The sequence below is a fragment of the Sulfurimonas sp. genome (assembly GCF_026988655.1).
Lineage (GTDB): Bacteria > Campylobacterota > Campylobacteria > Campylobacterales > Sulfurimonadaceae > Sulfurimonas.
In genome coordinates, this window is sequence record NZ_JALSKT010000014.1 from 1 (window position 1) to 57,671 (window position 57,671).

53 protein-coding genes and 1 tRNA gene (1 of these 54 running past the window's edge) are annotated in these 57,671 nt (G+C 36.7%); 24 read left to right on the plus strand and 30 right to left on the minus strand.

Translation table 11 applies throughout. The features are described 5' to 3' along the window. Nucleotides 1-79: 79 nt before the first annotated feature. The 9 genes from MV052_RS01335 (at nucleotide 80) to MV052_RS01375 (ending at nucleotide 11,595) form a co-directional block, all read left to right on the plus strand. Nucleotides 80-793 carry a carbonic anhydrase family protein gene (locus tag MV052_RS01335; RefSeq protein ID WP_297440218.1) on the plus strand — a complete coding sequence of 238 codons (714 nt, stop codon included), beginning with the start codon at nucleotides 80-82 and terminating at the stop codon, nucleotides 791-793. Nucleotides 794-856: 63 nt separating this feature from the next. Next, complete coding sequence (locus MV052_RS01340; RefSeq protein ID WP_297440220.1) at nucleotides 857-1,063, plus strand: hypothetical protein; 207 nt, start codon at nucleotides 857-859, stop codon at nucleotides 1,061-1,063. A gap of 78 nt (nucleotides 1,064-1,141) precedes the next feature. Next, nucleotides 1,142-2,497: a TolC family protein gene (locus MV052_RS01345; protein WP_297440223.1), complete on the plus strand. Its 1,356-nt coding sequence runs from the start codon at nucleotides 1,142-1,144 to the stop codon at nucleotides 2,495-2,497. After that, nucleotides 2,494-3,555: an efflux RND transporter periplasmic adaptor subunit gene (locus MV052_RS01350; RefSeq protein ID WP_297440225.1), complete on the plus strand. Its 1,062-nt coding sequence runs from the start codon at nucleotides 2,494-2,496 to the stop codon at nucleotides 3,553-3,555. The genes MV052_RS01345 and MV052_RS01350 overlap by 4 nt, the downstream gene beginning before the upstream one ends. Continuing rightward, the gene (locus MV052_RS01355) at nucleotides 3,556-6,660 is read left to right on the plus strand and encodes an efflux RND transporter permease subunit (protein WP_297440227.1); all 3,105 of its coding nucleotides are present in this window, start codon (nucleotides 3,556-3,558) and stop codon (nucleotides 6,658-6,660) included. A gap of 17 nt (nucleotides 6,661-6,677) precedes the next feature. Next, entirely contained in the window at nucleotides 6,678-8,066 is a 1,389-nt protein-coding gene (locus MV052_RS01360) for a cobyric acid synthase (RefSeq protein WP_297440229.1), read from the plus strand. A 3-nt stretch (nucleotides 8,067-8,069) separates the two neighbouring features. Next, nucleotides 8,070-8,879, plus strand: coding sequence for a peptide deformylase (locus MV052_RS01365; RefSeq protein WP_297440231.1), 810 nt, complete (start codon nucleotides 8,070-8,072; stop codon nucleotides 8,877-8,879). Between the two features lie 22 nt (nucleotides 8,880-8,901). Continuing rightward, nucleotides 8,902-9,957, plus strand: a complete 1,056-nt coding sequence (locus MV052_RS01370; RefSeq protein WP_297440234.1) for a TIGR00303 family protein — start codon at nucleotides 8,902-8,904, stop codon at nucleotides 9,955-9,957. 48 nt (nucleotides 9,958-10,005) lie between these two features. Beyond that, nucleotides 10,006-11,595: a methyl-accepting chemotaxis protein gene (locus tag MV052_RS01375; protein WP_297440236.1), complete on the plus strand. Its 1,590-nt coding sequence runs from the start codon at nucleotides 10,006-10,008 to the stop codon at nucleotides 11,593-11,595. A gap of 13 nt (nucleotides 11,596-11,608) precedes the next feature. Here the strand turns inward: MV052_RS01375 and MV052_RS01380 are convergent, their stop codons facing one another. Further along, nucleotides 11,609-14,395 carry a helicase-related protein gene (locus tag MV052_RS01380; protein ID WP_297440239.1) on the minus strand — a complete coding sequence of 929 codons (2,787 nt, stop codon included), beginning with the start codon at nucleotides 14,393-14,395 and terminating at the stop codon, nucleotides 11,609-11,611. 245 nt (nucleotides 14,396-14,640) lie between these two features. On the opposite strand from MV052_RS01380, the gene MV052_RS01385 reads away from it, so the two are divergent. The 4 genes from MV052_RS01385 to MV052_RS01400 are packed head-to-tail and all read left to right on the plus strand — an operon-like array spanning nucleotide 14,641 to nucleotide 16,880. Beyond that, nucleotides 14,641-14,961 carry a hypothetical protein gene (locus MV052_RS01385; RefSeq protein ID WP_297440241.1) on the plus strand — a complete coding sequence of 107 codons (321 nt, stop codon included), beginning with the start codon at nucleotides 14,641-14,643 and terminating at the stop codon, nucleotides 14,959-14,961. Then, nucleotides 14,951-15,277, plus strand: a complete 327-nt coding sequence (locus tag MV052_RS01390) for a DUF309 domain-containing protein (RefSeq protein ID WP_297440243.1) — start codon at nucleotides 14,951-14,953, stop codon at nucleotides 15,275-15,277. Before MV052_RS01385 ends, MV052_RS01390 begins: the two co-directional genes overlap by 11 nt. 30 nt (nucleotides 15,278-15,307) lie before the next feature. Beyond that, complete coding sequence (locus MV052_RS01395; RefSeq protein WP_297440245.1) at nucleotides 15,308-16,132, plus strand: mechanosensitive ion channel domain-containing protein; 825 nt, start codon at nucleotides 15,308-15,310, stop codon at nucleotides 16,130-16,132. 31 nt (nucleotides 16,133-16,163) lie between these two features. Beyond that, a complete protein-coding gene (locus tag MV052_RS01400; RefSeq protein WP_297440247.1) occupies nucleotides 16,164-16,880 on the plus strand; it encodes a DUF481 domain-containing protein in 717 nt (238 codons plus the stop codon). Between the two features lie 12 nt (nucleotides 16,881-16,892). Here the strand turns inward: MV052_RS01400 and MV052_RS01405 are convergent, their stop codons facing one another. The 3 genes from MV052_RS01405 to MV052_RS01415 all read right to left on the minus strand — a co-directional run bounded on the left by MV052_RS01405 (nucleotide 16,893) and on the right by MV052_RS01415 (nucleotide 18,647). Further along, a complete protein-coding gene (locus MV052_RS01405; protein WP_297440249.1) occupies nucleotides 16,893-17,243 on the minus strand; it encodes a DUF6036 family nucleotidyltransferase in 351 nt (116 codons plus the stop codon). 9 nt (nucleotides 17,244-17,252) lie between these two features. Next, entirely contained in the window at nucleotides 17,253-17,477 is a 225-nt protein-coding gene (locus tag MV052_RS01410) for a hypothetical protein (RefSeq protein WP_297440252.1), read from the minus strand. Nucleotides 17,478-17,543: 66 nt separating this feature from the next. Beyond that, the gene (locus tag MV052_RS01415; protein ID WP_297440254.1) at nucleotides 17,544-18,647 is read right to left on the minus strand and encodes an MFS transporter; all 1,104 of its coding nucleotides are present in this window, start codon (nucleotides 18,645-18,647) and stop codon (nucleotides 17,544-17,546) included. Nucleotides 18,648-18,779: 132 nt separating this feature from the next. Here MV052_RS01415 and MV052_RS01420 point away from each other — a divergent pair, with 132 nt between their 5' ends. The 3 genes from MV052_RS01420 to MV052_RS01430 all read left to right on the plus strand — a co-directional run bounded on the left by MV052_RS01420 (nucleotide 18,780) and on the right by MV052_RS01430 (nucleotide 22,202). Beyond that, nucleotides 18,780-19,265, plus strand: coding sequence for a PAS domain-containing protein (locus MV052_RS01420; protein WP_297440256.1), 486 nt, complete (start codon nucleotides 18,780-18,782; stop codon nucleotides 19,263-19,265). Next, the gene (locus tag MV052_RS01425; protein WP_297440258.1) at nucleotides 19,234-20,553 is read left to right on the plus strand and encodes a methyl-accepting chemotaxis protein; all 1,320 of its coding nucleotides are present in this window, start codon (nucleotides 19,234-19,236) and stop codon (nucleotides 20,551-20,553) included. The genes MV052_RS01420 and MV052_RS01425 overlap by 32 nt, the downstream gene beginning before the upstream one ends. Before the next feature lie 152 nt (nucleotides 20,554-20,705). Further along, a complete protein-coding gene (locus MV052_RS01430) occupies nucleotides 20,706-22,202 on the plus strand; it encodes a B12-binding domain-containing radical SAM protein (RefSeq protein WP_297440260.1) in 1,497 nt (498 codons plus the stop codon). Here MV052_RS01430 and MV052_RS01435 read toward each other — a convergent pair. Further along, a complete protein-coding gene (locus MV052_RS01435) occupies nucleotides 22,199-23,704 on the minus strand; it encodes an HD domain-containing phosphohydrolase (protein ID WP_297440262.1) in 1,506 nt (501 codons plus the stop codon). The two genes, MV052_RS01430 and MV052_RS01435, sit on opposite strands and share 4 nt — an antisense overlap. Before the next feature lie 35 nt (nucleotides 23,705-23,739). Here MV052_RS01435 and MV052_RS01440 point away from each other — a divergent pair, with 35 nt between their 5' ends. The 4 genes from MV052_RS01440 to MV052_RS01455 are packed head-to-tail and all read left to right on the plus strand — an operon-like array spanning nucleotide 23,740 to nucleotide 31,365. Beyond that, nucleotides 23,740-27,663, plus strand: a complete 3,924-nt coding sequence (locus MV052_RS01440) for a PAS domain S-box protein (protein WP_297440264.1) — start codon at nucleotides 23,740-23,742, stop codon at nucleotides 27,661-27,663. After that, nucleotides 27,660-28,271: a transglutaminase-like cysteine peptidase gene (locus MV052_RS01445; RefSeq protein WP_297440266.1), complete on the plus strand. Its 612-nt coding sequence runs from the start codon at nucleotides 27,660-27,662 to the stop codon at nucleotides 28,269-28,271. The genes MV052_RS01440 and MV052_RS01445 overlap by 4 nt, the downstream gene beginning before the upstream one ends. Further along, a complete protein-coding gene (locus MV052_RS01450) occupies nucleotides 28,268-30,241 on the plus strand; it encodes a diguanylate cyclase (protein WP_297440268.1) in 1,974 nt (657 codons plus the stop codon). Before MV052_RS01445 ends, MV052_RS01450 begins: the two co-directional genes overlap by 4 nt. A 50-nt stretch (nucleotides 30,242-30,291) precedes the next feature. Continuing rightward, a complete protein-coding gene (locus MV052_RS01455; protein ID WP_297440270.1) occupies nucleotides 30,292-31,365 on the plus strand; it encodes a methyl-accepting chemotaxis protein in 1,074 nt (357 codons plus the stop codon). Here the strand turns inward: MV052_RS01455 and MV052_RS01460 are convergent. The 10 genes from MV052_RS01460 to MV052_RS01505 all read right to left on the minus strand — a co-directional run bounded on the left by MV052_RS01460 (nucleotide 31,362) and on the right by MV052_RS01505 (nucleotide 37,710). Further along, nucleotides 31,362-31,808, minus strand: coding sequence for a hypothetical protein (locus MV052_RS01460; protein ID WP_297440272.1), 447 nt, complete (start codon nucleotides 31,806-31,808; stop codon nucleotides 31,362-31,364). The two genes, MV052_RS01455 and MV052_RS01460, sit on opposite strands and share 4 nt — an antisense overlap. A 31-nt stretch (nucleotides 31,809-31,839) precedes the next feature. Further along, a complete protein-coding gene (locus tag MV052_RS01465; RefSeq protein ID WP_297440274.1) occupies nucleotides 31,840-32,271 on the minus strand; it encodes an isoprenylcysteine carboxylmethyltransferase family protein in 432 nt (143 codons plus the stop codon). Next, nucleotides 32,261-33,034 carry a metal ABC transporter permease gene (locus tag MV052_RS01470; RefSeq protein WP_297440276.1) on the minus strand — a complete coding sequence of 258 codons (774 nt, stop codon included), beginning with the start codon at nucleotides 33,032-33,034 and terminating at the stop codon, nucleotides 32,261-32,263. Before MV052_RS01470 ends, MV052_RS01465 begins: the two co-directional genes overlap by 11 nt. Continuing rightward, nucleotides 33,025-33,906, minus strand: coding sequence for a metal ABC transporter substrate-binding protein (locus MV052_RS01475; RefSeq protein ID WP_297440278.1), 882 nt, complete (start codon nucleotides 33,904-33,906; stop codon nucleotides 33,025-33,027). The genes MV052_RS01470 and MV052_RS01475 overlap by 10 nt, the downstream gene beginning before the upstream one ends. 8 nt (nucleotides 33,907-33,914) lie before the next feature. Then, complete coding sequence (locus tag MV052_RS01480; RefSeq protein WP_297440280.1) at nucleotides 33,915-35,132, minus strand: hypothetical protein; 1,218 nt, start codon at nucleotides 35,130-35,132, stop codon at nucleotides 33,915-33,917. 46 nt (nucleotides 35,133-35,178) lie between these two features. Continuing rightward, nucleotides 35,179-35,454, minus strand: a complete 276-nt coding sequence (locus MV052_RS01485; RefSeq protein WP_297440282.1) for a hypothetical protein — start codon at nucleotides 35,452-35,454, stop codon at nucleotides 35,179-35,181. 68 nt (nucleotides 35,455-35,522) lie between these two features. Next, on the minus strand, nucleotides 35,523-35,948 hold the full coding sequence (locus MV052_RS01490; RefSeq protein ID WP_297440283.1) for an Hsp20/alpha crystallin family protein: 426 nt from the start codon (nucleotides 35,946-35,948) through the stop codon (nucleotides 35,523-35,525). Between the two features lie 10 nt (nucleotides 35,949-35,958). Next, nucleotides 35,959-36,408 carry an Hsp20/alpha crystallin family protein gene (locus tag MV052_RS01495; protein WP_297440285.1) on the minus strand — a complete coding sequence of 150 codons (450 nt, stop codon included), beginning with the start codon at nucleotides 36,406-36,408 and terminating at the stop codon, nucleotides 35,959-35,961. A gap of 107 nt (nucleotides 36,409-36,515) precedes the next feature. After that, nucleotides 36,516-36,603: transfer RNA gene (locus MV052_RS01500), tRNA-Ser, on the minus strand. Nucleotides 36,604-36,720: 117 nt separating this feature from the next. Then, nucleotides 36,721-37,710: a lipid A deacylase LpxR family protein gene (locus MV052_RS01505; protein ID WP_297440287.1), complete on the minus strand. Its 990-nt coding sequence runs from the start codon at nucleotides 37,708-37,710 to the stop codon at nucleotides 36,721-36,723. 111 nt (nucleotides 37,711-37,821) lie between these two features. On the opposite strand from MV052_RS01505, the gene MV052_RS01510 reads away from it, so the two are divergent. Further along, nucleotides 37,822-38,466: a DUF2238 domain-containing protein gene (locus MV052_RS01510; RefSeq protein ID WP_297440289.1), complete on the plus strand. Its 645-nt coding sequence runs from the start codon at nucleotides 37,822-37,824 to the stop codon at nucleotides 38,464-38,466. A 15-nt stretch (nucleotides 38,467-38,481) separates the two neighbouring features. After that, nucleotides 38,482-39,480 carry an AI-2E family transporter gene (locus tag MV052_RS01515; RefSeq protein WP_297440291.1) on the plus strand — a complete coding sequence of 333 codons (999 nt, stop codon included), beginning with the start codon at nucleotides 38,482-38,484 and terminating at the stop codon, nucleotides 39,478-39,480. 44 nt (nucleotides 39,481-39,524) lie between these two features. Here MV052_RS01515 and MV052_RS01520 read toward each other — a convergent pair whose 3' ends face one another. The 3 genes from MV052_RS01520 to MV052_RS01530 are packed head-to-tail and all read right to left on the minus strand — an operon-like array spanning nucleotide 39,525 to nucleotide 41,301. Beyond that, a complete protein-coding gene (locus MV052_RS01520; protein WP_297440293.1) occupies nucleotides 39,525-40,088 on the minus strand; it encodes a histidine phosphatase family protein in 564 nt (187 codons plus the stop codon). Beyond that, nucleotides 40,085-40,810, minus strand: coding sequence for an adenosylcobinamide-GDP ribazoletransferase (locus MV052_RS01525; protein ID WP_297440295.1), 726 nt, complete (start codon nucleotides 40,808-40,810; stop codon nucleotides 40,085-40,087). The genes MV052_RS01520 and MV052_RS01525 overlap by 4 nt, the downstream gene beginning before the upstream one ends. Then, entirely contained in the window at nucleotides 40,807-41,301 is a 495-nt protein-coding gene (locus MV052_RS01530; RefSeq protein ID WP_297440297.1) for a bifunctional adenosylcobinamide kinase/adenosylcobinamide-phosphate guanylyltransferase, read from the minus strand. The genes MV052_RS01525 and MV052_RS01530 overlap by 4 nt, the downstream gene beginning before the upstream one ends. 65 nt (nucleotides 41,302-41,366) lie before the next feature. Here MV052_RS01530 and MV052_RS01535 point away from each other — a divergent pair, with 65 nt between their 5' ends. Beyond that, complete coding sequence (locus tag MV052_RS01535) at nucleotides 41,367-43,292, plus strand: DUF1538 family protein (protein ID WP_297440299.1); 1,926 nt, start codon at nucleotides 41,367-41,369, stop codon at nucleotides 43,290-43,292. Nucleotides 43,293-43,303: 11 nt separating this feature from the next. Here the strand turns inward: MV052_RS01535 and MV052_RS01540 are convergent, their stop codons facing one another. Genes MV052_RS01540 through MV052_RS01550 form a run of 3 tightly spaced genes read right to left on the minus strand, consistent with a single transcriptional unit; the run spans nucleotide 43,304 to nucleotide 45,851 of the window. Then, on the minus strand, nucleotides 43,304-44,671 hold the full coding sequence (locus tag MV052_RS01540; protein WP_297440301.1) for a chloride channel protein: 1,368 nt from the start codon (nucleotides 44,669-44,671) through the stop codon (nucleotides 43,304-43,306). Nucleotides 44,672-44,692: 21 nt separating this feature from the next. Then, nucleotides 44,693-45,343, minus strand: coding sequence for a DNA-binding protein (locus tag MV052_RS01545; protein WP_297440303.1), 651 nt, complete (start codon nucleotides 45,341-45,343; stop codon nucleotides 44,693-44,695). Between the two features lie 10 nt (nucleotides 45,344-45,353). Continuing rightward, on the minus strand, nucleotides 45,354-45,851 hold the full coding sequence (locus tag MV052_RS01550) for a YajQ family cyclic di-GMP-binding protein (RefSeq protein WP_297440304.1): 498 nt from the start codon (nucleotides 45,849-45,851) through the stop codon (nucleotides 45,354-45,356). 281 nt (nucleotides 45,852-46,132) lie between these two features. Here MV052_RS01550 and MV052_RS01555 point away from each other — a divergent pair, with 281 nt between their 5' ends. Next, nucleotides 46,133-47,851 carry a nitrite/sulfite reductase gene (locus MV052_RS01555; RefSeq protein ID WP_297440306.1) on the plus strand — a complete coding sequence of 573 codons (1,719 nt, stop codon included), beginning with the start codon at nucleotides 46,133-46,135 and terminating at the stop codon, nucleotides 47,849-47,851. A gap of 51 nt (nucleotides 47,852-47,902) precedes the next feature. Here MV052_RS01555 and MV052_RS01560 read toward each other — a convergent pair whose 3' ends face one another. The 9 genes from MV052_RS01560 to MV052_RS01600 form a co-directional block, all read right to left on the minus strand. Next, the gene (locus tag MV052_RS01560) at nucleotides 47,903-48,610 is read right to left on the minus strand and encodes a 2Fe-2S iron-sulfur cluster-binding protein (RefSeq protein ID WP_297440309.1); all 708 of its coding nucleotides are present in this window, start codon (nucleotides 48,608-48,610) and stop codon (nucleotides 47,903-47,905) included. Nucleotides 48,611-48,613: 3 nt separating this feature from the next. Further along, nucleotides 48,614-50,137: an FAD-dependent oxidoreductase gene (locus MV052_RS01565; RefSeq protein WP_297440311.1), complete on the minus strand. Its 1,524-nt coding sequence runs from the start codon at nucleotides 50,135-50,137 to the stop codon at nucleotides 48,614-48,616. Nucleotides 50,138-50,157: 20 nt separating this feature from the next. After that, nucleotides 50,158-50,559: a DedA family protein gene (locus MV052_RS01570; RefSeq protein ID WP_297440313.1), complete on the minus strand. Its 402-nt coding sequence runs from the start codon at nucleotides 50,557-50,559 to the stop codon at nucleotides 50,158-50,160. A gap of 5 nt (nucleotides 50,560-50,564) precedes the next feature. Beyond that, on the minus strand, nucleotides 50,565-51,488 hold the full coding sequence (locus MV052_RS01575; RefSeq protein WP_297440315.1) for a D-2-hydroxyacid dehydrogenase: 924 nt from the start codon (nucleotides 51,486-51,488) through the stop codon (nucleotides 50,565-50,567). Nucleotides 51,489-51,491: 3 nt separating this feature from the next. Next, on the minus strand, nucleotides 51,492-52,655 hold the full coding sequence (purT, locus tag MV052_RS01580) for a formate-dependent phosphoribosylglycinamide formyltransferase (RefSeq protein ID WP_297440317.1): 1,164 nt from the start codon (nucleotides 52,653-52,655) through the stop codon (nucleotides 51,492-51,494). Between the two features lie 53 nt (nucleotides 52,656-52,708). Further along, a complete protein-coding gene (gene flgE, locus MV052_RS01585) occupies nucleotides 52,709-54,904 on the minus strand; it encodes a flagellar hook protein FlgE (protein WP_297440319.1) in 2,196 nt (731 codons plus the stop codon). Nucleotides 54,905-54,975: 71 nt separating this feature from the next. Next, nucleotides 54,976-56,241 (minus strand): flagellar hook-basal body complex protein, encoded by a 1,266-nt coding sequence (locus MV052_RS01590; protein ID WP_297440321.1) that lies wholly within the window; start codon nucleotides 56,239-56,241, stop codon nucleotides 54,976-54,978. Nucleotides 56,242-56,252: 11 nt separating this feature from the next. Then, nucleotides 56,253-56,921 (minus strand): FlgD immunoglobulin-like domain containing protein, encoded by a 669-nt coding sequence (locus tag MV052_RS01595; RefSeq protein WP_297440323.1) that lies wholly within the window; start codon nucleotides 56,919-56,921, stop codon nucleotides 56,253-56,255. 10 nt (nucleotides 56,922-56,931) lie between these two features. Continuing rightward, nucleotides 56,932-57,671, minus strand: partial view of a flagellar hook-length control protein FliK gene (locus tag MV052_RS01600; protein ID WP_297440326.1) — the 3' end only. 832 nt of this gene lie beyond the right edge of the window; the window shows 740 of its 1,572 coding nt (coding positions 833-1,572); its start codon lies off the right edge, out of view; it ends in the stop codon at nucleotides 56,932-56,934.

The following is a 57,671-nucleotide window of genomic DNA, read 5'->3' on the forward strand; positions in this document are numbered from 1 at the left end:
TCTTTATACTAAAAAAAGGCACGGTAAATCAAAACTAAGGTGACTTGAGTTCTGATTTACCGTAAAAAAAAGGTGGAAAATGACTACATTTACAAAACTTACATTAGGTTTATTAGCGACATCTAGCATTGCATTTGCTGGTGTTGAGGCACATTGGGACTATGGACAACATGGACCAGAGCACTGGGGGCATTTCAGTGAAACTTGCGAAAAAGGCAAAGAACAATCTCCCATAAATATTCAAACGGAAAAAACGCTCCAGCTCGACAAGAGTTATACAGTCAAACTCTCCGAAGCATACGATGGGGTTTCTACAGTTATAGACAATGGACATTCTTTAAAAGTCACTCCTCATGACGCGGGCTATATCACACTTCATGGCAAAGATTATAAGTTACAACAATTTCATTTTCATGGGATGAGTGAACATACAATTGATGGCAGAAGATACAATGCAGTTATGCACATGGTACACAGTGCAAAAGATGGCTCAATAGCTGTTGTTGCGGTACTTTTTGAAGTAGGTGAAGAGAACCCTGCACTCGCTAAAATCCTGAATGCAGATGGGAGTGTAAAAGTTAATCCAAATGATCTTTTACCAGAAGACACTGACCATTATTACCATTATAAAGGTTCTTTTACAACACCACCATGTACTGAAAATGTTCAATGGTATATCTTCAAAGACACCGTAAATATCTCTAAAGCACAACTCAAAAAACTAAGAAAATATTATACAAATAACGAAAGACCAACACAGCCCCTTAACAAAAGAGTCGTCCAAACAAAATAAATATTCTAAATACAGTGACCGCTAAAGTTAGTAAATGTAACTAACTTTGGCTAAAATTTTCTTATGAAAATAACAATTACAGATGATAACCTCCAAAACCTAGAAGCATTTACTCAAATACTCAAAAAAGATGAAAGTACAATTATCAATGAAGCTCTTGAGCTCTATTTTCAAGAAGAACAAAAAAAACTACTTGAAAAAAACATAGCTGATGAGAATGCTCTAACAAACCTCGACTTTGATGAATTTTGGGATGGAGTTGATCTTTAAGTACCTCTTAACATTACGCTAATATCCCTAAGCTATTATTACACTATCCAAAATCTTAGCTTATGGAGTCCTAAAAAGATGAAATATCTCTTATTCTTAAGCCTGAGTGTTATCTGCCTACAAGCGATGACCTTAAGCGAGACTGTTGATTATGCTTTGCAAAACAACAATGCTCTCAAACAAACTAATGTCAGCAGTGAACGTTCAAAAAGTGTACGCAGTGCAAAACAGGCACAAAAATATGGTCGTGTTGATGTCATAGCATCCTATGATCACTACAATCTATCAAGAACACTCGCTCCCTTGACACCGATGTCTATAGTAGGTTCCCCTGATGGTGCTTACACAATTCCAACAACACAAGACCTTTTTACTACAGGTATTGCTTACAACGTTATCCTTTTTAATGGATTTGCCCAACAAAGCGCTTATAAAATTTCAGACTTGCAATACCAGTCTTCTCTTATAAAAAGAAAACTTGCACGTGAAGAGCTTATTTATAATGTTCGTACGCTTTATCTCTCTTTACTCGCTCTTGAAGAACAGCTAAAAGCTCAAGGACTTTACACTCAGGCACAAAGCCAATTAGTGCTGAAGATACAAAAAGGACGTGAACTTGGAAGCAAATCAAAACTGGATCTTCTTCGTGCACAAAACAGTGTAGCAGCAAGTTTAGCTCAAGAAAATACAATGGGGGCAAATATTGATATCCTCAAAGCAACACTCTCTGCCCTGATGGGAAATAAAACTTTTAATAAAACAGAACCACTCACTATTACAATGCCAAAGTCAAAATCTTTTGTGATTGAAGAGTCAAATATCACCTCTTTAAAGCGATATCAAGCAACTAAAATCAATCAAAAAGTAAATGCAAAAAAGCGTGATCAAGCAAAATCCAGTTACTACCCAGTGATTGATTTTGGAGCCTATTACGGACAAAACTTTGGTCCAAATGACACGACAAACAGCGTTCCACCAACTAGCACCGCCCCATCTGCTGGGACAACTGTTCTCAAAGAGGGAGATTACAATAGTGCTGAGATTTGGCAACTTGGAGTGCATTTAAAATGGAATGTCTTAGACTTTGGTTTAAGCAGATCCAAAAATGAAGAAGCAAAACTTGCCTATTTGGAGTCACAACTACAAAGTGCTGGTGTGGCAATCGAAGTTCGTAAAAATCTTCTCATCGCACACAACAAAATCAAACTTGCAGTTGCAAAGTATAAAAGCGCTGCATCCCAATATGCACTGCTAGACGAAACAAGTAAAATTGAGCAAATCCGTTATGATAACGATGCGCTTACAATCACTGACTTACTTGCAACACGTGCAAAAAAAGAGATAGCTTATGCACAAATGATCGATGCAAAATATAGCTATCAAAAAGCTTTATACTATTTAGACTACTTACTCGAAAAGGGAGAAGAAAAATGAAAAAAATACTAATACTCGTCATTGTCATCGCGATTGTAGCTACGGCAGGGCTTTTTTTAAAAAGTCAAAAGAAAGCAGTTCAAGAGTTGCCTATAGCTAAGGTGTATCATTACAATGTAGAAACTGTAAAACCAAGTACAAAAACACTCCAAGAGACAAGACATTTTCTAGCACAATTACTTGCTAGCAAGAGCGCACTCATCGCCTCAAAGTTTTCAGCTCAAATAAAACATATTTATGTCAAAGAAAATGACATCGTAAAAAAAGGCCAGCTCCTTATAGCTTTAGATGATGCAGAAATCAAAGCTAGTATTGCCTCTCTACAACAACAAAAACGAGCACTGAGTGCAGATGTTAAAAATGCTAAAAGAACCTTACAACGTAATAAAAAACTCCTAGAAGCCGAAGCAATTTCAAAAGAAAAGTATGACGCTTCTTCTGTTTTATACCAAAATAAATATGCTGCATTACAAACTACAGATGATAAAATAAATCAACTCCATGCACAAGCCAAATACCTAAATATCACTGCTCCTTTTAGCGGACGTGTAGGAAGCGTTCTTGTTGATGCAGGCAATCTTGCCGTACCGGGAAAACCCATAATCTCTTTAAATTCAGATGACCAAAAACTCATCTTTTCTTATATCCAAACATCTAAGCCCATTGTCCAAGGGCAGACCGTACTTATAAACAACAAAGAGATAGGTCAAGTGACTCGCTGTTATGATGATGCTAAAAATGCCATGCTAGTAGCGGAGATTAAACCATATAAAGCACTTGCATATGCCAACAAATCTTTTATAAACATTGATGTAGTTGTTGACAAAGCAACAGGCTGTGCAGTACCATTAAATGCTCTACTCCATCGTAAAAAAGAGACAGTTTTGATGGTCTATAATAAAGGTCAATTTCAATCTTTTAATGCAGACATTATCCTACAAGATAATCAAAATGCCATACTAAGAGAGTGTCCTACACAAGCAGTAGCAACTGCTGCTGAGGCAAAGCTAGCACTTTTACCTACACTAGGTAAGATGACTATAACTGAGGCTGAGTAAATGAAAAAATCATCTTCATGGGTAGAAGCCTTACTCAAAAGACCCTACTTTATTTACTCTTTTTTAACTCTGTTTATATTTTTAGGGATTGTTGGCTACCAAAAGATTGACCGAAAACTATTTCCAGACTCAAACTATCCTACTGTAGCAGTTGTTATAGTCAACCCTGGTGCTTCTGCAAAGACACTTGCATCAAATGTTAGCGTACCAGTAGAAGAGGAGCTTTATACTCTGGATAAAATTCGTCGTGTTTATTCTACAACCATCGATGAAGTAAGTGTTATTAATGCCGAATTTGAATACACAAAAGGGATAGATGCCGCAACAAGTGATGTCAGTAATGCTCTTGATAAAATCAAATCTATCCTCCCTTCTTCGATTTTAGCTCCACAAATTTTACAAATCACCTCAGCAACTGCACCTATTATTACCATAGCTGTTAGTTCTAAAAATGGTGTTGCACTTGAAGATATCCGCCAACTTGCACAAAATCAAATCAAGCATGATTTGATTAAGCTTGATGGCATTGCAAATGTTGATATTTTTGGTGGTTACGATAAAGAACTTCAAATCATTGTAGATAAAGAAAAACTTGACCAATATGGTCTTGACATTAGCCGTGTTATGGCTGTTATTCGCAGTAACAACAATGACTATGCAATAGGATTTATCAACTCTCAAAAAGATCGTTACTTACTCAAAGCCAATGGGAAAAGAGATAGTATCGCTGCATTGAAATCTATGAAAATCACAAAAGATATCACCTTAAATGACATTGCAAAAGTTTATTTTGGACACTATGAAAATTCCTCACTTTACTTTGGGAATCAAAAAGAGGCCATTGCTATTGCTGTTCAGCGAGGTAATGATGCTGATGTTGTGAAAAGTATAGAAAAAGTAGAAGCAGAGCTTGAAAAACTAAAACAAAAATATCCAAAATTGAGATTTGAGATTACAGATACACAAAAAGATACTATCATACAAAGCACTTCAAATATGTTTGAGTCCTTACGTGATGCTATCGTTATGTCCACTATCATTGTTTTTTTCTTTTTAGCAAGCTTTCGACAAGTACTCGTCGTCCTTGTGACCATTCCTATTGTCTACATGGCGACTATCGCTTTAATGTGGATAGTTGGAATCGAGTTTAATGTTGTCACGCTAACTGCTATTATTTTAGCCCTTGGTCTCTTACTAGATGATACCGTTGTTGTGATGGAAAACATCGAACGCCACTACAAAGAGGGGCATGATGAAATTCATACAGCAGTTTTTTCAGGAACAAAAGAGATTATGTTTGCTGACCTTTCAGGAACACTTACAACGATGATAGCACTCTCACCTATGCTTTTTGTTGGTGGTTACCCCCAAACTGTCTTTCAACCCCTCGTTGGAACACTTCTATTGGCACTAGCAGCTTCATATATTGTTTCTATCTCTGCTGTACCACTACTTTCATTGAAGATATTAACAATACAACACCCCTGGGTAGTTAAGTCTGAAGCTTTTTTTGAAAAATTTGTAGGCCCATTCAATCTTGCTATTAGTCGTTTTTTCGCAAACGCAGTCACGCTAGCACTTGAACATAAAACTGCAGCAGTCGCCTACTTTGTTGTTTTACTCTTTATGTTTATCACAAGTGTAAAAGGTGTTATGCCAACAGTCGGGCAAGAACTTATGCCACCAATGGATACGGGTGGAGTAAAAATCTCTATCAATGTCGACCCCAATCTTCCAGTAGAAGCAAGTGAACAAATAGTAAAAGAAGCAAATGCTATCATAGCAAAACATGGAGAACTTCTTTACCTCTCTAGCGCCATAGGCTCTGAAGCTGGAGTGATGAGTATTGGAAGTGGTAGTGGGATTGACCATATCGCTATTACCGCAACATATGTTGACCGCTACAAACGTAGTGAGAGTATTTGGGATATAGAGAAAAAACTTCGCGAAGAACTTGCTCATATTCAAAATGTAAATTCGATTGATGTTGTAGATTATGGGGCAACTGCCCTTGCAAGCATTCGTGCAAATATTGATGTAACACTCTCAGGACCAAACTTTGCAGACCTTGAGCGTGCAGGAGAGATGATAGAAAAAGCAATGCGTCAAACACAAGGGCTTGTCTCTGTCTCTAAAACATGGGAAAACAACAAACGTGTATTTAACCTTGAGATCAACCAAGAGCGTGCTTCTTTTTACGGTTTAAGCAATGCAGAAATCATTCGTCAACTTCAGGTCTACATTCGTGGTGCAAAAGTTGGCTCTTTTGCTCTGCAAAATAGTAAAGATTTTGATATTCGTGTTTGGGTAGACGAAGCCAAACGTAACAATGTAAAAGAGTTAGGCTCACTCCTTCTTACTACACCAAAAGGAAAAGTTCCTCTCTTAGGGGTCGCTAACATAAGCACGCTAACAGAACCTTCACTTATAACAAGAGAAGGCTTAAACTATACGCTTAACGTATATGGTTTTAGAGAAAAAGCGGCCATCTCTCATATCATGGCAAACTTTGAAGAGCAGGCAAAAGATATTGTCCTTCCAGATAGTGTTACAATGGAGCAAACAGGAGATATAAAACAGTTTAAAAGTTCTGCTTCTCGTATGATTGGGGCAATAGGGTTTGCTCTTGTTTTGATATTTTTCACTTTAATTACACTCTTTAATTCTGTGAAAATTTCCTTAATGATTCTTATCTCAATTCCTCTGACAATCATTGGAGCATCTTGGATGATGTTAGGGATGCACTATCACACTTCTATGCCGGCAATGATGGGATTTATCTTACTCTCAGGTATTATCGTAAATAATGCCATACTTCTTATCCATTTTGCAATTGAGAAAATGCAAGCAGGCATGAGTAAACGTGAAGCGATGTTTGAAAGTATCCGCATTAGAACAAGACCAGTACTGATGACTGCGTTTGCAGTATCTGCTGGTATGTTGCCTGTTGCTATGGGTTCTGCCATAGGTCTTGAAAGGCTTGCCCCTTTAGGTGCTGTAGCTATAGGTGGTCTTATCGTAGGTACTTTTCTTACACTTCTTTTCATTCCTTTGGTGTTTATCTGGACTGTACGCGAAAATGAAATGCTTGAGGAGAAATATTAATATAAACAAGGCTTTTTATGCACTCTCTTAGTATTTTCGGAACAAGTTCTGATGCAGGCAAATCTACGCTTAGTTTTGCTCTGACCTATCTCTTGCATCAACGCGGCATAAACGCAGTCCCTTTTAAAGCACAAAATGTCTCTAACAATTCACAAGTTACTGATGATGGCGGAGAGATTGCCATCCCTCAGTTTTTTGCAGCGGAGGCGATAGGGATTCCTACTTCTGTTTTGATGAACCCTATCCTCTTAAAATCTGCTGGCGAGTCAAAAGCACATATGATACTCAATGGCAAGAGTGTTGCTCAAAAAGATGTTTGGGAGTATTATCGTGATATTGACACACTCAAACCTATCGTAAAAGCTGCCTTTAACACTCTTAAAGAAGAGTATGAGTGCATTGTTGCTGAGGGTGCTGGATCTCCTGTAGAACTCAACCTCATGGACAAAGACCTCTCAAACATTTATGTAGCCAAAGAGTTTCATACAAAAATCATCATCGTAGCCGATATTGAGCGCGGCGGTGTCTTTGCTTCCATCTATGGTGTTTATAATCTTCTACCAAAAAAACTGCAAAAAAATGTCATCGGTGTTATCATCAACAAGTTTTGCGGAGATATGCGTCTTTTTGATGAAGGTGTTTCTATCATAGAAAAAGATTTTGGCATAAAAGTCCTTGGGGTTGTGCCATATAAGCCTTTAAATCTCGGTTTTGAAGATGCCCAATCCCTCATAAACTACAAACAAGACACAAAAGCATCCATCATCACAGTCGGTGTCATTCAGCTTCCACATCTTAGTAATTTTACAGACTTTGAGCCACTTATAGCTGACAAAGAGATAGCACTGCGTTTCATCTCAAACGCAGTAGAAGCATATAGCTGTGACCTTATCATACTCCCAGGAAGTAAACGTGTTATAGATGACTTAGCTTGGCTTCGTGCAAATGGATTTGAGAAGATACTCACCTCAAAAAAGACAAATATCATCGCAATTTGTGGTGGCTATGAGATGATGTTTGAGCACTTAATAGATAAGGATAGTGTAGAATCTGAGAAGACAATCACAGCTGGATTTGGACGCTTTAAGGGTAATGTTATTTTTCAAAAAGAGAAGACAGTCAAAAAAGGCTACTACAATCACCGTGGTATCATCACTCCGGGATATGAAATACACAATGGTATAACCAAGAAAAATGCAAAAAAGAAAAAGAATCTTTACGGCACATTTGTTCATGGGATTTTTGAAAATGATGCACTGCGTTTGAAAATCTTCAATAAAATAAATCCAAGCTACAAAGGCTATAATTTCCAAGATTTCAAAACGAAAACAATTGAAGACTTTACAAATCACATCGATAAACATATAGATATGAACTACATTATTAAAGAGTTACAAAGGAACTAAACCATGATACGAGATATAATAAAATACCCAAAGACTCCTAGTTTGGAGTTTGGCGCAAATGTAAGACATTTTAATCAAGAGCTTTTTGACTTGATTCAAGATTTAAAAGATACCATTCAAGCCAACACTCTTGACGCCTTAGCTGCGTTTCAGATAGGCTCACCACTCTCTATCATTGTGCTTAAACAAGAAGATGGTAGTTATCTTGAGATAATAAATCCAAGAATTATCAAACGAGAAGGCACAGTTGAACCCATAGAAAGAACAGCCTATTTTCCAGGTCTCAGTGCAAAAACAAAACGCTATGAAAAGATAAAACTTATCTATGAAGATAGAAATGGTGAGCAGCAGTTTTTAGATGCAGGGGGAGAGCTTTCCATCACACTTCAAAGAAAACTAGACTATGTTTTTGGTTCAAGTTTCATTGTGCGTCTTGATGAAGAGGAGAGAAAAGTTTTTGATGCTAAACTCGAAAATGGAACAGATGCCATCACAAACAATGGCTGTCCGACTGTTTTTAAAAGAGATAGCATCCTCAATCTTATCAAAGGTATCTTTGTTATCTCTCTTCTTGCTTTAGCTGGAGCATTCTTTTTAAGTGATGCAAACCTCGCACTATTAAAAACGGCAGAAGAGTACTCGATGATAACACTGTTACTCCTCACAACTATCTACTTTTTCTACGCACAGTACGAAGGAAAATTGTATAAAAACTGTTCTTCTTGTCAAGTAGGCAATATCATCGGAGTCACAGCCATAACTCTAGCAAAAATTCTCGTGCTTTTTATAGCAAATTATTTTATTCTTTGGTAAGATGTCATCAAAAAGAGATAATTTGAAAACATATAATATACTAACAAACAAACAAACTTCCCTTCCAAGTGGTAGAGCTGACTTTTTACTTGCTGCTTCTGTAACAAAGACTTGTGAGATTGAGGGCATCACACAAGCGGGTATTCCCGGGATGATTCCTCTTACGCCAACACTTGATGCTGAGTATATTAGCAATGAAAAAGTTTTTTCACTCGGTGAACTTGCTGAGACACCTACAGGTGTTCCCTCTCCTGCTCTTATTACCCGTGCTACACACAATTTAGCTGCGTTTAGCTCTATTGAGATTTTAGATTTGGGTTTACAAACACAGCCACAAAACTGCACTCTTCACCATTTTGACATCAAACCTTCAGAGGCTATTAACAGCGGTGCGAACATAGATGCAAAAGAGATTTTTAGTAAAGGCATGGCATTTGGGAGAAGTTATGAACTTAGGGGCAACTATCTTATCTTAGGAGAGAGTACTCCTGCTGGTACAACAACGGCAACAGCTTCAGCTCTTGCACTTGGTTATGACTGCGCAAATGATTTTTCATCAAGTTTTTTAAATGTTCCAAACGACATCAAAACAAAGACCATAAACGCAGCACTAAAACATCTTGATGAACGTATGGATAACTTTGAAAAGTTGAGTATAGTCAGTGACAATATGCTTCTTTTTTGTGCTGGTTTTTTAGTAGAAGCCTCAAAAAGATTTCAAATAGTTCTCGCTGGTGGAACACAAATGGCAGCTGCTCTTCTCATAGCTGATGCACTTAGAGAAGATATCTTGATGCGTATCAAACATGACAATGTTATGCTTGCAACAACGCAATGGGTAGCACAAGACAAACATTCCAATATCAAACATATTTTAGAACAACTTAGCTACACTCCAAACGCAGTCTATACAACTTTTAGTTTTGCAAATACCGAGATACCTATACTCAAAAAATATGATGAGGGTGAAGCGAAAGAGGGTGTTGGCGCAGGTGCAGCGCTTGGCTATGCCACTTCTCATGAGATAACAACTGAGCAACTCTTAGAGCAGATAGAAATACTCATCTATTCTCTATAGTTCTATGTTTTGCTATAATATTCCGATAAAACATCATTAGGAAATATTATGTTCTCATCTGTAAAATCTAAGGTTATTGTTTCTGTTCTTGCATTTTCTATTTTAGGCTTGTTCTCACTCTCTTATTATCTCTCTTCTACCTTGCAAGAGCTCTCCAACACCAGTGCAAAAAAATCTTTGCAGATGCTGAGTGAGTCAATATTTCAAACTATGACAACAAGCATGATGATGGGTGATCCTGCTGTCGTTGTGAAAGCTTTTGAAGATGCAAGGGCAATTGATGGCATTAGTGAACTTAACATTGCTAAGTCCAAAGCTATTATTGAAGCCTATACGCCCGAAGCTACTTTTACGCAAGATCCTATCTTAATAGATGTCCTAAAAAACAAAACAACAAAAATTATAGAAACAAATGAAAATGGACACCATCTTGTTCGTATGGTCAAGCCTATGGTTGCCGAACAACGTTGTCTTGCTTGTCATTATAATGCTAAAGTTGGGTATACGCTTGGCGCTCTTGATCTGGTTGTATCTTTGGATAAAAATGATGCAATGATAGACTCTACAAACACAACACTTGTTATATCTCTTGTACTTTTAGCCATTCTTTTTGCCATAGCAGCTGCAATCTTTTTTAGTCGTGAGATATTTAGCCCACTCAATGCACTTAAAGAAAAAATCGCTTCTTTAGTGAGTGGAGATAAAGATCTCACAAAACGTCTTGCATACAAAGAGGGCAATGAGTTTGGTGAAACTGCTAAAGAAGTAAATAACTTTATAGCAATGATTCAAGAAACAGTCAATGAAGTAAAATCCTTAGGTCATCAAAATAATGCAATTGCCTCTGAAATTGCGACAGCTTCTCATGTTATCCGTAAAGGAACCGAGCAAGAACAAACACTTGTGACACAAACAAGCCAAAAAAGTGTAGATATCCAAGCTATTCTTGACCAAACCATACAAACAGCAACAAACACACAAGAGACAATCCAAAAAGCAGATGAAGAGCTTGAAGAAGCACGTGCATCTTTACTATCACTCAACGATGAAGTGAGTGGTTTTGTTCAATCAGAAAATGAACTTGTAGATGAACTCTCAACACTCAAAAATGATGCCGACCAAGTAAAAGATGTTCTCAATGTCATCAAAGAGATAGCAGAACAAACAAACCTACTCGCGCTAAACGCAGCGATAGAAGCTGCTCGCGCTGGAGAGCATGGACGTGGGTTTGCTGTCGTTGCAGATGAAGTTCGTAAGCTTGCGGAGAGGACACAAAAAAGTCTAGGTGAGATTGACATAAGTGTCAGCACTATTGTGCAATCTATCAATGATGTCGGAGAAAAAATGTCTCAAAATGCTAAAAAGGTTGAAGCACTTTCAGATATATCCGGTGATGTTGAAGAGAAAATCTCTCGCACTTCAGAAGCTATGCAACTCTCCACAAAAGTAGCAAATAAGTCAAAACAAGATAGTCAGGAGATGTCAAAAACATTAGAAGAGATCATCAGTTTTATTAAAAGCATTGAAGCACTCTCAACTGCTAATGGAACAAGTGTTCTTAGTATTGAAAATGATTTAGAGAGACTTGTTCAAGTTGCTACTTCGCTCCAAAAAACGATAGACGAGTTTAAAAGCTAAGGAATTTTTATTCCTAAGATCGTCTTCGCCTTGAATGTACATAGTTTTTCTTAAAACATGACTGACAAATATTGTACTTTGAATTAAGCGGGAGCACTTTAGAACAGAGTTTACAACTTTGTGCTAGCTGCGTTTGATGCAAAGAAAATTCTATGTACCTGTTTAAAACGCCTCTGTATTGTCTCGCTTTTTGTTCATCAATAAAGTACTCATCAAATCTATAACTCAACCACAGATACAGAGATATCTCTTTAACCATATCCTCAGCACGTAACAACTCTTCAGAAGTTCTAGCAGACGACCCAGCTAATGTTGGAGCCATATAATGCACCGGCTCTTTTCTCTCTAAGGACTCGATATAACGCTCATAAGCGCTGATAATATAAGGCGATTTCAGCGTCAGTGGTGCACAAGCGAGATGGTACTTCGTAGCAATATCGAGATCATAGGCATCAACAATCTTAGAGGCTTCAAGCATATCATCTAAAGAAGCTGCATAAAATGGTCCATCAAAAACCATATTTTTAATGAAAAAGTGTAAAATCTCTTCTAATGAGTTCTCTTCCAAAATTTTTGAAACAAGCTTGATATGCTCTAAACTTGCCATAACTTTAAAAGGAATGTGTATCTCTTTAGCTTTTTTTACAAAGTTTTTTTTGACGACTTTTAAAGCCTCTTCATTTAAAGCCCCAACATAACCATTTTCATGTAAGCCATAACGCCCTGCACGCCCTGCTATTTGATGGATTTCTGAAGGAAAAAGTTTACGTTGCATAATGCCGTCAAATTTTTCTGCTTTTGAAAAGAGTACTGTTTTGATGGGAAGATTCATCCCCATGGCAATGGCATCTGTTGCAACAAGTATCTGCGTTTCACCCTCACGAAAACGTCTGGCTTCTTCACGTCGTACTTCAGGAGAAAGGTTTCCATATACCACACTCACTTCAAAATCTTTTGAGAAGTTTTGTTTGAGTCTGAGCACATCTTTACGACTAAAAGCGACGATGGCAGTTCCAGCTTCAACATCTTTTGGCTGCGTAGCAGTCTCTAAAAGTTCAAGCGGATTTTTTCTCTCAAATTCTATGATCTCAAGCTCTTCGCCAAGATACTCTGCAAGGGCGACAATGGCATCTTTGACATTGGGTGAACCTGTCATAATGACTTTTTGTGCTGGCGCACCGATGATGGCATTTGCCCATGCCCAACCTCTGTCACGGTCATCTATCATCTGCACCTCATCAATCACACAAACATCTACATCCGCTTCATAATTCATCATCTCAATAGTTGAGCTTATATGCGTAGCTTCATCATCAAGTATCTGCTCTTCTCCTGTGATAAGCGAACTCTCAATCCCCTTAGCTTTAAGTGTTTCATAGCCCTCAAGTGCGAGTAAACGCAATGGAGCAAGATAGTAGCCCGTGTCTGCTTCTTCAAGACTTTTCATCGCAGTGTAGGTCTTTCCACTGTTGGTTGGTCCTATGTGCAAAACCAGTTTTCTTTGCATACTTCGTGCGATTGGAAAGAGGTTTTTAAAGTCACGTATAGTCCGAGCTAAAAGCTCTTGTTTTTGCTTTTTAATCAATTCATCATGGATAGAATGCACAAAACGACGCAGGATTTTTTTCTGAATTTTTTGTGTTATATTTAAGCTTTTTGGCATAAGCTCTAGTAAAAACTCATAGACCCTGTTGTGAAGTTCTTCTTGAGAAAAATGCAGAAGAGTTGAGTACTTTTCACACTCTTGAATAAGCTCTGTAAGTGAGCGTAAAAACTCCTCTTCATGCTCTTTTTTTACCTCATCTAAAACAGCATCAAAGTTAAAACGCCGGGAGTTCCATATCTCCTCAAGCAAACCCTCAAGCTCGATATGCAGCTCCAAATTGTACTCCATCTCTATTTTCGAATATGGAAGTGTTAGCTTTTGTGTTACTTTTAAAAGCATCTCTTCATCATGAAGTTCTACATCATCTGCGTTTATCTTCTCTCTTACTATATCTTTGAGAACCCTCTGACTTATCAAAGGATAAGAAACTTTTAGTTTTGGCGGGGATGCCCGAAGAGAGTCAACTATCTGTTTTGTTGTAAGATAAGCATGTGGGTATTTCAGCGAAGCGATAAAATTGTCGATACTCTCTTGCTTTTGCGCAACTATCTTTAGCTTATCATTCCCTATCCTCTCTACTATCTCTTCAAACGCAGCTTCTTCTAAAAACTGATACTCATAAGGCTTTGTGTTGAGTGTCAAAATCTTATGAAAATTTTGATCATAGACTTTGTATCTCAGTGAAGCGTTAAACTCAAATGAGTCATCAATATCAAAAAGTCCTTCAAGTTCTCTCTCTAAATGTTCCTTTTTTATCTCAAAACGAATATGTCGCAGAGATGATTCCATCTTTAAAATCGTAATTTTTTTACTTCTGACATTCGCATACGCTTCATGCAAACGCACGGCTTCTTCTTTGTTTACATCCAACTCTTCAAGTAGCGCTTCTATCTTCGCTTCTCTATCAAAACCAACTTCTACCTTTGGCTTATCTGATTTGTAAATACGCCCATTACTTTCAAAAAAATGCAGGATATCTTGACGCATAGCACTCTCGGCTTCGCTCCATATCATACGCAAAGTTTTTACCATCAAATCTTTGTTATGTTCTATGTCATAAATCCCAAGCGCAGCAAAAAGTTCACTGAGTGTTGTACTCTCAACCCGCTGGATCCCTACATCAAAAGGGTCATCATCAAAATATATACGGATACGTTGATTTATCTTGCTATTTTTTTTATTTTTTCTTGCCATAATTTAATGTGCGCCTTTATTGTATTCTTTCTTAGATAAATTATAACACAAGTTTAGGGTCTCCCACGGTAAATCAAAACTAAGATAACTTCAAAACTCAAGTCACCCTGAACTTGATTCTGGGTCTAGTTTATATGAAATTATAAGCTCGATTCCCAGTCAAGCTGAGAATGACTTATGTTTTGATTTACCGTAAGGGTCTGCATTTAAACAAACTCTATAAATAGAGTAAGTATAATTCAGATATGAAATACCCTAACGAATGGACACAAAAAGAATTTTTGCAAAATAAGAAAAAACTCGAAAGTGAGGGGAAAAAGGTTGTTTTGGTTGACACCATCCTCGCTCCCATAGAAAAAGCTGACACAATTACATACAACCCTTACGAAATGAAACAATATCCTGAGGGAAGTGTCTTTGTTTTTTACTGTGACAGTGGCAAAGCAACCTTAGATAGACTTAATGAGTATAAACAAAAATTTCCTCAGTATCACTGCGTTTCACTCAAGGGTGGTCGTGGATACTGGCGTAAAAATATGATGCTAATGGATGAAGATGATACATAAAAAGATACAAGATTTTATAAAGTGCTTAGAAGAAGAGAGATATTACGATGCCCATGAAGCACTTGAAGAGGTATGGTTTCCAAGGCGATTTGAAAAAGATAAAGAGGTCAAATTACTCAAAGGCTTCATCAACGCTTCTGTAAGTTTTGAGCTTATGAAACTTAGACGCCAAAAACAAAGCGCAAAAGTTTGGGCAAATTATCTTAAATACCGTCCCTTACTTTTAGAAGTAGAATCAAAGTATAAAAATGAATTTTATAAGCTTTCAAGATTTGTTGAAGAGATTAATAATAAAAAAAAATATTTTTCGCTATAATCTCGCCAAAATTATCTAAAAAGGTTAGAAATGGATGAAACATCAAAGCTAGTAGCTGAGTATCAAGATATTGCCATCGCATATGCGAGTGAATATGGCTTAAAATTAGTGTTAGCAATACTGATATTTATTATCGGTAAATGGGCGACAAATAAAATCACTGCGTTTATCAAAAAGATGATGCTTAAAGCAAATGTAGATAAAACTCTCGTTGAGTTTAGTGAAAGTATCATTTACTTTGCACTTTTAATGATGGTAATTATCGCTGCCTTAAATCAGCTCGGAGTCAACACAACTTCATTTGTTGCAGTATTTGGTGCTGCAACTTTGGCTATTGGTCTTGCACTTCAAGGTTCTTTTTCCAACATCGGTGCAGCTGTACTTATCATCTTGTTTCGTCCCTTTAAAGTGGGCGATGTTATCGAATCAGCAGGTGTTACAGGTGAAGTAACAGATATCAATCTCTTCTCAACTATCATCACACCTATAGATAAACGTACAGTTATTGTTCCTAACTCTTCTATCATTGGGGGAAATATCACAAACTTTTCCAACAGAGAACAACGTAGAGTTGACCATGTTTTTGGCATCGGCTATGATGATGACCTCAAACTTGCAAAAGAGACTTTAATGCAAATCGTTAAAGCTGACAGCAGAATACTCCAAGACCCAGAGCCATTTGTAGCAGTTAACGAACTTGCAGACTCAAGTGTAAACTTTGTTGTTCGTGCATGGACAAGTACAGATGATTACTGGGGTGTATATTTTGATATGCTCGAGAGTGTAAAACTGACATTTGATGAAAAAGGAATCTCTATCCCTTATCCTCAAATGGATGTTCACACAGACAAATAAAAACTTAAATTCAAAACAAGGAAACAAACATATGAAAAAAATTCTACTTACTTCACTCGTAGCTTCTGCTTTTGCACTCAGTGCTCAAGCAGCAGATGCAAATGCTTTAGTCACACACACAGAGATGGGTTATATCCAAACAGATGGGAATACAAAAACAAAAACATTCAACCTTGATGCAAAAGCAAAAAAAGCATGGGATAAACATGTGGGTACTTTAAAAATTGATGGACAATATGCTCAAAATGATGATATAGAAACAAAAAACAAGTACATCATTGAAGCGAACTACGACTATATGATCTCAACAAAATTCTCTTTTAACTACTTAGCTGGTTACAAGTCTGACAGATATGCTGGTTTTGCATACCAAACATACACAGGTCCGGGTGCAAAATACCAAGCTGTAAAAACTGACAATCATAACTTAAGTGTTGATGGAAATATCCTTTATTCATCAGACAAATCTTATGTGACAAAAGATACAAACAACTACTCTTCATACAGAGTACAAGCTATCTACGCATGGCAAATAGTAGAAAACTTGAAGTTTAGTCAAGAAGCAAGCCTCAGAGGTTCTTTTGAAAATACTGACAACTACTTCGCATATTCAAAAACTGCCTTAACAAGTAAGATTTCAGACATCTTCTCTGCAGGTGTAAGTTATAAAGTTGATTATGTAAACAAACCACTTGCTCCAAAAAACACAGACTCTACACTTACTTTCAACCTAATTATGGACTACTAGTCCGTAATTAGTCTATTCTACTTTTTTTGCGAGCCCTTTTAATTGTATTAAGTCAAGTTTATCTTTAGGTCTATTTGAAGCAGTTTTATTTTTTATGATGTCGTTTATCTCTAAAGAGTAAACTTGTATCTCATCAAATTCTACAAGTTGTTTATTCTTCCAGGCATCTTCAAAATTCACTCCATCAAGAGCATGAAATATATTTATGGCATTCTCCTTAGTTTTCTCTATCCACAAATCTATGTCATATGTTGACCTAGAATAACCCACTTTGGACATCGCATAAGCCCCAGCTATAAGAAACTTTACATTATGTTTGTTAAAGAGAAAAATTATATCTTGATAATCTTGTGTAAGGTACATAAGAGCTACTTATGAGTAAGTAATAAACTTCACAATTGATTTATCAACTCTCTTTGGAGGAAATTGTCCAGTCTTTTCTTTCCATGCTTCTTGTGATAATCGGGCTAATAGCTCCCAAGAACTTTTAACATCAAGATGAGTATGAAAACTGTGGTGTTCATCCGAGTGTAAACTCATTTTAGCATATGTTATTTTATTTTTTCGTTTCAGCGCTCTCTCTTCAATGGAAGACATTTTCACCCCTTATGTTATGTTTGTATTATATCATTTTTTGCTAGATGTCGATAAAGTAAATACAAATTAAAGACGGAGTTCTCGTTCTCTCATCCACAAACTTATAAATATAAACGCAGTAAATACAATGATACTTGAACTTAAAAAGAGATACTTTGGATACCATTCGTAGATGTATCCAGAGAGTAGTGCCCCGCTAAAACCTCCCAATCCATAGCTTATGCCTGAAAAAAACTGTTGTGCAAGGCTTTTGTTTTTGTATAGATGAAACAAGTAACTAATAGCGGCGGTGTGAAAGAGTGCAAAACTCAAAGCATGTAAAGACTGTGCGAAAAATAAAACATTGAGATTTTGAGGAAAATAAAAAACTAAAAGCCATCGAAACGCAGTGGCAAGAATAGTAAGCTGCAAAATTTTAAGTAGATTAAAATGGAGGAATTTTCCCTGCACAAAAAACATAATGACCTCTATCAGTACCCCAAAACTCCAAAGATAGATAGTCATATCTAAAGATATCCCATAGTCTGTTTCATAAATAGTAAAAAAATTATAAAAAGCACCAAAACTCATCTGTACAAGCAAAAGCCCAAGCCAAAGCTTGTAGTCTTGCAGCAGGTTGATGTCATTAGTCTCTTTTTTTGCTCTTTTTTCTTCATGTTTTGGGGCGATACTTTGAACTTTGTAGCCTACAAACGCAGTAAATACCACAAAAAAGAGTAAAAAATCAAGTGCAACATAAGCTGAGCTTAAAAACTTCACAAGCACCAAAGCAACGACAATAAAGCCCACCGAGCCAAAAAGTCTTACCTTCCCGTACATCTCTTTGCCTATACTATCCAAAGCAATAACTTCGACATAGGGTAACATCAAACTCATACCTATACCAAGAGCGACATTTGAAGCAAGTAGAAGGTAAAAACTTTCTAATGAAAAATAAAATGCAATAGCACTCAAAATGGCTAAAAGCAATGAAAACTTGAAAACTACTGCGTTTAGACGCATCCCTCGCATAAAAAGAAAAGGCAAGATAAAACGCACTAAAGGAGATGCTGCAAAGATGATACCTATCTCGCTTGCATCATAGCCCACTTCACTGAGCACTTTAGGTAAAAAGATGATGTAAATCCCAACAATAGAAAAGTAAAAGTAGTAAAATAGTGATAATATCATAAACATAAGGCGTAATATATCATATTTGTAACAAAAATATGTTAGTATAAATTTTCATTGCCATCCTAGAGTAAACTAGCGAATCATTAGTTTACTCTAGGATGGCAATAACTTTAAAAAGGGGAATATTCCATGATATTAGAAATGAAACCTGATGACTTTATCATATCTAAAACAGATACAAAAGGTCGTCTAACTTATGTAAATAAAATCTTTATGACAATGGCAGAGTACTCAGAAGAGGAACTTTTGGGAAAACCGCACAATATCGTACGCCATCCCGAGATGCCAAAAACAGTCTTTAAACTTCTTTGGAGTCGCATACAAAATAAAGAAGAGATTTTTGCTTTTGTTGTGAACAAAACTAAAAAAGGCAATGAGTACTGGGTTTTAGCAAATGTAACAACTTCAGTGGATGAGAGAGGTAATATCATCGGATTTTATTCAGTCAGAAGAAAACCAAGCGATAACGCACTCAACATTATCAAACCACTCTATGCTAAAATGCTACAAGCAGAACGCAGCGGTGGCATAGCTGCTGGAGAAAAAGTTTTAAACGATGCACTATTTCAAGAAGGAGTTTCATATGATGAGTTTATCATCGCTATTCAAGGATAACAACAAAGTCTCTTCAGATGAGCTATTTAAAACGATGACAAAAGTCATCAAAGAAGCGGCACAAGGGAACTTAGAATCACGTGTCACACACATCCCAGATGACAACTCCCAAATGTCAGAATTTGCTTGGGCTTTGAATGATATGCTTGACCAAACAGAAGCATTTATGCGTGATACGGCTACGGCCATAGAGTTCGCTGCGGCAGGGAAAACCTTTAGACATCCTTTCCCAGAGGGTCTTCATGGGATATACAAATATACATCAAACCAACTCAATGGCGCTATCAGCTCCATAGCCAACGGATATAAAACAAAAATGCTTGGAGAACTCTCTGCCCAATTCACTCGTCTTGGTGGTGGTGTAGCCAAAGGGCTTGGTGTCATTCAAGTCGATATCCTCGCTTCTTCTGAAAATGCCAAAGATATTGTAAGCGTGGCAGAACAAACTGCTGAGCAGTCTTCTTCAAGTCTTCAAAGTGTTATAGAGATCTCTCAAAGACTCGGTTCTTTAGTTGAGCTTATAGGCTCTTCGCATGAGGGTATCATCTCGCTTGAGGGACGTTCACGTGAAATCTCTGATGTTGTTGGACTCATCAAAGACATCGCAGACCAGACCAATCTTCTCGCACTAAACGCAGCCATAGAAGCTGCACGTGCAGGTGAGCATGGACGTGGCTTTGCCGTGGTTGCTGATGAAGTAAGAAAACTAGCAGAACGTACACAAAAAGCGACAACGGAGATAGAGATAAACATCTCAACCCTGCAACAAGAAGCAAACGATATGCGTACTAACTCTAATGAGATTAGTACCATAGCGCAAGAATCAAATGAAGTCATCAGCAAATTTGAAGACACCTTTACAGAGCTCAATTCTTTAGCAGACAACTCTTACCAAACTGCCATCAGAATTCAAAACCGTCTCTTTACAACACTCGTAAAAGTTGACCATATCCTTTTCAAATCAAATGCTTACTCAACAGTGCTGAGTGGAAATAAAGAAAAAGTATTTCCAGATCACCACAACTGTCGTATGGGTAAATGGTATGATGGTCTTGGAGCAGAGCGTTTTGGACACACGAAATCATTTAAAGATATGGCAACGCCACATGCAACTGTTCACGATAGCGTCTTTAAAAACCTTGAATATGTTAAAGAAGACTCTGTACTCAAATATGACCACCCTCAAAAAGTTACAGAAAACTTTGTTAGGATGGAAAAAGCATCAGAGCAACTCTTTAGTGATTTGGATAAAATGCTTGATGAATATCAAAATGGAAAGAAAAAGTAGGCGTTTACTAAACATTTACTTATAATTATTATAATTACACATCTCAATTATGTTTTCCCCTTTCATAAGAAGAGATATATACTCCTATAAATTTTTAAAACGGCTGAGTTTTCTCCCTTTTTATTCTCAGCCGTTTTTGCTACACTTCGTTTATGAAAATCATACTCACAACTTTAAACTCAAGATTTACCCATTCGGCTATTGGTTTGCGATATCTTTATGCCAATATGCAAGAGCTACAAGAAAATACTTCTATACAAGAGTTTAGTATCAATGATGCCATCCAAACCATCGCAGAAAAACTTCTCATTCATCAGCCTGACATCATCGGTATCGGTGTCTATATCTGGAATGCAACAGAGGTACGTGAGCTTATTCACATCATCAAAAAAGTCTCACCACAGACGCGTATCATACTTGGTGGTCCTGAAGTCACGTATCTTCCTTTTCGTGTAAACTTTGACGATGCTGATTATATCATTCAAGGTGAAGGTGATTTGGCTTTTTATGAGCTTTGTAAAGACATCCTAAACGCAGTAGCCAAAGAACGTATCATCAAAATGACTGCACCAAACCTTAAAGCAATAGCACTTCCTTATCGTTACTACACGGATGATGACATCAAAAACCGCTATATTTATGTAGAGATTTCTCGTGGTTGCCCTTTTGAGTGTGAATTTTGTCTCTCCTCCATGGATGAAAAAGTACGTGCCTTTAATCTTGATGATGTCCTTGATGAGTTTGAAATACTTTGGCAAAGAGGGGCGAGAAACTTTAAGTTTGTTGATAGAACATTTAACCTCAACATGAGGGCAGCCAACAGGATCTTAGACTTCTTCTTATCAAAAGAGCCACCCTACTTTGCCCACTTTGAAGTCATACCCGACCATTTTCCAGCCTCTCTGCGAGAAAAGATAAAAAGCTTTCCTCATGGGGCTTTGCAACTAGAGATAGGCATACAAACACTCAATCTTGAGATAGCGAACAATATCTCAAGACAACTCAAACTAGATAAGATAAAAGATAACATTAGCTTTTTAGAAAATGAAACAACAGCACATATTCATCTTGACTTGATTGTCGGTCTTCCCGGGGAGTCTTTAGAGAGTTTTGGAGACAACCTTGATGCACTTATGGCTATGAGTTCTTGCGAGATTCAAATAGGCATCCTCAAAAAACTCTCAGGCACACATATCAGCCGACATGATCTACTCGAGGGAATGGTCTACAGTGATATTCCACCCTATGATATTCTCAAAAACAACAAACTCAGCTTTAATGACATTCAAATAATGAAACGTTTTGCAAGGTTTTGGGACCTCTACTACAACAGCGGTAACTTCAAAACAAGCCTGCCGCTGCTTTGGCAAGAAACAAGCGTCTATAAAAACTTTTATGCCTTTGGTCTTTGGATATATGAACAAACAGACGCAACATGGAAAATCTCCCTCCAACGTCAAGGAGAACTCCTCTTTAGCTATCTAAGTGAAGTAAAAAAACTTGATAAACAAAATATAGCTGATGCAATGTTAGAAGATATGATGAAGTTAAAAGGAAGAGCCATTCCAGCCTACCTCAAACCATTTGCCCAAGGTTTCACAACAAATGCAAAGCTTGGAACCTCAGGATTTAACAAAAGACAGAACTAAGAAAGCAGAAGTTTTTCCAACTCTTTAGATGATTTGATATGATGCAAAGAGAGGTCTATACTCTGCATCTCACAACTTGCAATAGTATCTTTTAAGATAGTATCAATGCCTAGTTTTATCTCCTCACAACGGCAAGCTCCATTATCTAAAACAAGAAAATCATCCCCAAAAATTCTAAAAACCATATCACTTAAACAATGCTCTTTTACATACAAAGCCACCTTTGTTAAAGTAAGGTCACCTGCATTCCAGCCACTCTCTTTGTTGTATCTTGAAAAATTTTTCATCATAAACATATGCAGTTTCGTATATGTACAATCATAATTATTTTGCACAATCTTTACATCAAAGTAACTTTGATTGTACAGATCTGTAAGCCTGTCTTTATAAAAGTAAGCAAATCGCTCTTTTTCTAAAGCCGTATTAGGGAGTTGATTGATCCCATCATCAAGCTTTATATCTGCTAGTGCTACTAAAGCAGCTTCAACCACTTTTACATTAAACTGTATGCCTTTTAAACTTCCTATCTCTTCAAGCGCATCTTGTACACTTTTACGCCCTTTATATATTCGGTTTGTCGTCATTGCATCAAAAGTATCTGCAACCATCATCACTTTAGCAAATTCATTAATTTCCTTAGACCTGATGCCTCTTGGATAACCACTCCCATCACAGCGTTCATGATGATCTCTCACTATGTCAGCTAACTCTTTAAACATTGGAATGCCAACAAGAAGTCTATAGCCAACTTCTGCATGCTCTTGGATAAGTTTATACTCCAAATCATTGAGCTTTTGAGGTTTTAAAAGAACCACATCTGGGGTTGCCACTTTGCCTATATCGTGTAAAATCCCTGCTTTATATACTTTCTCACACGCTACATCACTATAGTGCATCTCTTTTGCTATCATCTTACTGTAGGTGGCAACGCGCTCAGAGTGTCCCGCGGTATAAGTATCTCTCTCTTCTATCATCGTCACCATTGCCAAAAGTGTTTTTTCGTAATTTTGCTTTTGAAAATGTATCATAGTACTTAACTCTGAAGTTTTTTGTTCAACCATTCTTTGCAAGCTCTGTTTATACTCTTCATTTTCTTTAAAGGTGTGCAATTTTTCACTTATCTTAAAAAGTTCATAATTGAGCTGTTCAAAATCAAAAGGTTTTAAAACATAGCCATCAACTCCAAGCTTAATTGCACTTATCATATAGTCAGATTCACTATGTGCTGTTGTAATTAAGATAGCTTGTTCATTGTTGATTTTTCTTATCTTTGCTATCATATCTATCCCATTCATCACAGGCATAGACAAATCACTAACGACAATGTCAAAATCCTCTTTGGTGTACGCTTCTAGCCCTTCTTTTCCATTTTTTGCTACGACAACTTTTAAAAAAAAGTTTTCTAAATACGCCATCATCTCCTTTCTAATGGGAGCATCATCTTCTACATATAAAACATTTAAAGTTTGTGCCAAAGTTTTTAGTTGCTTTATGTAATTCATCTGTTTATCTTATCTAAAATATGCTAAAATAGAAAATGCAAAAATCTAAATATGTCGGTATTGGTGTCAGTACTGGAGGACTTGTTACACTCAAAAAGCTACTAGCACTTTTACCGACACAAGAAAATATTACCTATTTTATAGCGCAACACCTTGATGTAAATACTAAAAGTCATCTCGAAGAGATTCTCTCACCTTACACAAAAATACCCTTACATACAATGCAAGTGAGAGAAACATTTGCAGTAAACTCCATCAACATTATTCCACCTGGATATAATTTATTTTGCGAAAATGGCACTTTAGTTTTAGAAAAAAATTCTCTTGCACAACATCTTCCAACACCCTCTGCTGATAAGCTCTTTGAAGCACTTGCTATGTGTAAAAAACAAGATAGTATCGGCATAGTTCTTACAGGAACAGGGCATGATGGATCTAGCGGGATTGAAGAAATTAAGCGTTATGGTGGTAAAACATTAGCCCAATCCCCCATGGAAGCCCTCTATCAAGATATGCCACAAAATGCCATTGACACTGGTTTTATCGACGATGTACTCAGTATTAAACAAATCGCCTATGAGTTGAAACTTATAGCACAGCAAAGCATCAAACCACTTGCTCAAATCACAAAACTTTTACGAGAAAAAGAACACTTTAACATAGAAAAATACAAAGAGGAAACAATTAGTAGACGACTAGAGCGACGTATGATGCTCACCGATTCCAAAGATATACATCAATACCTGGAGTATCTTAAAAAACATGAAGAGGAGCTTCATATCCTTAGACAAAGTCTACTCATCGGAGTGACAGAATTTTTTAGAGATGCAAAAGCTTTTGATGGTTTAAAAAAAGAGTTGCTGCAGTATCTCGCAGACAAACCAAAACAGTATAATTTTCGAGCATCTTGCATCGCTTGCTCAACTGGCGAAGAAGCTTACTCTCTTGGCATCATCTTAGCCGAGACAAAAGAAGAGCTACACAAAGAGTTTGAGGTCACTATCTTTGCTACAGATATCAACGACACAGCACTCAGCATCGCAAGAAAAGGTTTTTATGCTCATAAATCTTTTGATGGTATGGATAAGCAACGCCTAGAAAAGTATTTTATAGCGCTCGAGGATGGCTACAAAGCAAATGACACCTTGCGCTCACAAATCATTTTTAGCCATCATGACATCTTAAGTGATCAGCCTTTTCTTAAACAAGACCTTATTATATGTAGAAATTTTATGATTTATATTAATGCAGATATACAGACAGAGCTTTTTAAAATCTTTTACCATTCACTCAAAGAGGATGGACTCTTGTTTTTAGGCTCATCTGAGACAGCACTTCTAAGCGCTGAATACTTTAGAGAAATCGCTGCGCAATCAAAAATCTACAAAAGACAGAAGATAAAAAAACCCTTTAACATACCATCTCGTTACTTGTCTAAACAACTGCAAACACAATACAATCAGCCTTCATTACAAAAAAGCAGCACCAAACTACCACAGATTGAATCTGAAATCACCCACACAATGTTTGAGATATTGTCTTCAAAAACAATCGTAGTCAATCCTAACTTTTCCATAGTCTATAAACAAGGGGATTTCCCATTTTTAGAGATTCCTGATGGCTTTGTAACGCTCAATGTCATAGAAAACTTGCATCAAGCCCTACGTTACGATGTCACAAAACTGCTCAATAAAGTTCTCAAATCCCATACAACTCAAAGCACAAAGTTTATTGAACTCGATGTACAAAATCAGCAAAAAATTTTTGTTCGAGTGACGGCTTCTTGGCTCAAAGAAAAAAAGGAAGACTCCTTTATCCTACTCTATTTTGAAGATCTCAATCCAGAGCAACTGCAGTTTAATGCACAGAGGCATTATATAGCTGACGAATCCGAAGTTATCAAAAACCTCACTGCTCAAATCACTACCCTTAAAGAAGACAATACCCATATCTTAAAAGAAGTCGCTTCTTCAAAAGAGAATATGCAACTCCTTTATGAAGAACTACAAAGTGCCAATGAAGAACTCCAAAGCTCAAACGAAGAGTTAGAAACCAGCAATGAAGAGTTACAAAGTTCAAACGAGGAGTTGCATTTATCCATAGCTAATGAGCAAAAACTTCAAAGAAACCTCTCTTTAATTCTTGAGTCAACCTATGATGGCATCATCGGTTTGGATAAAAAAGGTAAACATACCTTTGTAAATAATGCAGCACTCCAAATCCTCGGATACAAAGAAGAGGAGTTGTTGGGCAAAGAGGCACATCATACTTGGCATCACACCAAAGCAAACGGAGAGAACTATCCTCTCAAAGAGTGTACTCTACATTATCACCTCTCACGAGGGAAAAAATTACAACAAAAAGATACCTTTTGGACAAAAAATGGACAAGCAGTACAAGTACAAGTATTTCAAAATCCAATAATAGAAGATGGAAAAACTATAGGGGCAGTTGTCTCATTTCACGACATAACAAAAGAGAATAGACTTACACATGAGCTCTATCTACAAGAAAACCTTTACAGACTCACTTTCGAAGAAGCAGATATTGGGATAGCACACACCTCCCTTGATGGACATTTCAAAGATGCAAACAAGTATCTTTGTAATCTACTTGGATATACAAATGAAGAGTTTTTAAAGTTAACAGTTGCACAAGTCACGCATCCACAAGACCAAGACACAGATAAAGAGATGCTTCAAAACCTGCAAAATGGGCTGCAAGCTTCTTATCATATTGAAAAAAGATATATCCATAAAAATGGTGATACCGTATGGGTAAATTTAGCTGTTGTTTTGCTCAAAGATGCCTTTGGAAAACCGCTCTATTTTCTTAAAATTATTCGAGATATTACCCAACTTAAACTCCTTATGTATCAGCTCGAAGTAGAAAAAAATAAATTTCAAAATATCTTAGAGTTTACCCCTATTCCGATAATGTTATATAGCCAAGATAAGGGTCATATCTTGTTTATAAATCAAAACTTTGAAGAGACAACAGGCTACACGCTTGAAGAAGTTTCAAATATAGACAGCTTAGTAGAGAAACTCTTCTCAAAAGGTGCGCCAACAAGTCAAGAAGCAATGAGGACTTACTTTGAAAATCCACTTGCTACAAAACAGTTTGAACAAAGCTTCCAAACAAAAGAGAACAAGCATAGAGTAACTGTTCTAAACGCAGTAAGACTTGAAGATGCAAATATCGTAGAGACAAATCTTTATCTTATCGCAATGATAGATATCACAGAGATACAGAAAAAAGATGAACTTCTTATAGCACAGTCACGTCAAGCTGCCATGGGTGATATGCTCGCTATGATTGCGCATCAATGGAGACAGCCACTAAGCGTTATCTCTATGGTATCGAACAATATTCAAGCACAGATAGCACTAGAAGATAAGATAGACTCTCCATCTTTGAAAAACTTTATAACTACCATCAATGAACAAACACAGTACCTTTCACATACTATTGATGATTTTAGAAATTTTTTTAAACCTGATAAACAAAAAGAGCATATGAGCTTACATGAGCTTATAAAAAAACTCAAACATCTCGTAGATAAAGCGCTACAAGACAATAACATTAGGCTTGAGTACACACAAACAAAAGATATAAAACTCTATACTTATCAAAATCAACTCCTACAAGTACTTCTTAATATCGTCAACAACGCAAAAGATGCCATCAAAGAGAAAAATGTTTCTGATGCGCACATCGTCATATCAGCACAAGAGAGTAAGGGTAAATTGTTACTACGTATTTGTGACAATGGGGGAGGTATCGACCCACAAGTGATAGATAAACTAGGGGAACCTTATGTCACTACAAAATCTAAAAATGGAACAGGATTAGGGCTTTATATGTCCAAAATCATCCTTGCAAAACATCTCAATGGAACACTCTCTTGGAGTAGTAACAACAAGGAGACTTGTTTTACTGTTAGCTTGCAAATATGAAATTTCTTGTCACAATATTTTTCTTATTGGCAGTGTTTTTAAATGCTAAACTTATCTCTCAAGATTTGGAGCAAAGAGCCCAGAAGAAGTATGGTGAATTTGCTAAGAACCGTTTTATATCTATACAAAAAGATTTACTTGACAAGTACAAAGATGCAGATGAATTGACAAAGCTAAACGCAGTAAACACTTGGGTGAATGCGCTTAGATATGCAAGTGATAGAACTGTTTATGGAGTCGCAGATTATTGGGCTACTTTGTATGAGTTTGTCGGTAAAGACAAGGGTGACTGCGAAGACTACACCATCGCAAAGTATTATATACTCAAAGAAATGGGTGTTGACCCGCATAAAATGAAGTTTACTTATGTTGTTTATAGAGACAGACGGGGTGCGCTTGTAGCACATATGGTACTCTCATATCTCAAAAAACCAAATCAAAAATCAAAATCTGACATACTCATACTTGGCAATAATAACAAAAGAGTTCTGCCAGCAAGCCAAAGACCAGACCTTCTTAAGATGATAAAAATGATCAATGGCGACACAGGTCCAAAATCAAAAAAATGGAAAAAATTAGAAGCCAATATGAAAAGGAAAAAATTATGACACTCTTTAAGCAAATGGCACTTGCCGTATCCATACTTATACTTACAATTTTAGGTGCGGTGATGATGCAAAATTATCAAAGTGCTAAAAAAGACATGGTAGAAGCCCTCTACCAAACAACTGTGAACAACATTTCAACTTTGAGCAATAAACTTTCTCAAAATGCGAATATTCCTACTCTGATGAGAGAGGTGATCAACTCTCAAGTGGGTACAACAGAAACAGATAAAACACCTGCCATTATTAAAAGCATTATAGATGCTGAATTTGACAGTGGGTACTACAAGCTTATAGAGTTCAAAACAGATCATTATGATTACAAGCAAATAGATATGAGTCCTCCTGAGGGTGTTCCTTCGTGGTTTATCAACTTTGCAAACATTGAGCTCAAACCTGTTGTGGGCGAAGTAAATTCTGGTTGGACACAGCTAGGGACACTGACCGTACAAGCAGATGCAAACATCATATATAAAGCTTTATACCGAACATTTATAAATCTTTTATATCTTTTTAGTCTTTTTTCTGCTATCTCTATTTTGGCAATAAATATTTTACTTCACTTCATACTGAGACCTGTCAAAATGATGAAAAAGCAAGCAGAAGCAATACTCAAAAATGAGTTTATCATCCAAAAAGAAGAGCCGTACACAACGGACTTTAAAGAAGTTGCACTCGCTATGAATTCAATGGTCACAAGAGTAGAAGAGATCTTTCGTAAAGCAACACAAGAAGCTAAACGCAACAAAGAACTACTCTATAACGACCCTGTCACAAAACTCTACAATCGTAGATATTTAATGATCAAACTTCCCGAACTACTTACAATTGAAAGCAAAAGCAATGGAGGTACTATCATTTTAGTATCACTTGATGGAGCAGAAGTCATCAACCAAACACTTGGTCGACAAGAAGCTGACAACATTTTTTATGAAATAGCAAAGATTTTTACAAGCACGCTTCATACTTTTCATGAGGGTATTGTAGCAAGAGTAAACGGTACTGAATTTACTATGGTTATACCAAACTGTGAAAAAGAAGATGCACTTGGTATCATAGAGCGTATAAACAAAGCCTTTAATGCACTCCTTCAAGAAAACAAACTTCAAACAACACAGGTAAAAATAAATATAGGTGCTTATAAATATACTACCGGTGTAGATGTTAGTGACCTACTAACAAAAGTTGATACTGCTCTGCTAAAAGCAAAAGCAGATGAAACAAACAATGTATACTTTTACCAAGAAGAGTTTTCAAACGAAGCCCTCTCTAAAACACAATGGAGAGAGATGCTTGATGAAGCTATTCACACCAACAGCTTCACTATACAGTTTTATGATGCAATTGATACACAAACAAAAAAGATCTTCCACAAAGTACTTACATTTAATCTTCTGAGTAAAGATGGAGATACATATAGCTATGGTGAGTTTATTGCTCCTGCTATTAATTTTGGGATGACAACAAAGCTCTATCTGATTATATTAGACAAACTATTTTTAGAGCATAAATATAGACGCATTGAAGAGAACTATGTTGTCAGACTTCCTAAGGAGTTCTTAGAAGATGAGGATATGCTTGAACAGCTCTCTCATCTTTTTGCAAAATATCCAAAAACTATGAGACACCATCTCTTCTTTGAAGTGACAGATAGTTTTGCTATCCATGATACTGCGACACTTAAAGGATATGTAGACTTGTTTAGAAAGTACAAGTTTGGTTTTGGGATAAACTCCTTTACAGGTGAAGCAAATGACTTTGAATATCTTAAAGAAATTAGCCCTGAATTTTTAAAAGCAGATGTAAACTTCTTGCTTGATCAGTCAACTACTTCTATGGCGGCACTACAACTTGTTGCAAATTCACTTAATGTTGAGATTATTGCGAGCTTTGTGACAAAGCAAGAAGAGGTACAAGAGTTAACAAAATATCAAATTACTAAAATTCAAGGACCCGTCACGGATAACTTTTAATCTTTCTGTGATAGAATAAGTGATAATAAAATTAAGGATGGGAATACAATATGTTTGGGAACAGCAAGAAGATAGCAGCACTTGAAGCAGAATACAAAAAAAGAATTCAAGAACTAGAGCAGGAAAACTCACAACTTACAAATGAGCTTTATCAGCTCAAAAACACACAACAACCAGAATCAAATAAGAATGAAAAGGTTTGCCAAGAGCTCCAAGAGATACTTCTAGGGAGCTATAGTGATGGAACGCAATTTTTGCAAGGTGTTATCGAAGAAGATTTATCACTATTAGAAGAGATAAATGAGCTCAATGCAAAAACAAATGACCGCATACAAGATGTCTCCGAGCAAACACAGGAGATATCTTCTGCGATAGAGAACATCCAAGAACACGCAAATACTTTAGGTGATGACTCTAACTCCCTCAATGACAGCGTTATGTCTATCGCAGAGATTATCAACCTCATTAAAGATATCTCAGACCAAACAAATCTTCTTGCCCTAAACGCAGCCATAGAAGCTGCTCGCGCAGGTGAGCATGGACGCGGTTTTGCCGTCGTTGCTGATGAAGTAAGAAAACTTGCAGAGCGTACACAAAAAGCAACACAAGAAGTGGAGATCAACATTAATGGACTCAAGCAAAACTCTAACTCCATGATGGAAATCAGTAGTACTTTTGCAGATGAGACTTCAAAAGTCATGAGCATCATAGATGACTTTAGCCAAAATATTGATAAAGTTGTCCAAAATTCTGATGAAATCAGAGAAAAAACGCAAGAACTCACCAATGAGCTCAATGTAAGTAATGGAAAAATTGACCATATTGCCCTGAAGATCACAGGATATAAAGCAATCATAAGTAAAGATATAGTGAGCATCGCAGATGAGCATAGTTGTCGATTTGGCAAATGGTTTAACACTATCTCTACAGGTTTACTCAAAGGTGATTCACATCTATCAAGTATCAGTAAGCATCATGAAGTCGTACATCAAGGCATCAAGCGAGCTATGGAACTAGCAAAAAAAGGTGAAGAAGAAAAAGCACTTGAAGAATGTAGAAAAGTTGAGCATGCAAGTGAAATAGGCTTTTCAGAACTACTTCAAGCTGTGCGTAACGCTTCTTAAACTCCTCTGGAGTTTAAGCCTTTTGTTAAAGTATCATCTATCTCTTTCATATACTCTTTATTTAGTTTTTCCAACTCCCTGTCAAGCTTCACTATGATATCTTTGTTTGTATTTGGATGACGGCAAATTCGTAAAATAATTTCAGCATACACATCAAACTCTGGATGTGGTCGGAGTCCAAGTTTTTTTGGGATTTTTCCATGATATTTGAGAAGTAGGTCAACTGCCTTTTCAAGCTCTTTTGTTGTTGATTTTTTATCGCGAATGATAGCTAGAAGTGTTTGCATATCATGCTTCTCTTGGGCTCTATTTTCTTTAAGAATATTTTTCTTTTTGACTTGCTTATTTTGCTTTTTTTTAGGGTTATAAACAAGAAAAAATGTTAAAACTACTAAAACAGCGACTAAACCTGCTATTGATTTTAACAATAATATTACATCCATTAGCTATGCCCTCATAAAAAAGTCAGATAATTTAAAAGACAAAAGGAATCACCCTTTTTGTTTTACTGATATATGTTTCATACTCAGGATTATGGCATTTCCAAAGACTCTCTTCATACAACATTTTCACCAAAAGCGTTACAACAAGAAGAAAATATAAAACTAACTCATAATAAGTAAAATAGATAAGCGCAACCCCCAACATACTCAAAAGCACTGAGAGATACATGGGATGACGAATATAAGTGTAAACACCAGTCATGACAAGTTCGCAGTTTTCCTTGATATCTGGACGAATATTAAAGTTTCCACTTTCATGCTCTTTAATTGCTAAAAGTCCAATGACTATACCAAGAACTAAAACAGCTGCGCCAACAAAGGGATACTGCGTTTGAGAACCTATGGGCAAGAGCATCAAAAATATAATAAAAAACTGTAAGCCTACTAAAATTCTACTCTTCATTTTCGTCTTCTTTTTTTTGCTTCATTATACTTAAAACAACCACAAACAAAAGTGAAAAAAGCACACTCACAAAAATAATAGCATACCCCGTAGGTAAATCCAAATGATAAGAGACAAAAAGCGCTAACAAAACACTCAAAGAACCAAAAATAGTTGCAAAAGCAAAAGGATTAAAACGACTTTGCACAAGTCCTGCATACGAGGGGGCTATCAAAAGAGTAAAGACCACCAAAACACCTGCAGACTGCACCGAAGAAGTAACAGTAACAGCTAACATCGTAAAAAATAAGAGTTCTTTTTTAAGACCAGCTAAACGAGGATATAAAACAAACATAACAAAAGCAACTGTTGCATATATGGCTAAACTTTTATACAATTCATCACTAGATGTGAACAGTATATCTGCCGCACTCAGCTTGGAAAAAAGCTCCGTTCCCTCAGAACTCTGTGCCAAAATGAGCATAATAGCTGAGATACCAAGAGCATACAAAAGACCGATGAAAGCCTCTATCTTTGAAACTTTTTTTGTCGCCCATGTAATGATAAACGCAGCGAGTAGTGCAAAAGAAAACGTCATCGCTGTTTGATAACTTCCATCCATAAAAGCAACACTTATCGCCATCCCAACAGCAGCAATCTGCCCTATGGCAAGATCAGTAAAGATAACCCCACGCTTGATTATTTCCAATCCAAAAACTGTATGAATGAAAACGAGCGCTATAGCCAGCACAAAAGCTGGCCATAACAGTTCGATTAGTGACATATTCTTTTCGCTATTGTGTTATAAAACTCTTCTAAAGTTTTACTTCCATCAGCACCTACATCGTGAGGTATAACCTCTACTTTTGCTCCCGTTTTTTCTGCTATGAATTTTGCAGTTTTTTTCTCATGGTATATATCTTGTAAAATCATATGCACACCATTTTCTTTTATGATATTTATCAGTTGTATTGTATGTTTTGAACTTGGTGCAATTCCTGGAAGTGGCTCAATAGTACCGTAACTTTTGTAATCATATCGATTTAAAAAGTAGTTAAAAAGTTGATGATACTGTATTACTTTTTTATCTTTACATGTTGCCATCTTTGCATCAAACTTTTCTAAATATGCCTGCCACTCTTTTGAAAATTCTGCAAGATTTTGTTGATATGCTTGTGCGTGTTCTGGGTCTATTTGAGCTAATTTTCCTGCTATAGCTTTAGCCATAATAAGTACCGTATGTGGATCTGTCGAGTAATGAGGGTTTCCTTGTGCATGTACATCACCAAAAGCACGAGAAACAGATGCAGGCACATCAATCATAGGTACAAAATGCGACATATCTAAAAGCCCTTTTGCCCCATTTCGAATTTTTGCATTATGTGCTGCTCTTAAAAGAGGCGGTAACCAACCAAGTTCTAAGCCTCCACCATTGATGATAAGCAAATCTGCACGACGCAACTTAGCAATCAAAGAGGGTTTTGGAACAATAAAGTGAGGGTCATACTTTGCACTGCCAAGTACAGTGACATCGACTAAATCTCCTCCCACTTTTTTTGCAATCACACCCATTGTTGCATAGGTAGCGTCAACTTTAACTGAACCAAAAGTAACTGTTGTAAGTAAAACACTTAGTAATAATAATATTTTTTTCATTTTTTTTCCTAATAATTATGTGCGCCATGCGCACCTGTTGCAATGTTTAAACTCAACATCACTTCATTCATATCTTTTCTCTCACCAGCCATAATTTTTGTCCTATCATACGTGTATGAAAGTCGTAGTCGTGACATAGGAAATGGTTTATACTCAAGCATTGCTGTATATCTATCTAAGTTGTCTGTATCTATACCTGCATAAGCAGTTAAATCCGTATCATTTTGCGTGATGGCATCGTAACGAAATCCAGCCGAGTAGTTATTGTTGTATTGATACACAAGCTCACCGTAAAGTCCTGCTTGTTTATCTTTTCTTGTTCCTAGATCTTTGTTTCTATAAAGATATTCACTTTGCCAAATAAGCGCACTATAACTTCCTAGCTGATCTCGAAGTGTCAAATCTACTCCATAAATATTTGTCGGATTTGAACTCCCATCTAATGCATCCACATTTTTTCCATGTGCTAAACTCACACCAGCCAAGATAGATAAGTCTTCGCCAACATCAACACTTGACTTTACATAGCCAACATAAAGGCTATTTCCATTGTCTGTATCACCAAAACTTCTGTCATTTGAACCTTGCATAGCTTCAACTCCAGCCATAATGTATGTGTCTGTTGGAGCAACCCATTGGAGTTGTACTCCTGCATCGCTTATCGCATCAGGACCAAAAAGAGCTTCATAGATAATAGGCTGTGAGTCAAAATTCCAAGAGTGTTGATGTTTTGAGTTTATGCGTCCAAAATGACTTTTAAATTTTCCTGCACGTATTCTCAGTCCATAAGGTAAGGCTGTCGTTTGCACATATGCTTCGCCTATCTCAAACTCATTTGGCTGCAAATGAAAAATTGTAAACGCTTCAAAATAAGGATCTACTACAGAGTGCATCGCAACTTCTGCATAATTAAAATTAAATCCTTTGTCTTTGTTAAATGGTAAAGGAGCAGTACTAGCAGGTATAAACCCGGGTAGAGCAAAGTTAGCATAGTCATTGTTACTCACATCACGACTCACTGCTGACATATTTAAAATAAGTGCAATCTCTGGTAAATAAGCATTTTGGGAAAAAGAAGCAGAAGTATTTACCGCTTGTGCGCTTTTTGTGTTGAGTGTTTCCACCTGCATTTGTAGTTGTTGTACCTGTTCATTTAAACGCTCTAAATCTGCATCAGCAAATAAAGATGTAAAAGCAAACAGAGATAAACATAAAGTTTTTTTCATTGTAGTATCTCCAATTTTTATAATAATATTTGTTTCGTTTTTAAAATTAGGAGATAAAAGGAGGAGCTCTTACTTGAATATTACGCTGCGTTTGAGAACTGCATAAATGCGTAAGTGTGGTGATAATAGATTCAGAAGCAAGATGTACACTTGAGACATAAAGAGTTTCTACAGGAGTATCTGCATTGGCAATACTTGACTGCACCGTACATATCTGACAATCATTATGCTGTTTTAAATCATCATGATGATGAAAAACACCCATAAAAGTTGCGAGTATAAAAACAATGCTAAGATATTTTTTGAAAAATCTATTTATCATGAGGGAATTTTATCATAATATCTATGAAAAGAGGGCAAATCGCCCCCTCTAGTATATAAGTTTCAGCACTATTTAATGGAGATGGTTTTTGGTTTCGCACTTTTTGTTTTTTCTAATTCTATATTTAAGCGACCATCCTCAAATTTTGCACTTATCTTATCACTATCTACCGTATCTGGAAGTATAAACCTTCTTTCAAACTTACCAAATGAGCTCTCACAAACATAATAATCATCACGACTCAGCTCATTTTTGTAATGTCTCACAGCACTGACAACAAGAACACCATCTTCCACTCTTATGTCAATATCCTCTTTCTTAACGCCAGGGAGATCTACTTCCACATGAAAGCTACTGTCATCTTTTTTTGCAAGATTTGACAAAGGTAGATGTGACGCTACATTTTCTAGTGTTTCTTCAAGTTTTTCTACTACAGTGCTCGCACCTTTTTCGATTTCAGAACCAATATTTTTTACACTTTTAACAATATCCATCATAGCCTCCTTATTTAATCTCTACTTTTTTAACTTTATCTATTTTCGCACTCTCAAGTTTTGGTACAACGACCTCGAGTACACCATCTGCTGATTCAGCATGAATATTTTCAATATCTGCCTCTTCAGGTAAGCTAAATGAGCGAGAAAATTTCCCAAAACTACTCTCAGTTTTATAATAATTATCTTTTTTTATCTCTTTTTTCTCTTTACGCTCTCCAGAGATGACAAGTGTTCCATCGACAACCTCAATGGAAATATCCTCTTTTTTAACCCCTGGCAAATCCACTTCAATATGGTATGCATATTCACCTTCCCTTGTATTTACTGTAGGTATAAAATCATATTGTGCAGTAGTTGTTTGCACTCCCCCCATATTGTCCAGCATTGAGTTTAAGAGATCAAAACCTCTTCTAAAATCTTTCATTTGATTATTTGGATTGTATCTTGTTACTAACATCATAAACTCCTTTTTTTTATTTACGCTGTAATTATAAAAAAAAATTTGAACGAGAAATGTTACTTAGGTAGCAAAAGAAGAATATTTAGGGGATAAGTTATAAAAAATGGTGGTTTCGGAGAGATTCGAACTCTCGGTGGATTGCTCCACACATCCTTTCCAAGGATGCACCATCGGCCACTCGGACACGAAACCAAATTAAAAACAAAATTATACACCATAATCCTTATATGGGACTTCTATAAGCAAAAACTCAATCAAAGGTTACGTGTGGCACAAATCATTGGCGAGCTTGCAAGCTTCAGCATAAAGTCAAAACTGATACGCATAGATAAAACCTCCAAAGATGTCCCCACGCTTTTGTTGTGTGGCATAGGGAGAGTGTGACTGATAAAAAAATGTAAATTTACTGCGCAGATAATAAAGATCAACTCCTGCATAAAAAGCTGCGTTTAGAACTCTTTTACCTGTTTGATAGCCTTGCTTTTTCGCTTCATCTAAAATATAAGAATATGCCAACAGCTCTGTGCTTAGGCCTAAACTTAGCGAATAGCCTAAATTATGATGCTCATGATTGAGTTTTAAAAGAGAAGCTTCTTCTTTTAAATATGGATAATGAACATTAAAATTATGTATATAATTCTTTCCAACCCGAATAATAGTGCTTCCAAAAAGATCTGTTACAAAATTTCCAGCTTGAAACCCGAGATGATTAAACCAGTCCAAATCAAAACCATTTATATTTTTCTTTTGCCAACTAATTTCACCATACCTAAAAAGTAAATTCATTGTATAGTGTGTTGTGAGTTGCGTATCCCAGCCTTTTGATTTATGGTTGCCAATCATTTCATGAAAGTTGTTTTGCATGAATTTGGCGCCAGACTCTTCTCCCACTACACCACCCTCAACTCTAAACTCTGTAAAACTCTTCTTGTCCCATTCAAAAAGATATATATTCAATGCTAAATACCCGGCATATGGAACATCATCATACTGAGGAGTTTTTATGCTCGTATCTGATGGGGTAATGATAATCTGGCTCAAACTGATACCGGCACTATGTAGTTTAGCACTATTTAATGGTATAAAAGGGATTTTAGCAACACTGCTATATACAGCACGGCTAAATTTATTTGAGTCCTTGTTCTCTTTGTTTTCTACCGCATCATCTATCCAACTTGCACTAACTCCATTTGTAAAATGTTTATCTGTTCCGGCAAAAAAGTCATTATAAAACAAAAAGGAAAATTGATCTGCTTGGAGTGTAATGCTGAGAAAAAAGAGTAAAAATTTGTATTTCATACTTAAATTCTACTCTTTTTGTATATTTTGTGCAAGTAAGAATATTTGTTATATATATCTAATTGTATTATGTTACAATCCATATGACAGCGAAGAAAAGTAAGCTGATTGTTGAAGAAGCTTGAAGTTTATCTTAGTCAATTAATCATAGGTGAGATGAAAATGCAATATTATCCACACATATTAGCAGTATTGTTTTTTATATTTTTTGTGCTCTTGGGTATAAATCCTGTTGATAGAAGTGTCTGGATTATCGAAGTCATTCCAGTTGTGGCTGTCTATCTCTTTCTTCTTGCTACATACAAGAGATTTAGATTTAGTAATCTTTCCTATACTCTGATGGCTGTCTGGCTATTTTGGCATACCGTTGGCGGTCATTATACATTTGCAAATGTTCCTTTTGATTTTATAACAAACTTATTTGATTTTCAACGCAATAACTTCGATAGAGTTGGTCACCTTTCAGTTGGATTTTATGCTTATCCTATGGCCGAATTTCTAACAAGAAAAAAGTATGCAAATGCCATTCTAGCATCACTCTTTGGTCTCTTTTTTATCATGAGTATCGCTGCTGGATATGAGATAGTAGAGTGGGCATATGCTGTCATAGATGGTGGAAATACCGGCATAGAGTTTTTAGGTTCGCAGGGTGATATATGGGATGCTCAAAAAGATATGCTAGGGGATACGATAGGTGCTATAATGGCGTTAGTACTCTTTTGGTTTATTCGACCTGATACAAAAATTTTTCAATAAAATAGGAATTTAATAATGAAAAACAACATAGTTGCAATACTTGCCTTTATTGTTATTATCATAGCTGGGCTCAAGCTTGCTAGTGGTGTTGTTGTTCCATTGTTAATGGCAGTTTTTTTGTTTATTATCTTTAATCCACTCCTGATAAAATTACATAAATTTGGAGTGCCAAATGTCATTGCATCTCTCATTGTTTTTTTACTAATAGCCCTGCTCTTTCTTCTGCTCGGTACATTTTTAAATAACTTTAGTAATGAAATGATGCAAAATATCAGTACATATCAAGAAAAGTTTCGTCAAATCTCCCCACAAATCGCCCTTTATTTTCAAGAGCGTGGTGTTGACCTGCAGTGGGACAGCATCATGAGTTTCATAGAACCAGTGAAGGTCATAGGCTATATAAGTGTAATTTTTAAAAGTATGGGAAATATTCTTGTGAGTGTTCTTTTAACATTACTTTTAGTGATGTTTTTGCTACTAGAGAGAGCTTCCATCACTGAAAAAGCACTCTATTTTGCACAGACGCAGCAAAGAAAAGAGAAACTCACTCTTTTTATCAAAAATATCAATAGATATTTTGTAATCAAAACCTTTACATCATTACTAACAGGTTTATCGATATGGATAGTCTTAGAGTACTTCCATCTTCAATACGCACTCTTTTTTGGCGTTCTTGCATTTTTACTCAACTTCATCCCTAGTATAGGTTCTATACTTGCTGCGTTTCCTGCTCTTTTTGTTGCAATATTACAATTAGATATCATAGATGCAAGCATCATTGCACTTTTTTATCTCCTCATCAATAATCTCATTAGTAATTTTCTTGAACCAAGGATTATGGGAGAAGATTTGGGACTCTCAACTTTTATTGTTTTTTTATCTATGGTTGTATGGGGCTGGATTTTTGGTCCTATTGGTATGTTTCTAGCAGTTCCATTGACTATCACTATAAAAATAATCACACAAGACTCCAAAGAGTATAGTTGGATTTCCCTTATCTTGCAAAATAAGTAAGAGACCATAAATAGTTTCCAAGTCAATTATTTATGGTCTCTTACTTAAGATACGAACTTAAAAGTCTGTAACTCTGTGTCATAAACTACATATGAAGCGTAGGGAACGTCCAAACTAAAGGCATCTACAAGCGATAACTCTTGGACTATACCCATCAAAACCCGAATAACACCCGCATGTGTCACAACTAAAACATTCACTGCGTTTAGCCTTGGCAAATACTCTAAAAAGAACGTTCTCACTCTTTGGATGTACTCTGCATAAGGCTCTCCATCAAGAGCATCTATCCACTGTTCAAACTCTTGGTACTCTATCTCTCCCTCGGCGATGATCTCATCAAAACTCATCCCTTCATGTTTTCCCCATGATTTTTCTCTAAGTTTTTGTGTATAGATTGCTTGTGAGACTTGAGCAAAAGGTTGTAGTGTCTCTTTTGCACGCAGTAAATCTGAACAAAACACAGCATCAAAGAGCTGCGTTTGAAAATGCTTTGCAAGTGTTTTTGCCTGCTCTTGCCCTTTTTTTGAAAGCCCAATATCTATGTGCCCGTTGTATCTTTTGTGATACGCTTCTTCAACTTCCGTATGACGAACAAGTGTTATCTTCACACCAAACCTACAATGACACAGTTAAGCAAGATAAGCTCTATAAGCTCGATAGAAAATCCATAAATATCTCCAGTAAAACCACCATATCTTTTTATAAAAAACTGTTTGATAACAAACATACAGACAAAGGCAATAAGGAGTAAAAACCATGATTGGAACAGCATAACAAACACTAACGAATAAGCAAACGCAGTAAAAAGTTGTGTTTTTGTAAACTCCTCTTTTGCTAGCGTACTCATCCCATTTGGTGAGACATAAGGATAAAGATAGATATCAAACACAACAACCAAACGTGATAAGAGTAAAATAATAGGCAAAAGATAAAAAGCGTCAAACGCAGCTAAAGAAGAGGCTTTAAGGAGTAAAAAAACACCGCCAAAAGTCATGCCCATGCCACCATTATGAGGATCTTTCATCACTTCTAAAGCACGTGATTTGTCTACAAAAAGACCATCAACCGTATCACTTAAACCATCTAAATGTAATGCACCTGTAAGTAAAACCCACAAAGCAAAGATAATAACACCAAGATGAAATGCAGGGAAATATAGCAGGCTTAAAAGGTAAACGCAGTAAAGTACGCCACCTAAGAAAAAACCAACAAGCGGATAAAACATCACGGCATAACCATTGATACCCTTATAAAAATCATGGACTTTAAAAAAAGGTAAGATACTCAGCATCGAAACAGCTAGTGCGAAACCTTTAAATATTTTACTCATTTGATTTTTGTACTCATACCAGCTATAACATGATAAACCTCATCACATTGACTTGCTACAAATTGTGACAATCTTCCGCTAATATCTACAAACTCTCTTGCTAGTTTATTTTCAGGAATGATGCCACAACCTACATCATTAAGGACAAAAACGATGTCTTGTTCAAGCTGCAAAACAGAAGCAAGTTCAGCTTCCATTTCATCAAAACTCTTTTCATAGTAGAGCATATTGTTTATCCACATACTCAAACACTCCACAAGAACAGCACCTTTTTGTAAGGCTATTTTTTCTTTGAGATACAGCGCTTCTTCTACTGTTATAAAGTTTTCTTCCCGCATCTTTTTATGTGCATCGATCTTCTGGGCCATCTCTTCATCTATAAACTCTGTTGTTGCAAGATAGACTGGTTTTGTTTGTGAGATACTGCGTATATATGCTTCGGCCAAGCGAGACTTTCCACTCTTTATGCCACCTATAAATAATGTTTTCATTTTTTGATTATATCCATTTTAATATTATTTCGATATTATAATAAAAAACAATAAGGATGTGTGTGATGTTAAGTATTTCTACCTTTTTACAACTGCTAAAAGAGTCTTTTCGTGACCTTTTACCAATCGTTCTTGTCATTATGTTCTTCCAGCTTGCTATCATACAAACCGTTCCACCAAATTGGCTTAGTACTGCCATCGGTTTAGCCATCGTTGGTGTCGGATTAGCTGTGTTTTTACTTGGTCTTGAGGTTGGGATTTTCCCTGTTGGAGAGGGATTGGCAAGTGAGTTTGCTCACAAAGGCTCGACCTTTTGGATTCTTATATTTGGCTTTATGATAGGCTTTGGTACCACCATCGCTGAGCCTGCGCTTATCGTCATTGCCGATAAAGCAGCTGCTATTAGTGCGGGTCGCATTGATGCCACAATCCTGAGAAGTGTTGTTGCATTTAGTGTTGGCTTTGCCATTGTTTTGGGTGTTTGGCGTATCATCAAAGGGCATCCCATCCACTACTACATCATCACAGGATATGTACTAGTTGTCTCAGCTACTGCGTTTGCACCGCGTGAAATTGTAGGACTGGCTTATGATCTTGGTGGTGTGACAACCTCTACCGTCACCGTTCCTCTTGTAGCGGCTTTAGGCATTGGGCTTGCATCCACCATCAAAGGAAGAAACCCTGTCCTCGATGGTTTTGGGCTGATTGCTTTTGCTTCACTGACCCCTATGATATTTGTTCAGTTTTACGGGATTGCTGTGTATCAACTTTTTGATGCTAGTAGCGCTACTGTACTTCCTCCTATTGTAGAGAAGATAGAAACTGTACACCTAGATTTTAGTTTTGTTGCTATCTTAGAAGGTTTAGCTGGCGTTGTCACAGATGTACTTCCTATCCTTGGCGTTATCTTCTTTTTTCAGTATGCAATTCTAAAAAAACCTATCGAGAATCTTAAAAATGTTCTTATTGGGTTTGGTCTTGTCATCTTAGGTCTTGATGCTTTTATCGTTGGTCTTGAGATGGGACTTTTCTCCGTTGGTGAGACAATGGCGTTTGAGCTCACACGCTATGACAACAACCTTATCATCTACTCATTTGGCTTTTTTATTGGTTTTTCTACAACTATGGCTGAACCAGCACTCACGGCTATCGCCAGAAAAGCAAAAGAGATAAGTGATGGCAAGATAAATGACTTTGTTTTACGTCTGTTTGTTGCTTTGGGCGTTGCTATTGGGATTGCCCTTGGTTCTTACAGAATTGTCTCAGGTGGTGAGATAGTGTACTACATCATTGCTGGGTATCTTTTTGTTATTGTATTGACATTTTTAGCACCAAAGTACATTATTCCCATCGCTTATGACAGTGGTGGGGTTACTACTTCAACCGTTACAGTCCCTCTCGTAGCGGCACTTGGGCTTGGTCTTGCGACAAATATTGAGGGGCGTGACCCACTTATAGATGGTTTTGGTCTTATCGCTTTTGCTTCTTTATTTCCTATGCTGACCGTTATGCTTTATGGCGTCATCACAGAAAAAATAGGAGTAAAAGGAGAGAAGGAAAAAGAAGAAATCCATCTTGATGAACTCCGTCATGCACTTGAAGATGCAAACAACATGGAACTCTCAACCGTAAATGTAGAGGGCACAAACTCACGTCACTCTTACCTTATGAGCTTTTCTGCTGTGCATGTCATAGTCCCAAAAGACAAACAAGAAGAGGCATTTAAAGCTGCGCGTGAAGCAGGAGTAAGAGGGGTAACTATCATGAGTGCTCACGGAATGGGATTAGAGCATATGGAGAACTTTTACAACCGTCTCAATGCAGAGGATACGGACGCAAATTTAATGTTTATCACACAAACAAAAAATGTGGACAAAATTATCAGAACAATTATCGACAAACTCGATATCACTGGAGAGGGTCGCGGGCTTACTTTTGCCTATCCAGTTTCGCACATAAAAGGATTACGATTAAAACTCGATGATTTATAAAAGGGGAATTACTATTTTTTCTTCTTTCTAAATCTCTTTTTAAACTTATCAATTTTATTCATTTCATACTCTTCAAGAGAAATATCTATATTTTCAATCTCTTCTCCTATCTTAACACTTAACATCTCAGACTTTCGCATCGCTAAAATTTGAGATGAGAAGATGCTTCTATGCCCTGAAATCAAAAAACTAATAACTGCTGCTAAAGCTGCATAATGTGCGATGTCTATTCCAAAAAGCTCAACTGCCATAATCGTAGACGCTATAGGCGTGTTTGTAGTAGCTGAGACGACACTCACAAAGCCAAGAGCGGCAAAAAGTGTTATATGTTCTGGAGAGACAATAGAGCCAAAAAAATGCCCACTTGTTGCACCAATGTAAAAAATAGGAGTAATAATGCCTCCACTTCCACCTGAAGCCAAAGAGAGTGATGTAAATACAGTTTTAAGTATAAAAGTATACCAATGAATATCTTCTCCCATTAATGGATTTGGGTTAAGTGCATTTGCAATGGTATCTAAGCCAAGACCAATGTATTGTTCACCAAAAACAAGCGTTAAAACAACAATAATACTTCCACCCACAAAAGCTTTAAGGTAAATATTAAATTTAAGTTTTTTCACATAACTATGAGAGTGAGATACAGAAGTAATGACAAAATCAGATATAAAACCAAAAAATAATCCAGCGAGAACCACCTTCATAATAAGCTCTAAATCAAGTGAAACATCTTGAAAAAAATGAAGATCATAGTAGGTGTATTCTATTCCTAAAAATTGTGCAGTAGTAAACGCAGCAAAACCAGCGATAAAAGAAGGCAGTAAAACATCATACATTATTACACCAACGATAAGCACTTCAACACCAAAAATTGCACCCGCGATTGGTGTTCCAAAAACAGTTGCAAAACCTGCACTAATTCCACAGATGACAAGCTTTTTTCTGTCTTGTTTACGAAATTTTAATAGTGTTGAAACAAAAGATGCCATCCCAGCACCTATCTGTGCTCCTGGACCTTCTTTCCCCACTGAAGCACCAGCAAAAATACTTAAAACCGTTGTTACTAATTTAACAGGAATAACAGAAATATCTATTTTCCCATCTGATTTATGTATAGCTGAAATAACTTTCTCTGTTCCGTGTCCTTCAGCTGTAGGTGCAAATATTTTCACCAGCCACACAGTTAATACAAGAGCAAAAGGAAGGAGATAATAATAATTAAAAGGTAATAAAGCGCGTGAATTTTCACTATATGCAAGAATATTTAAAAAACCTGTTACAGTAGCACCAACAAGTATCCCCACCATCGAAGATAAAAATACCCATTTTGCAACACTAAAGAAAATAGCTGTTTGCTCAGTAAAATGCTTTTGTATCATAGTGCTTCTTTTAAAAGTAGTTTACCTAATTATATCACTGTAATCATATTTTGCGGTATCAATATAAAGCTTTGAACCAACCATAACCACTCTGTCATCTTCTTTTGCGATTTTTTTAAAACGGGCTTTTATTTTTTTTATTTTTTTTTCTGAAAAATCTTGTTTTTTAAGATATTTATTTAATGATATAGACTCACTTACTGCCTCTTCTTCAACAGCTAAAGGTGCTAGCTCTATCTCAGCTTCAAGCATCTCTTCTTCAGCTTGCACAGGAGCGTCAAGCATAAATTTTGAAGCAATACTACTCAAAATATTTTTCAGCTGTTCATCTTTTTCTTTGTAAATTCGCTCGATCTTTTCACGTTCTTCAATGAGCATCAGCTCCTTTTGATCTCGCAGACTACGCGTTTCATCCTCTAATACATCAACTCGAGATTGCAGTTTTGCATTTTGTTCTTCAAGGAGCTTATAATATCTATCATTATTTACAGTAGTACGTCTGGCTTGTACCGTTTTTTTTACTGCAGGTTTTACTCGTGCATCATCAAGAATAACCATTTTTATTCCATTCTCAACAACACTTTGCAATGAACCACGTCTGACACGGTTGTGTATTGCTTCTTTGGAAACTCCAAAATATTCTGCTGCATCAGCTATGTTTAGCTTTTTCATCTACTATCCCTTATCTCATATTTTCAAATACTAAAGGAGCTTCCCATTCACCCTCACGAACCATCTTCATAACTTTTTGTAAGTCATCAAGCTTTGTGCCCTTAACACGGATAGAGTCCCCCTCTATCTGCGCATTTACTTTGAGCTTCATTTTTTTAATATCAGCTGTAATTTTCTTAGCCTCTTTTGATTCAATATAATCCACTATCTTAAAAGTCGCTTTTCTAGTTCCCCCACTTGCATCCTCAACACGCAACTCATCAAGAACTTTTGAAGATAAGTTTTGTTTTAAAAGTTTTGCAACCACAATATCTTTGAGTGCGTCAAGCTTGTTATCTGATGAAGCGACAAGCACTAAAACTTTATCTTTTTCTTTTAGATTTACTTCATACGTTGTTCCCTTAAAGTCATAACGATTTGCCACTTCTCTATCTACAAGATTTATAGCATTTTTCAAGTTTTGCATATCTATTTTTGCTGTAATATCAAATGAGTGTTCTTTTGCCATTGCACTAACCTTTTTTTTATTTTATAAGCTAAATTATAACATAGTTTGTTAGTTAGTTCTCAATTTTCCTTCTTAATACACGGTAAATCAAAACTCGAGTCATTCTCAGCTTGACTGGGAATCTAGCTTATAACTTCATACAAACTAGACCCTGAATCAAGTTCAGGGTGACTTTAGCTTTGAAGTTATCTTAGTTTTGATTTACCGTATTCTTAATACAAGTCATTAAATATTAAAGGAAAAGATGTTAGTATCCAAAAAAAAATATAAGAAGGTAACTTTTGTTAGTAATAGATGAAACAGACACCCGTCTCAACAAACGTGAGCGCTATAAAGCAAGGCTCAAGCCCTATGATTATTTTATCAAAGAGTTTGAGACCATAGATTTTGAGAGTCTTGGCGAGGGTGATAGATATTATCTACAAGATTTTGGAATTTTTAATACTGATTTTTTAGAAGATGAATTTACTATTCGTGTACGTCTAGCGGGGGGGAGGATAAGTACAAAACAGTTTGAGTTTTTAGCTGATATAGTAAATAAATATGACTTAAGCCTTGTGATAACTGCACGTGCAGGCTTTCAGCTCCATGATGTAGAGGCTGAAGATGTCCATGAGATATTTAAACAACTCAATGACAATCAACTACTAACGTGGCAGAGTTTTGGGGACAATATACGCAACATAGTAACAGATGTCTATGATGGAGCAAACAAATATGCACAGATGGAAGTCTACCCTCTAATAAAGCAAATGCAAGATTACATCATCAAAAATCCAAAATATGTCGGTATGTTACCTCGTCGTGTTAGTATCGGCATCTCAGCAAACGCAGCAAATGTGAGTTCTTTTTTTGCTAACGATCTCTACTTTGCTCTTGCCCAAAAAAATGACAATTATGGCTTCAATGTCTATATGGGAGGAAAGAACACCGAAGTTGCTAAAAGTGCAAACATCTTTTTACGATACGAAGATGTTTTTGACTTCTTTAAAGCCTTTGTAGAAACATTTTACACCCATGGTTCAAGATTTTCCCGTTCAAAAACACGTCTTTTTTATATGATAGAAGCAATGGGACTTGAAAAACTCAAAGAGCTTATAGAAGCTACATATAACAGAAAATTTGAGAGCGAAGGTGTTTTAAAACTAGAGCATACTGCGTTTGAGGAGTTTGAAGAACTCCGTGATGGGAAGTTTGCATTTTGTTATCAAACAGACTTTGCACGTTTAAGTCCAAAAGAGATGCAAGAGATAAGTAACTACGCAAACGAGCATCAAGCAGAGATTCGCTTAGGGATTGATCAAAACATCTACATACTCGGACTGAGCGAAAAAGTCGCACCACTGCAATCTCCTGCTCTGAGTGCAACTATTGTCGCTTGTGCTGGTAATCTCTGTCCTTATGCTGTTTGGAGTATAAAAGATGAAGCAGCCCAGTATCTTCCTCTTGAAATGATTTACAGACATAAAATCAAAGTTGGGTTTTCAGGCTGTGCAAAAGGCTGTGGTCGCCATAGACATACAGATATAGGGCTCATTGGACTCAAAACAAATAACTTTGGTGATACAGATGGAGGGGCAAGAATTTTCATCGGAGCAGAGCATAACACTGGACAAAATACAGCGCGTCAACTCTTTTCTATGGTTCCTTTTGTACATTTAAAAGAGGTTATAACACTTGTTGTTATACTTTTTGAAAAAAGTAACTACCAAAATTTTCAACTCTATGCACATCATATTCTTAACAATTACTCAGAAGACTTTCTCTCACTCTGGCATCTTCTCAATCTAAAAACAAAACAAAGCTTGAGCTTACCAAAACAGATGCAGACTTTAGAGCATGAAGCAGAACAAATACTACTATCACAACATTTTGCTAACTTTGAATTAGTAGAAGATGACTCTAAAAAGACCATCAGTGCTTTGGCAAAAGAGTTATGGACAGTAGCAGGAAAAGATCCACATTATAAACCACCTATTAAGAGGACAAATATAAGATAAACTTACTTTGAGGAACGATGAAAACATCAGGTGCTTTCATCGGTTTGATATTTAAAATGTCGGACTTCCATCAAAGCCAAAGCCACCACCGAAACTTTGTGCAAAACTTGGGTCACTATAACCTGCCATCGTTGAGCGCATTCGAAGTTTTTCTATGTCAGCTTTTGAAGAAATATCTTGCGGACAAACGACTGTACACTCGTTACACAAAGTACAATCCCACACGCCGTTTGTTTGAATGGTATCAATCTTTGTTTTCTGGTCTAATTCTCGTTTATCACTCACGTATTTCCACACACGAGTAAGAGCAAATGGCCCTAAAAATTCACCATTGACAGCATACACTGGACAAGCAGAATAACATGACCCACACAAGATACAATCGCTCTGCAGTTCATTGATTTTTTCATCTTCATGACTAAGAGCTGCTTCTTTGTTGTACTCTTGTAGCCATGCTTTTGCTCTTGCATTTGTTTCTAAAGCCTTGTCCATATTTACAACTAAATCTCTTATGACTTCTACATTTTTAAGTGGCTCTACAACATCACCATCTTGAACTTTATATGAACACGCCAGTACCTCTTTTTCATTCACTCGAACAGAACAACTTCCACAAACACTACTACGACAACTGCTACTATAAGTCAGTGAGTTATCCTGTGTTTGTTTTATCTCGTTGAGCACTTCAAGTAAAGTATTCTCTTGCATATCTACATCATACTCTATAAAGTCATACTCTCTTTTTATCTTAATTTTCATCTTTTACTCCGCTTGTACATAGTGAGCGCCACAGCTCTCTTTTCGCTCTAGTGCCGAATCCACAACTACTTCACAAATATCAAGCATATTTCTAAACTCTAAAAACTCTACAAGATTAGTATTGTAAACTTTAGAAGTGTCACGCACGCCCATCAGTGGCAGCTCTTCTTTGAGCTTAGATATGACATCTTTTGCTTCTTTCATTTGTGAGGGCGTTCTTATAATCCCAACATTTTTGTAAAAAAGCTCTCCCACCTCACTGCGTTTAGAATAAAAATCTATCTCATTTTTACACTCTTTGAGCATATCTAAAAAGTTATCTTCTTTTCTACAATCAAATTCACTTTTGCTTTTATCATCACAAAAAGTAAAGTTTGCCGCAGCCTTTCCAGCTTCTCGACCAAAAACAATAATCTCTAAAAGTGAGTTACCACCCAAACGATTTGCACCATGCACTTTATGGTTAGCACATTCTCCACAAGCAAACAAACCACTGACACTTGTTTGTGATTTGTTATCAACTTCAATGCCACCCATCGTGTAGTGTGCCACGGCTTTAATAGGTATCAAATCAAAAGCAGGATCAACATTCTCGTAGAGTTTTGCTAGCTTACGCTCTTGTGGAAGATTTTCATCTATAAAGGTTTCGCCAAGATGCCTTATATCTAAAAATATCTCTTCACCTTTGAGCATTTGCTCGTTGATGGCTCGACTAACTTCATCACGAGGAGCAAGTTCATTTGTAAAGCGTTCGCCCTTAGAATTTACCAGATAACCACCCTCACCCCTTGCACTCTCACTCACAAGAATAGAAGAATTTTTCAAACCCGTTGGATGAAACTGTACAAACTCCATACCTAAAAGCTTAGCACCAGCTCTTAGGGCCACCGCAATTCCATCCCCAGTAGATGCTGTTGAGTTTGTAGATTGTTTGTCATAAATACGTGAATATCCACCACTTGCTAAGATAACACTTTTTGCGAAATGATGCTCAAGCTCGCCCGTACGTATGTTTAAAATCAAAGCCCCACAAATACTACCATCTTCTTTTTTCAATAAATCTACAAGATATCTATCACTTAAAATTTCCACTTCTTTACTTAAACATTTATCATATAAAGTATGTAAGATTTTGAGTCCTGTATAATCCTGTGCATAACAAGCACGTGGCGCAGATGCCCCACCCAAAGTTCTTTGTGCTATTTTCCCATCTTGTGTTCTAGAAAAACAAACACCTATGCTATCAAGCCACTTTACTGCGTTTGGAGCTTCAGAACACATATAACGTACAGCTTCTTCATTTGCTTCGCCATGTGCAGATTTGAGTGTGTTTTGTATATGGGCTTCAATGCTATCATCACTTACATTACCCAATGCTGCATTCATACCACCCTGCGCCATACAGGTTTGAGAACGTGTCGGATACTCTTTTGTGAGGACACGAACATTGACACCAGCCTCTTTGGCTGCAAGTGCTGCGGTGAGACCTGCACCACCTGCCCCGATTATCAATACATCTGTTTTCATATAATTTCAACCCCTTGTTCTTAAAATAAAGCAATGACGTAATACCGTAAAATTCGTAAACTTCCTGCTATTATAACAAACCAAACAAATTTTAGTCTAAGAAGTCCTGCCACAATTGTTAAAGGATCTCCTATCACGGGCAACCAAGAAAGTAAAAGTGCAAAATATCCATATTTGTGTCCAAATAAAAATATCTTTCTGCCTGTACGCGATTGAAAAAGTTTTCTTTTTGTTGCTTCGTACAAAAAATAACCCAGATAATAGTTAAAAATAATAGCAAGAATATTACCAAATGAAGCACAAACAATTGCATTGAATGGGGACATGCCATTTTTTAGCGCTGCGATAAATGCAAGCTCTGAAGAGAAAGGAAGAATTGTTGCGGCTAAAAAAGCCCAAACAAAAAGGAGTAGTTCAGCCACAACGGCTAAAAGCTACTCTTGATATTTTCACAGACACTCTGTATAAGCTTTTGTCTCGCCTCTAGTGAAGTCCATGCTATGTGGGGTGTGAGATAGAGTCTCTCTTTATTTTTCACCGTCAACAAAGGGCTGTTTTGGCTCAGTGGTTCTTTACTAAAAACATCCAATCCAAAACTGATATCTTTTTCATCAACGAGTTTAGACACAGCATCTTCATTAATAATGCCACCACGTCCAAGATTTAAAACAACAGCGCCATCTTTACACATTGCTAGTGCTTCATAATCTAGAAGATTTGTTGTTTTATCATTTAAAGGCGCATGAATTGTGATGATATCGCACTCTTGTAACATCGCAGGCAGCGCTGTTCTTTGAAAATATTCATTACGGTTGACACCACTCGTTGAATAATAACAAACATCTGCGCCAAAAGCTTTAGCAACATTTGCGACACCACGACCTATCTCACCCAAGCCAATGATACCCCATTTTTTACCTTTAATCTCAAAAAATGGATGGCTTACATCTGTAAAAACACCACTTTTTGAATAAGAACCACTCTGTGTTACTTCATCATAATAACGTGAGTGCCCGATAAGATAAAAAAGCATAGAAAAAGTGTGTTGTACAACAGAATCAGTTGAATATCCAGCGACATTTTTTACTTCTATACCTAACTCTTTAGCTGCGTTTAGATCAACATTATTTGTCCCCGTTGCAGCTACACAGATCAGCTTTAAATCTTTTGCATTTTGCATATGCTCTTTTGTGATAACAACCTTGTTTGTCACAATAACTACTGCGTTTAGAATACGTTCTTGCGTCTCTTTCACTGTTGTAGTTTGGTAGACACTCACATCTCCAAAATCTTTAAAGCAATCTAGCTTCGTTTCACCAAAAGTGATGGCATCTAATAAAACGATGTTCATAACTTAGGCATCTTTTATTTTTGTGATTAAAGTACGCGCTCTCTCAAGTGCCTTTTGTGCTGTATCAAAAACAAGAGCAACTGCTAAACGACGACCTTTATGTGCTTCTGGTTTTGAAAATACTCTTACAAAAGAGTTTTCACTAAAAAGACTCTCATCCACATCTACAACTGGAGCATAGTTATGCACTTCAGATTTAAACGCAGCAGATGCCCCATCACCATAAAATGTAAAACCTAAAGGAAGACCAAGAACCGCGCGTAAATGAAGTGCAAATTCACTTTGTGATTGTGTGATAAGCGTCACCATACCAGTATCATGTGGACGAGGAGAGACTTCTGAAAAGTACACTTCATCGCCTTTAACAAAAAGCTCAACACCAAAAAGCCCTTGACCACCAAGACCATCTGTAATGATTTTCGCTATCTCTTGTGCCTTTTTCTTTGCGATTTCACTCATTTGCATTGGTTGCCATGAAAATACATAATCCCCATCACGTTGCTCATGCCCGATAGGTTCACAAAATACTGTTTCTTTACCATTACGTGCAGTAAGCATAGTAATCTCATAATCAAAATCAACAAAAGCCTCAACAATTAACTCACTCGCATCACCACGTGCTTCTTTTGCCATCTCCCAAGAATTTGGAATATCACTCTCTTGTTTTGCTACAGATTGACCATGCCCAGATGAAGACATCACAGGTTTTATAACACAAGGAAAGCCTAACTCTTTTGCAGCGCTTAGCATTCCTTCCTCTGTAGTTACAAACTTATAAGGTCCAGTTTTAAGTCCTAACTCTTCTGCTGCAAAAGTACGAATGTTTTTTCTGTTCATTGTTTTAGAAACAGCCTCTGCATTTGGGATAACGTTATATCCCTCTTTTTCTGCTTCAAAAAGAGCATCTATAGAGATAGCTTCAATCTCAGGTAAAATATAATCAGGTTTTTCACGACGAATAATCTCTAAAATCGCATCTTTATCTTGCATATTTACAACATATGCACGATGGGCTACATGATGCGCTGGAGCATTTTCATATCTGTCAACTGCGATAGTTTCAAGTCCTAAACGTTGCGCTTCGATGATGACTTCTTTTCCTAGTTCGCCAGAACCAAGTAACATGATTTTTTTTGAGTTTGATTTAAGAGGTGCAGAGAATTGCATAAGAATAATTCCTTCAATTTATATTGAAGAAATTATAGCAAAATAGAGTTAAATTACTGTTTTAACCCTATAAGCGTTTGAAGAAGCTGATCTGAAGTGGTAATAGTTTTACCATTTGCTTGATAACCCCTTTGGATGATGATGAGTTGTGTCAAGGCACGAGAGAGGTCAACATTTGAAGCTTCTAGTGCAGATGACTGGATAAATCCACGTCCTGAAGTAGCCGCAGTTCCAATGATAGGATCCCCTGAGTTGGCAGTTTGTACATAAACATTTCCACCTTCAGTAGAGAGTCCTTCGTTGTTTGTAAATTTTGCCATTGCAATTTGAGCCAAACCAAACGAGCGACCATTAGAGAATGAACCAACTAAAGTACCTGATTGATCAATCCTAATACCAACCAAATCTCCACCCGTAAAACCATCCTGAGAGATTCCAGAAGTTGATGATTTAGCATCAAAACTTGTCATACCATCAAAAGCGTTGGCCGTACCAAAACTAAGATTTACTTGTTGATCGGGTGCAGAACCATTGTTCGCAGAAAATGAAACATTTGGTGGATTATAAGTCGCTAAAGAACCATCGTTGTTAAATCGGATAGAACCAAGTTTCTCATTTTCAGGTGCGATTGTATCAATGGTTGCTGGAGAAGGTACAGATACCTTCATATCCCAAGTACTTCCTGTTGTAACATCAAGTGCAGTTTTTCTAAACTCCATTCTCAAAGTATGTTTTGAGCCTAAAGAGTCAAATATATCAATTGAACTTGAGTGCGTAGCCGCATTAAAACTTTGAGAATATGCTTTGCCTGTACTTCCTGCAGGAAGTACAGAGTTCAGTGCTTCTAAGCCTCTTGTAAAACGTGTATTTTCTTGTATTGGGGCACCACCACTGTCAGTAGTTAAAGCTGTAATTTTGAGATTCACAGTATATTCATCATTTGTTGCCAACGCTGCGTTTGGATTTTGAATTAAGAATTTTCCTTGCTCATCCACTTCAACTGAAATACTGTTATCGAATTGTCCATCATTATTTGCATTATAGTTACGTGCTTCGGTCTCAAGTGCATATCGCAAGTCTGCCATTGTTTTAAAAGTTTTATCTTCTCCTGCTATTGTATCACCTGTAGCAGCACTGTCGTATTGGTATCTGTATGCTGTTTTATCACTACCTGTTGTTAGTCCACTTCCTGTATCACCTGCATTTACAGTTAGATTAATATTATGCGAAGCAGCTGCATTTCCATTATCATTTGTCAAACTTATAGAAGCATTATTGTTAGCATCCACATTTACTGTCGCTTTTACACCTGTTACAGCACTTTGTTGATTAATCTTGGTTGCAAATGTTTGTGCATTTTGAATACTAGTTTGTGCAGGTGTTGTTGTTGGTGATGTTGCTGTGATATTAAGAGGAGAACCATCATCTAAAGTAAATGTTATATCCATAGATACCCCATTACCTGCACCCACAGTACCACCATCAAGCGTAGACTCTCTAAAAGAAGCCCAAACACCCTGCCCATTTTGCATTGCAAGAGCTTCTCCTGTTTCACCAAACATTACTCCAATATCCCCAGAAGCAACAGTACGGTCATTCTCATCTGTTGCATCAGTTTTTGAAGATAAGTTTACATTTGTTGCAGGGTTTGTCGGGATAGATGAAGCTACTTTGTAAGCAGGAGAAAAACTATCAACTAAAGGTCCTGAGTTAAGATTTGCTTTAAGGACAACCTCTTTTGTTGCTTGTGCTGGTGTTGTAAGACCCGGTGCAATGTTGATGTTTGTGATAGGAGCAGTTGAATCAACTTTTCCAGTAGTAGTATCTCGTAACCAGCCTTGTGCAATAAAGCCGTTATTATCCACAAAATTTCCACCTGCATCAAATTTAAAATCTCCTGCACGTGTGTACTTATAAGTATTTCCACCATCTGGAGAGATGATAAAAAACCCATCACCTTGAATAGCAACATCCGTATTTTTATCAGAATTTTGTACAGAACCCTGAGAAAAAATTCTTGTCATTGAACTAACGGTTGAGCCAAGACCAACTTGTACAGGATTTTTTCCACCTAATGCACCTTGTGGGGCTGTCGCTATAGATTTTGTCTGCGCTAAAAGGTCTGAAAAGTTTGCACGAGAGTATTTAAAACCTACCGTATTTACGTTGGCAATATTGTTTGATTCTACATCCATCGCTACTTGATGAGACTGCAGTCCAGAAACTCCAGAATAAAGTGATTTTAACATCGTATTGTCCTTTTCTATATATATGTTTATATAAAAAGCATTTAATGTTCCAAGTTTAAAAACTTAAAAATTTAGGCACCCATTTGTAATGCTTTTTGCATCATTTGATCAGCTGTTGTGATTGACTTAGAGTTTGCATCATAGGCACGTTGCAAAATGATAAGCTCTGTGAGACCATATTCCATCGATACATTTGAGCCTTCAAGTTTGAAGTTTGTAATATCAGAACCTATGACATTTTCGCCCGTAGCATTTGTCGAAAAATAGGCAAACCCACTGTTAGAACTCTCTTGAAACCTACTTCCATTAAGTCTTTCCAGCCCTTGATCATTGATGAAATGAAAAACTGCGACTTTTCCTACACTGCTTTGCTTTCCATTTGTGAAAGTTGCTATCACTTCACCGTTTTTATTGATATCATAGCCACGTAAATCACCACCAATTGTCCCATCAGCTACACTTGAGCCAGAAATAGGAAGATTTGATATAGAGACAACACCACTAAATGCTGTTCCTAAGTCAATACTGACTTGAGCTCCATTATTGTTAATCGTTGTCAGGGTTGATGAAGTAAGAGCACCAGATGAATCAAATGATACCGTGCCTGTTTGTGTGTCATATATAGTTTCACCATCAAGCGTTTGTGTTGTCGCTACAACATCCCACTGCGTTCCAGGAGGTGTTTGCACTGCTTTTTTTGTAAACTCAAGTCTTAACTCATTTTTATTACTTTGCGGATCAACTAAACCAGCGCTCATCGTACTCACAACATCTTCTACACCAAGATTACCACTAAAAGTTGCTGTAGATGAAGGTTCAGGTGGATAGGTAAGTGTTTTAGGAAAACGCAGTTTTTCTTGTGATCCAACACCGCCCAAAGGAACCTCAGCTAGCTGTGCAGTTAAAGTTGTACCTTGAATATTGTTTCCCATAGTTCCAAGTACATGAAAGCCATCTTGAGTCACTAAATCATCATTGGCATCAAAAGTAAAGTTCCCATCACGCGTATACATAGGTCTATCTTGCCCTTGGATACCAAACCAACCATCACCAAGAATTGCTAAGTCTGTACTTCTATCTGAGAGTATTGGTGCTCCATAGTCTTGCATCATCGGTGTGGCTTTGAGTGTTGTACCTACACCAACGCTACTATTAACACTACTAGCACTTATTCCTGCACTATTTGTATTTATCATATTTTCAAACATGGAGGAGAACTCATACCCTACGCCTCTATAGCCTATAGTATTAATATTTGCAAGATTGTCAGAGACAATGTCAATACCCGCAGAGTGTGTTTTAATACCTGAGATACCTGTATAAAATGCTTGTATCATTGTAAAACCTTTTAGTAAACTTCTTTAACATTCTCTAATGGAACATAATTTGAACCTAACTTCACAAGTGTACTTCCATTGTCAAATCTTACAGATTCTATAGGATACGCACCCATTCGCGTCGTTTTTGCTTCGCCTGTAGAATTGGTGTAACTTGCCGTTACATAATACAAACCACTCTCAGCAGATGTTCCATCACTTAGTGTTCCATCCCAGTCAAACTGATAAACTCCTGCACTATTTTCTTCAACAGGCATTGTGCTTACAACGTTGCCATCCCCATCTAAAATTTCTACCGTTCCTTCTGCAATAGCATCTGGGAAATAGACTTCAAAACTTGTAGTGCTCCCCTTATCATGCCCTATTGCATTACTTCCTAGGTCAGCTGTTTTTCCTATTGCTGCTATTGTTGAAAAATCATTAGATGCCGACAATGAAGCTGCTAGATCTGCTAAAGCTTTGTTTGTATTATCTGTTGCCTCTAAAGTTGCAAGCTGTGAAGTTTGTGTTAAAATCTGTTCAGTATCTGTTGGTTCTGTCGGATCTTGATATTGCAACTCTGTCAATAAAAGTTTCATAAAATCATCATTACTTAAACTTGTTTTATCTTTAACATCTTCTGTTGGCGTTGTATAATCACCATAAACTGAACTATCAAGTCCTACTGAATTTATTGCCATAATTTATCCTTTATGCATAATTGGGAACTATAATCTCTAAAGAGCTTATGATCTCTTCACTGTTTTCTTCATTCTCAAAATAGTTATAATTTTCTTGTGCTTCTTGTCTATGTTGCTGATTTTGCTGTTGTGAAGCTGAACCATCTTGACTTTGCGCGTTGTTACTAAAGTTCAAGGTAGCATTATTTATTCCATTGTTATTGAGCTGTACTTTCAAATCATTCGCATTTAAAGCTAAGGTGTTAATAGCTGCATTATTTGAACTAAGATTGACATGGAGATTTTTTCCACGCTGCACTATTGTCACATCAACCTCTCCGAGTTTTTGTGGATTGAGCTGAACTTTAATGCGTGTAAAAGGTGACTTATAATCTTCTATAGCATTTTTCACATCTGTAGAGAGATACTTCACCATCTGTTTTGCTTCATTAAGCTTGACTTCAAAACTATCTGCCTTTACTACATTAAGTCCATCTGTCTTTGACTGCGTTTGATTTTCTTGTGTTTCACTGTTTTGTAAAAGTGATTCTAAGTTCTTAGTTACTTCAGTTTTTGCCGATGGTGCTATAACCCGCGAGGTAGCAACGGAGAAATCCGCTGTTAGATTTGTATCTTGTTTTGCGACTTTATCTCCCCGAAGTAAAAGTTCTAAGGTATTTTTTGAATTTTGTTTAAGAACTTGAGGTTCAATATGCATTGCTTTAACGTTTACAATTTCTTGTGTTGTTATCTCTGTTTTGCTTTGCGCTT

Bases quoted from the DNA above. Each gene is read 5' to 3' on its own strand.
- MV052_RS01335 (WP_297440218.1), top strand. From the start codon at position 80: ATGACTACATTTACAAAACTTACATTAGGTTTATTAGCGACATCTAGC.
- MV052_RS01340 (WP_297440220.1), top strand. From the start codon at position 857: ATGAAAATAACAATTACAGATGATAACCTCCAAAACCTAGAAGCATTT.
- MV052_RS01345 (WP_297440223.1), top strand. From the start codon at position 1,142: ATGAAATATCTCTTATTCTTAAGCCTGAGTGTTATCTGCCTACAAGCG.
- MV052_RS01350 (WP_297440225.1), top strand. From the start codon at position 2,494: ATGAAAAAAATACTAATACTCGTCATTGTCATCGCGATTGTAGCTACG.
- MV052_RS01355 (WP_297440227.1), top strand. From the start codon at position 3,556: ATGAAAAAATCATCTTCATGGGTAGAAGCCTTACTCAAAAGACCCTAC.
- MV052_RS01360 (WP_297440229.1), top strand. From the start codon at position 6,678: ATGCACTCTCTTAGTATTTTCGGAACAAGTTCTGATGCAGGCAAATCT.
- MV052_RS01365 (WP_297440231.1), top strand. From the start codon at position 8,070: ATGATACGAGATATAATAAAATACCCAAAGACTCCTAGTTTGGAGTTT.
- MV052_RS01375 (WP_297440236.1), top strand. From the start codon at position 10,006: ATGTTCTCATCTGTAAAATCTAAGGTTATTGTTTCTGTTCTTGCATTT.
- MV052_RS01380 (WP_297440239.1), bottom strand. From the start codon at position 14,395: ATGGCAAGAAAAAATAAAAAAAATAGCAAGATAAATCAACGTATCCGT.
- MV052_RS01385 (WP_297440241.1), top strand. From the start codon at position 14,641: ATGAAATACCCTAACGAATGGACACAAAAAGAATTTTTGCAAAATAAG.
- MV052_RS01390 (WP_297440243.1), top strand. From the start codon at position 14,951: ATGATACATAAAAAGATACAAGATTTTATAAAGTGCTTAGAAGAAGAG.
- MV052_RS01395 (WP_297440245.1), top strand. From the start codon at position 15,308: ATGGATGAAACATCAAAGCTAGTAGCTGAGTATCAAGATATTGCCATC.
- MV052_RS01400 (WP_297440247.1), top strand. From the start codon at position 16,164: ATGAAAAAAATTCTACTTACTTCACTCGTAGCTTCTGCTTTTGCACTC.
- MV052_RS01405 (WP_297440249.1), bottom strand. From the start codon at position 17,243: ATGTACCTTACACAAGATTATCAAGATATAATTTTTCTCTTTAACAAA.
- MV052_RS01410 (WP_297440252.1), bottom strand. From the start codon at position 17,477: ATGTCTTCCATTGAAGAGAGAGCGCTGAAACGAAAAAATAAAATAACA.
- MV052_RS01415 (WP_297440254.1), bottom strand. From the start codon at position 18,647: ATGATATTATCACTATTTTACTACTTTTACTTTTCTATTGTTGGGATT.
- MV052_RS01420 (WP_297440256.1), top strand. From the start codon at position 18,780: ATGATATTAGAAATGAAACCTGATGACTTTATCATATCTAAAACAGAT.
- MV052_RS01425 (WP_297440258.1), top strand. From the start codon at position 19,234: ATGATGAGTTTATCATCGCTATTCAAGGATAACAACAAAGTCTCTTCA.
- MV052_RS01430 (WP_297440260.1), top strand. From the start codon at position 20,706: ATGAAAATCATACTCACAACTTTAAACTCAAGATTTACCCATTCGGCT.
- MV052_RS01435 (WP_297440262.1), bottom strand. From the start codon at position 23,704: ATGAATTACATAAAGCAACTAAAAACTTTGGCACAAACTTTAAATGTT.
- MV052_RS01440 (WP_297440264.1), top strand. From the start codon at position 23,740: ATGCAAAAATCTAAATATGTCGGTATTGGTGTCAGTACTGGAGGACTT.
- MV052_RS01445 (WP_297440266.1), top strand. From the start codon at position 27,660: ATGAAATTTCTTGTCACAATATTTTTCTTATTGGCAGTGTTTTTAAAT.
- MV052_RS01450 (WP_297440268.1), top strand. From the start codon at position 28,268: ATGACACTCTTTAAGCAAATGGCACTTGCCGTATCCATACTTATACTT.
- MV052_RS01455 (WP_297440270.1), top strand. From the start codon at position 30,292: ATGTTTGGGAACAGCAAGAAGATAGCAGCACTTGAAGCAGAATACAAA.
- MV052_RS01460 (WP_297440272.1), bottom strand. From the start codon at position 31,808: ATGGATGTAATATTATTGTTAAAATCAATAGCAGGTTTAGTCGCTGTT.
- MV052_RS01465 (WP_297440274.1), bottom strand. From the start codon at position 32,271: ATGAAGAGTAGAATTTTAGTAGGCTTACAGTTTTTTATTATATTTTTG.
- MV052_RS01470 (WP_297440276.1), bottom strand. From the start codon at position 33,034: ATGTCACTAATCGAACTGTTATGGCCAGCTTTTGTGCTGGCTATAGCG.
- MV052_RS01475 (WP_297440278.1), bottom strand. From the start codon at position 33,906: ATGAAAAAAATATTATTATTACTAAGTGTTTTACTTACAACAGTTACT.
- MV052_RS01480 (WP_297440280.1), bottom strand. From the start codon at position 35,132: ATGAAAAAAACTTTATGTTTATCTCTGTTTGCTTTTACATCTTTATTT.
- MV052_RS01485 (WP_297440282.1), bottom strand. From the start codon at position 35,454: ATGATAAATAGATTTTTCAAAAAATATCTTAGCATTGTTTTTATACTC.
- MV052_RS01490 (WP_297440283.1), bottom strand. From the start codon at position 35,948: ATGGATATTGTTAAAAGTGTAAAAAATATTGGTTCTGAAATCGAAAAA.
- MV052_RS01495 (WP_297440285.1), bottom strand. From the start codon at position 36,408: ATGTTAGTAACAAGATACAATCCAAATAATCAAATGAAAGATTTTAGA.
- MV052_RS01505 (WP_297440287.1), bottom strand. From the start codon at position 37,710: ATGAAATACAAATTTTTACTCTTTTTTCTCAGCATTACACTCCAAGCA.
- MV052_RS01515 (WP_297440291.1), top strand. From the start codon at position 38,482: ATGAAAAACAACATAGTTGCAATACTTGCCTTTATTGTTATTATCATA.
- MV052_RS01525 (WP_297440295.1), bottom strand. From the start codon at position 40,810: ATGAGTAAAATATTTAAAGGTTTCGCACTAGCTGTTTCGATGCTGAGT.
- MV052_RS01530 (WP_297440297.1), bottom strand. From the start codon at position 41,301: ATGAAAACATTATTTATAGGTGGCATAAAGAGTGGAAAGTCTCGCTTG.
- MV052_RS01535 (WP_297440299.1), top strand. From the start codon at position 41,367: ATGTTAAGTATTTCTACCTTTTTACAACTGCTAAAAGAGTCTTTTCGT.
- MV052_RS01540 (WP_297440301.1), bottom strand. From the start codon at position 44,671: ATGATACAAAAGCATTTTACTGAGCAAACAGCTATTTTCTTTAGTGTT.
- MV052_RS01545 (WP_297440303.1), bottom strand. From the start codon at position 45,343: ATGAAAAAGCTAAACATAGCTGATGCAGCAGAATATTTTGGAGTTTCC.
- MV052_RS01550 (WP_297440304.1), bottom strand. From the start codon at position 45,851: ATGGCAAAAGAACACTCATTTGATATTACAGCAAAAATAGATATGCAA.
- MV052_RS01560 (WP_297440309.1), bottom strand. From the start codon at position 48,610: ATGAAAATTAAGATAAAAAGAGAGTATGACTTTATAGAGTATGATGTA.
- MV052_RS01565 (WP_297440311.1), bottom strand. From the start codon at position 50,137: ATGAAAACAGATGTATTGATAATCGGGGCAGGTGGTGCAGGTCTCACC.
- MV052_RS01575 (WP_297440315.1), bottom strand. From the start codon at position 51,488: ATGAACATCGTTTTATTAGATGCCATCACTTTTGGTGAAACGAAGCTA.
- purT (WP_297440317.1), bottom strand. From the start codon at position 52,655: ATGCAATTCTCTGCACCTCTTAAATCAAACTCAAAAAAAATCATGTTA.
- flgE (WP_297440319.1), bottom strand. From the start codon at position 54,904: ATGTTAAAATCACTTTATTCTGGAGTTTCTGGACTGCAGTCTCATCAA.
- MV052_RS01590 (WP_297440321.1), bottom strand. From the start codon at position 56,241: ATGATACAAGCATTTTATACAGGTATCTCAGGTATTAAAACACACTCT.
- MV052_RS01595 (WP_297440323.1), bottom strand. From the start codon at position 56,921: ATGGCAATAAATTCAGTAGGACTTGATAGTTCAGTTTATGGTGATTAT.